General features: G+C 44.6%; 58 protein-coding genes and 1 tRNA gene (2 of these 59 only partly in view). 29 read left to right on the forward strand and 30 right to left on the reverse strand.

Going from position 1 to position 57,168, the window contains the following annotated elements:
* Together Q3W13_RS03375 and Q3W13_RS03380 are read right to left on the reverse strand one after the other, a co-directional pair.
* Positions 1–3,322 carry the 5' portion of a non-ribosomal peptide synthetase gene (locus tag Q3W13_RS03375; RefSeq protein WP_302861327.1) on the reverse strand. It extends 686 nt beyond the left edge of the window, so 3,322 of the gene's 4,008 nt are visible here — the first part of the coding sequence; the start codon lies at positions 3,320–3,322; its stop codon lies beyond the left edge, outside the window.
* 17 nt (positions 3,323–3,339) lie between these two features.
* Positions 3,340–9,936: a polyketide synthase gene (locus Q3W13_RS03380; RefSeq protein WP_302861330.1), complete on the reverse strand. Its 6,597-nt coding sequence runs from the start codon at positions 9,934–9,936 to the stop codon at positions 3,340–3,342.
* A gap of 283 nt (positions 9,937–10,219) precedes the next feature.
* On the opposite strand from Q3W13_RS03380, the gene Q3W13_RS03385 reads away from it, so the two are divergent.
* Positions 10,220–11,701, forward strand: coding sequence for a lipopolysaccharide assembly protein LapB (locus tag Q3W13_RS03385; RefSeq protein ID WP_302861332.1), 1,482 nt, complete (start codon positions 10,220–10,222; stop codon positions 11,699–11,701).
* A gap of 223 nt (positions 11,702–11,924) precedes the next feature.
* Here Q3W13_RS03385 and Q3W13_RS03390 read toward each other — a convergent pair whose 3' ends face one another.
* Genes Q3W13_RS03390 through Q3W13_RS03425 form a run of 8 tightly spaced genes read right to left on the reverse strand, consistent with a single transcriptional unit; the run spans position 11,925 to position 17,566 of the window.
* Positions 11,925–12,590 (reverse strand): 1-acyl-sn-glycerol-3-phosphate acyltransferase, encoded by a 666-nt coding sequence (locus Q3W13_RS03390; protein WP_302861334.1) that lies wholly within the window; start codon positions 12,588–12,590, stop codon positions 11,925–11,927.
* On the reverse strand, positions 12,587–13,408 hold the full coding sequence (locus Q3W13_RS03395) for an alpha/beta fold hydrolase (protein WP_302861335.1): 822 nt from the start codon (positions 13,406–13,408) through the stop codon (positions 12,587–12,589). Before Q3W13_RS03395 ends, Q3W13_RS03390 begins: the two co-directional genes overlap by 4 nt.
* Before the next feature lie 7 nt (positions 13,409–13,415).
* Positions 13,416–13,814 carry a holo-ACP synthase gene (locus Q3W13_RS03400; RefSeq protein ID WP_302861337.1) on the reverse strand — a complete coding sequence of 133 codons (399 nt, stop codon included), beginning with the start codon at positions 13,812–13,814 and terminating at the stop codon, positions 13,416–13,418.
* A complete protein-coding gene (locus Q3W13_RS03405) occupies positions 13,798–14,619 on the reverse strand; it encodes an enoyl-ACP reductase (RefSeq protein WP_302861338.1) in 822 nt (273 codons plus the stop codon). The genes Q3W13_RS03400 and Q3W13_RS03405 overlap by 17 nt, the downstream gene beginning before the upstream one ends.
* On the reverse strand, positions 14,619–15,968 hold the full coding sequence (locus Q3W13_RS03410; RefSeq protein ID WP_302861340.1) for a beta-ketoacyl synthase: 1,350 nt from the start codon (positions 15,966–15,968) through the stop codon (positions 14,619–14,621). Before Q3W13_RS03410 ends, Q3W13_RS03405 begins: the two co-directional genes overlap by 1 nt.
* Positions 15,969–15,970: 2 nt before the next feature.
* Positions 15,971–16,252 (reverse strand): acyl carrier protein, encoded by a 282-nt coding sequence (locus tag Q3W13_RS03415; protein WP_302861341.1) that lies wholly within the window; start codon positions 16,250–16,252, stop codon positions 15,971–15,973.
* A 1-nt stretch (position 16,253) separates the two neighbouring features.
* The gene (locus Q3W13_RS03420; RefSeq protein ID WP_302861342.1) at positions 16,254–16,850 is read right to left on the reverse strand and encodes a hypothetical protein; all 597 of its coding nucleotides are present in this window, start codon (positions 16,848–16,850) and stop codon (positions 16,254–16,256) included.
* Positions 16,847–17,566, reverse strand: a complete 720-nt coding sequence (locus tag Q3W13_RS03425; RefSeq protein ID WP_302861343.1) for an SDR family NAD(P)-dependent oxidoreductase — start codon at positions 17,564–17,566, stop codon at positions 16,847–16,849. The genes Q3W13_RS03420 and Q3W13_RS03425 overlap by 4 nt, the downstream gene beginning before the upstream one ends.
* 165 nt (positions 17,567–17,731) lie before the next feature.
* On the opposite strand from Q3W13_RS03425, the gene Q3W13_RS03430 reads away from it, so the two are divergent.
* From Q3W13_RS03430 to Q3W13_RS03460, 7 genes are all read left to right on the forward strand, one after another.
* Entirely contained in the window at positions 17,732–18,688 is a 957-nt protein-coding gene (locus Q3W13_RS03430; protein ID WP_302861345.1) for an MBL fold metallo-hydrolase, read from the forward strand.
* A 370-nt stretch (positions 18,689–19,058) separates the two neighbouring features.
* A complete protein-coding gene (locus Q3W13_RS03435) occupies positions 19,059–19,451 on the forward strand; it encodes a hypothetical protein (protein ID WP_302861346.1) in 393 nt (130 codons plus the stop codon).
* Positions 19,452–19,547: 96 nt separating this feature from the next.
* On the forward strand, positions 19,548–20,366 hold the full coding sequence (locus Q3W13_RS03440; RefSeq protein ID WP_302861347.1) for a helix-turn-helix domain-containing protein: 819 nt from the start codon (positions 19,548–19,550) through the stop codon (positions 20,364–20,366).
* Positions 20,367–20,512: 146 nt separating this feature from the next.
* Positions 20,513–21,052: a carboxymuconolactone decarboxylase family protein gene (locus tag Q3W13_RS03445; protein WP_302861348.1), complete on the forward strand. Its 540-nt coding sequence runs from the start codon at positions 20,513–20,515 to the stop codon at positions 21,050–21,052.
* A 42-nt stretch (positions 21,053–21,094) separates the two neighbouring features.
* The gene (locus Q3W13_RS03450) at positions 21,095–21,478 is read left to right on the forward strand and encodes a DUF302 domain-containing protein (protein WP_302861349.1); all 384 of its coding nucleotides are present in this window, start codon (positions 21,095–21,097) and stop codon (positions 21,476–21,478) included.
* Positions 21,479–21,526: 48 nt separating this feature from the next.
* A complete protein-coding gene (locus tag Q3W13_RS03455; RefSeq protein ID WP_302861352.1) occupies positions 21,527–22,513 on the forward strand; it encodes a zinc-dependent alcohol dehydrogenase family protein in 987 nt (328 codons plus the stop codon).
* Between the two features lie 48 nt (positions 22,514–22,561).
* Positions 22,562–23,326 (forward strand): DUF434 domain-containing protein, encoded by a 765-nt coding sequence (locus Q3W13_RS03460; RefSeq protein WP_302861353.1) that lies wholly within the window; start codon positions 22,562–22,564, stop codon positions 23,324–23,326.
* Positions 23,327–23,426: 100 nt separating this feature from the next.
* Here the strand turns inward: Q3W13_RS03460 and Q3W13_RS03465 are convergent, their stop codons facing one another.
* Positions 23,427–24,317 (reverse strand): 2OG-Fe dioxygenase family protein, encoded by an 891-nt coding sequence (locus Q3W13_RS03465; protein ID WP_302861354.1) that lies wholly within the window; start codon positions 24,315–24,317, stop codon positions 23,427–23,429.
* A 181-nt stretch (positions 24,318–24,498) separates the two neighbouring features.
* Between Q3W13_RS03465 and Q3W13_RS03470 the strand changes: the two genes are divergently transcribed.
* On the forward strand, positions 24,499–24,861 hold the full coding sequence (locus Q3W13_RS03470; protein WP_302861355.1) for a hypothetical protein: 363 nt from the start codon (positions 24,499–24,501) through the stop codon (positions 24,859–24,861).
* Positions 24,862–24,913: 52 nt separating this feature from the next.
* Here the strand turns inward: Q3W13_RS03470 and Q3W13_RS03475 are convergent, their stop codons facing one another.
* On the reverse strand, positions 24,914–25,534 hold the full coding sequence (locus Q3W13_RS03475) for a sigma-70 family RNA polymerase sigma factor (protein WP_302861357.1): 621 nt from the start codon (positions 25,532–25,534) through the stop codon (positions 24,914–24,916).
* A gap of 125 nt (positions 25,535–25,659) precedes the next feature.
* Between Q3W13_RS03475 and Q3W13_RS03480 the strand changes: the two genes are divergently transcribed.
* From Q3W13_RS03480 to Q3W13_RS03490, 3 genes are all read left to right on the forward strand, one after another.
* Complete coding sequence (locus Q3W13_RS03480) at positions 25,660–26,172, forward strand: GNAT family N-acetyltransferase (RefSeq protein ID WP_302861359.1); 513 nt, start codon at positions 25,660–25,662, stop codon at positions 26,170–26,172.
* A gap of 106 nt (positions 26,173–26,278) precedes the next feature.
* Positions 26,279–26,665: a hypothetical protein gene (locus Q3W13_RS03485; protein WP_302861360.1), complete on the forward strand. Its 387-nt coding sequence runs from the start codon at positions 26,279–26,281 to the stop codon at positions 26,663–26,665.
* Positions 26,652–27,320 carry an FAD-binding oxidoreductase gene (locus Q3W13_RS03490; protein WP_302861363.1) on the forward strand — a complete coding sequence of 223 codons (669 nt, stop codon included), beginning with the start codon at positions 26,652–26,654 and terminating at the stop codon, positions 27,318–27,320. The genes Q3W13_RS03485 and Q3W13_RS03490 overlap by 14 nt, the downstream gene beginning before the upstream one ends.
* On the opposite strand, the gene Q3W13_RS03495 is transcribed toward Q3W13_RS03490, so the two are convergent.
* On the reverse strand, positions 27,321–27,671 hold the full coding sequence (locus Q3W13_RS03495) for a DUF488 domain-containing protein (protein ID WP_302861364.1): 351 nt from the start codon (positions 27,669–27,671) through the stop codon (positions 27,321–27,323).
* A 48-nt stretch (positions 27,672–27,719) separates the two neighbouring features.
* Positions 27,720–29,585: a chloride channel protein gene (locus tag Q3W13_RS03500; protein ID WP_302861365.1), complete on the reverse strand. Its 1,866-nt coding sequence runs from the start codon at positions 29,583–29,585 to the stop codon at positions 27,720–27,722.
* A 202-nt stretch (positions 29,586–29,787) separates the two neighbouring features.
* Between Q3W13_RS03500 and Q3W13_RS03505 the strand changes: the two genes are divergently transcribed.
* Positions 29,788–30,501 carry a Crp/Fnr family transcriptional regulator gene (locus tag Q3W13_RS03505; protein WP_302861367.1) on the forward strand — a complete coding sequence of 238 codons (714 nt, stop codon included), beginning with the start codon at positions 29,788–29,790 and terminating at the stop codon, positions 30,499–30,501.
* Positions 30,502–30,655: 154 nt separating this feature from the next.
* On the opposite strand, the gene Q3W13_RS03510 is transcribed toward Q3W13_RS03505, so the two are convergent.
* The 6 genes from Q3W13_RS03510 to Q3W13_RS03535 form a co-directional block, all read right to left on the reverse strand.
* Positions 30,656–30,740 (reverse strand) — tRNA-Ser (locus tag Q3W13_RS03510).
* A 178-nt stretch (positions 30,741–30,918) separates the two neighbouring features.
* Positions 30,919–31,887: a YihY/virulence factor BrkB family protein gene (locus tag Q3W13_RS03515; RefSeq protein ID WP_302861368.1), complete on the reverse strand. Its 969-nt coding sequence runs from the start codon at positions 31,885–31,887 to the stop codon at positions 30,919–30,921.
* Between the two features lie 122 nt (positions 31,888–32,009).
* Positions 32,010–32,417: a thioesterase family protein gene (locus Q3W13_RS03520; RefSeq protein WP_302861369.1), complete on the reverse strand. Its 408-nt coding sequence runs from the start codon at positions 32,415–32,417 to the stop codon at positions 32,010–32,012.
* Positions 32,417–33,472, reverse strand: a complete 1,056-nt coding sequence (gene mltG, locus Q3W13_RS03525) for an endolytic transglycosylase MltG (protein ID WP_302861371.1) — start codon at positions 33,470–33,472, stop codon at positions 32,417–32,419. Before mltG ends, Q3W13_RS03520 begins: the two co-directional genes overlap by 1 nt.
* Before the next feature lie 10 nt (positions 33,473–33,482).
* Positions 33,483–33,788 (reverse strand): rhodanese-like domain-containing protein, encoded by a 306-nt coding sequence (locus Q3W13_RS03530; protein WP_302861373.1) that lies wholly within the window; start codon positions 33,786–33,788, stop codon positions 33,483–33,485.
* Positions 33,769–34,557, reverse strand: a complete 789-nt coding sequence (locus Q3W13_RS03535; RefSeq protein WP_302861375.1) for a PASTA domain-containing protein — start codon at positions 34,555–34,557, stop codon at positions 33,769–33,771. Before Q3W13_RS03535 ends, Q3W13_RS03530 begins: the two co-directional genes overlap by 20 nt.
* 725 nt (positions 34,558–35,282) lie before the next feature.
* Here Q3W13_RS03535 and Q3W13_RS03540 point away from each other — a divergent pair.
* Positions 35,283–35,585 carry a hypothetical protein gene (locus Q3W13_RS03540; protein WP_302861376.1) on the forward strand — a complete coding sequence of 101 codons (303 nt, stop codon included), beginning with the start codon at positions 35,283–35,285 and terminating at the stop codon, positions 35,583–35,585.
* A gap of 170 nt (positions 35,586–35,755) precedes the next feature.
* Here the strand turns inward: Q3W13_RS03540 and Q3W13_RS03545 are convergent, their stop codons facing one another.
* Positions 35,756–36,640: a LysR family transcriptional regulator gene (locus Q3W13_RS03545; protein ID WP_302861377.1), complete on the reverse strand. Its 885-nt coding sequence runs from the start codon at positions 36,638–36,640 to the stop codon at positions 35,756–35,758.
* Positions 36,641–36,689: 49 nt separating this feature from the next.
* Between Q3W13_RS03545 and Q3W13_RS03550 the strand changes: the two genes are divergently transcribed.
* Positions 36,690–37,454, forward strand: coding sequence for a class I SAM-dependent methyltransferase (locus Q3W13_RS03550; RefSeq protein WP_302861379.1), 765 nt, complete (start codon positions 36,690–36,692; stop codon positions 37,452–37,454).
* A 209-nt stretch (positions 37,455–37,663) separates the two neighbouring features.
* Here the strand turns inward: Q3W13_RS03550 and Q3W13_RS03555 are convergent, their stop codons facing one another.
* Positions 37,664–38,119 carry an Lrp/AsnC family transcriptional regulator gene (locus Q3W13_RS03555; protein WP_302861380.1) on the reverse strand — a complete coding sequence of 152 codons (456 nt, stop codon included), beginning with the start codon at positions 38,117–38,119 and terminating at the stop codon, positions 37,664–37,666.
* 129 nt (positions 38,120–38,248) lie between these two features.
* Between Q3W13_RS03555 and Q3W13_RS03560 the strand changes: the two genes are divergently transcribed.
* The gene (locus Q3W13_RS03560) at positions 38,249–39,178 is read left to right on the forward strand and encodes a hypothetical protein (RefSeq protein ID WP_302861381.1); all 930 of its coding nucleotides are present in this window, start codon (positions 38,249–38,251) and stop codon (positions 39,176–39,178) included.
* A gap of 142 nt (positions 39,179–39,320) precedes the next feature.
* On the opposite strand, the gene Q3W13_RS03565 is transcribed toward Q3W13_RS03560, so the two are convergent.
* Positions 39,321–39,743 (reverse strand): thioesterase family protein, encoded by a 423-nt coding sequence (locus Q3W13_RS03565; RefSeq protein WP_302861384.1) that lies wholly within the window; start codon positions 39,741–39,743, stop codon positions 39,321–39,323.
* 187 nt (positions 39,744–39,930) lie between these two features.
* On the opposite strand from Q3W13_RS03565, the gene rpsO reads away from it, so the two are divergent.
* From rpsO to Q3W13_RS03600, 7 genes are all read left to right on the forward strand, one after another.
* Positions 39,931–40,209: a 30S ribosomal protein S15 gene (rpsO, locus tag Q3W13_RS03570; protein ID WP_302861386.1), complete on the forward strand. Its 279-nt coding sequence runs from the start codon at positions 39,931–39,933 to the stop codon at positions 40,207–40,209.
* A gap of 206 nt (positions 40,210–40,415) precedes the next feature.
* Complete coding sequence (gene pnp, locus Q3W13_RS03575; protein ID WP_302861387.1) at positions 40,416–42,542, forward strand: polyribonucleotide nucleotidyltransferase; 2,127 nt, start codon at positions 40,416–40,418, stop codon at positions 42,540–42,542.
* Between the two features lie 177 nt (positions 42,543–42,719).
* Positions 42,720–42,989 (forward strand): hypothetical protein, encoded by a 270-nt coding sequence (locus Q3W13_RS03580; RefSeq protein ID WP_302861389.1) that lies wholly within the window; start codon positions 42,720–42,722, stop codon positions 42,987–42,989.
* Positions 42,990–43,121: 132 nt separating this feature from the next.
* On the forward strand, positions 43,122–43,778 hold the full coding sequence (gene rpe, locus Q3W13_RS03585; RefSeq protein WP_302861391.1) for a ribulose-phosphate 3-epimerase: 657 nt from the start codon (positions 43,122–43,124) through the stop codon (positions 43,776–43,778).
* 224 nt (positions 43,779–44,002) lie between these two features.
* Entirely contained in the window at positions 44,003–44,455 is a 453-nt protein-coding gene (gene tnpA / locus Q3W13_RS03590; protein WP_302861393.1) for an IS200/IS605 family transposase, read from the forward strand.
* Positions 44,456–44,880: 425 nt separating this feature from the next.
* Entirely contained in the window at positions 44,881–45,948 is a 1,068-nt protein-coding gene (serC, locus tag Q3W13_RS03595) for a 3-phosphoserine/phosphohydroxythreonine transaminase (protein WP_302861394.1), read from the forward strand.
* Positions 45,949–46,065: 117 nt separating this feature from the next.
* The gene (locus Q3W13_RS03600; RefSeq protein ID WP_302861395.1) at positions 46,066–47,022 is read left to right on the forward strand and encodes a D-2-hydroxyacid dehydrogenase; all 957 of its coding nucleotides are present in this window, start codon (positions 46,066–46,068) and stop codon (positions 47,020–47,022) included.
* Positions 47,023–47,203: 181 nt separating this feature from the next.
* Here the strand turns inward: Q3W13_RS03600 and Q3W13_RS03605 are convergent, their stop codons facing one another.
* On the reverse strand, positions 47,204–48,595 hold the full coding sequence (locus tag Q3W13_RS03605) for an MBL fold metallo-hydrolase (RefSeq protein WP_302861396.1): 1,392 nt from the start codon (positions 48,593–48,595) through the stop codon (positions 47,204–47,206).
* Between the two features lie 226 nt (positions 48,596–48,821).
* Between Q3W13_RS03605 and Q3W13_RS03610 the strand changes: the two genes are divergently transcribed.
* From Q3W13_RS03610 to Q3W13_RS03630, 5 genes are all read left to right on the forward strand, one after another.
* Positions 48,822–49,115 (forward strand): hypothetical protein, encoded by a 294-nt coding sequence (locus Q3W13_RS03610; RefSeq protein WP_302861397.1) that lies wholly within the window; start codon positions 48,822–48,824, stop codon positions 49,113–49,115.
* Positions 49,116–49,298: 183 nt separating this feature from the next.
* The gene (locus Q3W13_RS03615; protein ID WP_302861399.1) at positions 49,299–51,707 is read left to right on the forward strand and encodes a glycoside hydrolase family 2 TIM barrel-domain containing protein; all 2,409 of its coding nucleotides are present in this window, start codon (positions 49,299–49,301) and stop codon (positions 51,705–51,707) included.
* 12 nt (positions 51,708–51,719) lie between these two features.
* The gene (locus Q3W13_RS03620; RefSeq protein WP_302861400.1) at positions 51,720–52,265 is read left to right on the forward strand and encodes a DUF4337 domain-containing protein; all 546 of its coding nucleotides are present in this window, start codon (positions 51,720–51,722) and stop codon (positions 52,263–52,265) included.
* A 67-nt stretch (positions 52,266–52,332) separates the two neighbouring features.
* Complete coding sequence (locus tag Q3W13_RS03625; protein WP_302861401.1) at positions 52,333–52,695, forward strand: response regulator transcription factor; 363 nt, start codon at positions 52,333–52,335, stop codon at positions 52,693–52,695.
* Between the two features lie 10 nt (positions 52,696–52,705).
* Positions 52,706–52,930: a hypothetical protein gene (locus Q3W13_RS03630; RefSeq protein WP_302861403.1), complete on the forward strand. Its 225-nt coding sequence runs from the start codon at positions 52,706–52,708 to the stop codon at positions 52,928–52,930.
* A 9-nt stretch (positions 52,931–52,939) separates the two neighbouring features.
* Here Q3W13_RS03630 and Q3W13_RS03635 read toward each other — a convergent pair whose 3' ends face one another.
* A complete protein-coding gene (locus tag Q3W13_RS03635; protein WP_302861405.1) occupies positions 52,940–53,305 on the reverse strand; it encodes a hypothetical protein in 366 nt (121 codons plus the stop codon).
* 15 nt (positions 53,306–53,320) lie between these two features.
* A complete protein-coding gene (locus tag Q3W13_RS03640; protein WP_302861407.1) occupies positions 53,321–53,515 on the reverse strand; it encodes a hypothetical protein in 195 nt (64 codons plus the stop codon).
* A 159-nt stretch (positions 53,516–53,674) separates the two neighbouring features.
* Between Q3W13_RS03640 and Q3W13_RS03645 the strand changes: the two genes are divergently transcribed.
* Positions 53,675–53,905: a DUF1456 family protein gene (locus tag Q3W13_RS03645; RefSeq protein WP_302861409.1), complete on the forward strand. Its 231-nt coding sequence runs from the start codon at positions 53,675–53,677 to the stop codon at positions 53,903–53,905.
* 41 nt (positions 53,906–53,946) lie between these two features.
* Here the strand turns inward: Q3W13_RS03645 and Q3W13_RS03650 are convergent, their stop codons facing one another.
* From Q3W13_RS03650 to Q3W13_RS03665, 4 genes are all read right to left on the reverse strand, one after another.
* Complete coding sequence (locus tag Q3W13_RS03650; protein WP_302861410.1) at positions 53,947–54,504, reverse strand: CAP domain-containing protein; 558 nt, start codon at positions 54,502–54,504, stop codon at positions 53,947–53,949.
* Positions 54,505–54,664: 160 nt separating this feature from the next.
* Positions 54,665–55,852 (reverse strand): hypothetical protein, encoded by a 1,188-nt coding sequence (locus Q3W13_RS03655; RefSeq protein WP_302861411.1) that lies wholly within the window; start codon positions 55,850–55,852, stop codon positions 54,665–54,667.
* Between the two features lie 252 nt (positions 55,853–56,104).
* A complete protein-coding gene (locus Q3W13_RS03660; protein ID WP_302861413.1) occupies positions 56,105–57,043 on the reverse strand; it encodes a phosphatase PAP2 family protein in 939 nt (312 codons plus the stop codon).
* A gap of 1 nt (position 57,044) precedes the next feature.
* Positions 57,045–57,168 carry the end of a sterol desaturase family protein gene (locus Q3W13_RS03665; protein ID WP_302861415.1) on the reverse strand. The gene runs 497 nt beyond the window's last position, so the window shows 124 of its 621 coding nt (coding positions 498–621); its start codon lies beyond the right edge, outside the window — the gene reads right to left on this strand; it ends in the stop codon at positions 57,045–57,047.

Genomic DNA, 57,168 nt, shown 5'->3' on the forward strand with positions numbered 1-57,168 from the left:
GCAGGCCATAAACTGGCTGGTCGTCGTCCATATGCATGGCAAGCGTATTGAACAGCAATACATTTAACCCCGCGCCATGTACCATGTAAAGCGGCATTTTGGTGCCTTTGGGTTTAATAGGTACCAGCGAATCCCATGTAATAGACTTGCCGTCCATTTCAAGCATCAGGGCCAGCTTTTCAACTGTCGATGTTTCAAACAGAGCGGCCAGCGGCAGGCGTTTGCCAGTTTCTTTTTCTATGCGGGTCATTACCTGCACGGCAATAAGCGAATGTCCGCCAAGCTCAAAGAAATTATCGAACACACTAATTTTTTCAATGCCGAGATATTCGGTCCAAATATCGGCTACCATTTTCTCCACATCCGTACGCGGCGACTGGTACCCCAAGCCTGCATCAACCCTTGATACGCCTACCTTGCCTAAAGCTTTTTTGTCAACCTTACCATTAGGTGTTAAAGGCATTTCCGTTAGAAAGACAAAGTTGTCCGGTATCATATAATCCGGCAGCGAATCTTTTAATCTTTCTTTCCAGGCCTGCGTCTGGGTAGTTTCATTTTCAACTCCCGGGGCTACTACAAATGCTACCAGTTTATCAATTCCGAAACTGTCTGGTTTTGCAAGTACCACAGCCTCCTTAACACCGGCGGTGTTCACCAATTGGTATTCAATTTCGCCGGTTTCTATGCGGTAGCCGCGGATCTTTACCTGCGCATCTACCCGGCCAAGGCATTCTATTTCACCGTCAGGCAAAAAACGGCCAAGGTCGCCCGTGTTGTACATTTTAGCCCCGGGAGTGTTTACAAACGGATCACTTATAAACTTTTCGTCGGTAAGTTCCGGGCGGTTAAGATAGCCTGCTGCGACACCCTCGCCTCCGATATAGATTTCACCGGGAATCCCGGGCCCTAATGGCTTTAAAAATTTATCGAGGATATAGATGGAAGTATTGTCAATCGGCCGGCCAATAGTAATCTTGCCTGCATCGTTAACTTGTTTAACAGTAGACCAGATGGTAGTTTCTGTTGGTCCATAAACGTTCCAGAGGGAACCCGCAGCGTGCAATATCCTTTCAGCCAGTTCTGCAGGCAATGCTTCACCGCCGCAAATGGCTTTTATCGGGGATGATTTATCCCAGCCAGCCTCGAGCATAATGCGCCAGGTATAAGGAGTAGCCTGCATAACGGTAGCTTTTTCCGTCTTGATAATATCCAATAAAGCCCGCCCGTCTTTGGCTGTGGCAGCATCAACCAATACTATCTCAGCGCCGGTCAGTAGTGGTAAAAATAGTTCCAGCCCGGCAATATCAAAGCTGATAGTAGTTACCGCTACCAGTTTGTCGTCGGCGGTTATGCCCGGTTCACGCTGCATACTGTACAGGAAATTTACCAAACTGTGCTGGTAAATCTGCACGCCTTTTGGCATACCTGTGGAGCCTGAAGTATAAAGAATATATACCAGGTCATTTCCGTTCAACGCAACTTGGGGATCGCTGCCTGGGTATTTATCGATATTAGTCCATTCATCTTCCAGTACTAACTCTTTTGCTTTTGATTCGTATTTGCCTTTATAGCTTTGCGAGGTAATTAAAACAACCGCCTGCGAATCTTCCAGCATGTAATTGATACGATTGACGGGGAAGATCGGATCGAGCGGTATATAAACACCGCCGGCTTTCATAATCGCCAGCATGGTGATCACCATTTCGGCGCAACGGTCCATTGAGAAAGCAACCTTATCACCTTTATTTACGCCACTTTTAATCAATATAGCCGCTAATTGGTTAGCGCGCTGGTCTAGTTCTTTATAGGATATTTTCTGTTGACCAAAGGTAATGGCTATCTTATCAGGAGTTTTTAAAACCTGCTTGGTGATCAAAGTATGCAGGGGCGTATCGTCGGGATAAGGACAACCGGTGTCATTCCACCGTGCATATAACGAATTTACCTCTGCCGAATCCAGCGTTTGTATTTTACCGATCTGAACATCCGGATTTTTTACCACTTCCTGTAAAAGAAACTCAAAGCTGTCCATCATTTTTTTGATGGTGGCTGGTTGGAATAGCTGGGTATTGTAAGACCATTCCAGCGTTGGCGCTTCTTCGTGGCCGGCAATGTTCAGGAATATCTCAAAATTTTCGTATTCGCGCGGGTTGCTAATGAGCTTGTGATGCAACTGATAAAATTCCACATCGTCATCCAAACCCATATCGATATTAAACATCACGGGTACGAGTGGCAGCCTTGAAGGATCGCGGGGAATACTTAATTTTTTAAGCAGGCTGCCAAAGGTGTATAGCTGGTGGTCATAAGCGTCAAGTACTTCGCTGCGGCGCTGTTTCAGGTATGCCGCAAATGAAAGATTGCTTTTAGGGTAGCTGCGCAAAGCCAGCAGGTTAACGCAGTGCCCAACCAAACGGTAATTCTCGGTGGCGGGCTGCCCGGCGGCAGGCAAGCCTACAATAATTTCTTCCTGGCCGGTAAGTTGTTTTAAAAGAACTTCGAAGGCTACAAGCAGTGTGGTAACCAGGCTCACACCGTTGGCTTTCGCCAGTTTTTTCACATTGTTCGCCAGGGCGCCGTCAAGTACAAGGTCCTGGCGATGGCTTTTATAGGTACGAAGCGGGGGGCGTGGAAAATCAGTCGGAATATCCAGCAAATGACCGCTGCCCATAAATTGATCAAGCCAGTAGCGTTCAGTTTCTTTGTTCAGTCCGCTCTCGTTTTGCACCATCAGGTCAAGAGAATACTGGCTGAATAAAGGGGGGGCAGGCAATTTAATACTTTCACCCTTTGCGTAAGCCGAGTACAATTTGCTCAAATCCTGCATCATGATACCTATCGACCAGCCGTCACAAATAATGTGGTGAGCAACAAAAGTCAGCAGGTGTTCGTTTTCAGTTAGCTTAAAAATTGCAGCTTTGAATAAGGGCCCGGTAACCAGGTTAAACGGCGTCATCGCTATCTGCCTGTTGTAGTCTTCTACAAAGCCCTTTTTTTCTTCGCTGGTTGCGGAGGCCAGGTCCTTATAGTCAATATCCAGCACCAGGTCTTTATATACGCAAATATTTTTTCCATCAGCGCTAAAGCATGTCCGGAGCGCTTCGTGCATTTTTACCAGTTCCTGCAAAGCGCGCATCATGACATTTACATTGAACAAGCCGGTCAGCAAAAGGGAGAAACACTCGTTATAAGCGCAATTTGCCGGCGTACCGCCAATCAGGCACGATGTCCATATTTCAACCTGCGGTTCGGTAGCCGGGGCAATTAAAGCAATTTCCGGCCCGGCAAATGGGTCAAACTCTACAGGAGTGGTTTCAATCATAACGGTTTCCAAGCTGATTATTTTACTTGTAAATATTTGCCGGGGTTGTTGCTGTCAACTATAAACCATCCTGGGTTACCGTCCTTATCGCGGCCAAGCCTTGCACCGGGATATGGAGCTTCCATAAATGGATTAAATTCTTCTTTGGGTGCCTCAGCTTTTTTAGAAGGAAAGAAACCGGATTCTATCAACTCATCTACGCTTTCCCGGAAGGCCGCAATGATAGCATCAACCTCGTCCTTTGTATGCGAAGCGGTAAGGAAGCAGGGAAAAAGGTCCCAGATATGGATGCCTTTGTTGCGCATCAATGTGAACAGCAGTTCGCCATAAGGCAGTTCTTCTTTGAATTTGATCTTCCATAAAGAACCGAATGATGGCGCATATAATGGAATGCCTGTGCTCTCACAGATCGCATTCAATTCGCCGGCTAAGTAAGCGGTAAGCTTGTTTAAGCCTTCCTGAAGGGCGGGGCCCTGATCTTTCATGTATTGTAAAGAAGCTTTCGCAGCGGCCAGCGCTAATGGGTGCCTTACAAAGGTACCGGCAAAGTAAGTAACTCCGGCCTCAGGCTGTGAGTCATCACCATATTGCCAGGTACCACCGTCAAGGGCGTCCATGTATTTTTTGATACCCGCAATGGCGCCTATAGGCATACCTCCGCCTATTACCTTGCCATAAGTGCCCAGGTCGGCCTTAATGCCGAACATTGCCTGCGCACCGCCAGGATGCATGCGGAAGCCTGTTATCACTTCATCAAATATCAGGCAGGCGCCTGATTGCTCGGTTATCTGCCTTACTTTTTTCAGGAAGTCGATAGGATGAAAGTCCGGCCTTCGGCTTTGCACGGGCTCAACTAATACGGCAGCCAGCTCATGTGCACGCTCTGCTATGATGCGCAGCGACTCCTCGGTACCGTAATCCAGTATCAGCATATTTTGCACCACTTCCGGCATAATTCCCGGAGCGGCAGGAATGGTTTTTAATTTCCTGGTTCCACGAACAATAACCTCGTCGTTAATGCCATGGTATGAGCCGCTAAACGCAACCATCAGCGTGCGGCCGGTAACTGTTCTGGCGATGCGCATAGCGCCTAATACCGCCTCAGAGCCCGTATTGCATACCGCTGCGCGATCGAAGTTGGTGAACTCAGCAATCATCCGGCAAACGTCACCGGCTAATACATGCTGAGGGCCAATTTCGTAACCATTTTCAACTTGTTCTAAAACTGCCTTTTTTAATACATCAACCTGGTAACCCAAAAAGTTCGAGCCGAACCCGTTCAGTGCGTCAACATATTCATTGCCGTCAATATCCCAAACACGGCTGCCTTTTGAGCGGTTAACCACAAGCGGGTAAACAATCTCTTTAGTTAATGGCCGGAAGCCGCTTACTACACGTGGATCTGCCATGTGATCGCGATGCTCCTGTGTGTAAGCCTTGCTGCCTGGGGTTTTATCGTTATAGCTTTTGGTCAAATCGGCCAGGAATTTGGTTTGCTTATCGCTTAATCCCTGTACTTGTTTTTCGATGCGGGCTGTAGCTCCGAACGGCTTTTTAACCTCAACCTGTTCTTCGGCGGTAAGTTCGTAAACTATACCGTTTTTGGCAGCCGGTGCTTCGGGAGCTGGCGCCACGGGTACAGGTGCAACCTGCACAGGGGCAGGAGCCGCAGCTTGTGGGGCGGCAGTTTGCATCATAGCCAACTGGCTGGCCAGCATTTGTATCTGTTGCTGAATCATATCCAGGGCCGGATTAGTATTAGAAGCGGCTACCGGTGCAGAAGCTGCTACGTTATTATAAACGGGCTGGTACGCTGATGCGGCAGCGGGTTGGGACTGATATGCATTTGCTGGCAAAACAGTATCGAGATACGCGGCCAACGAGTTAATTGTATTATATTCTTCGAATAGTTTCCTGAATGTGATAGGAACATTAAACTCCTTTTTAAGATTGGTGGCAATTTGGGTCAGTAAAAGTGAATCGAATCCAATCTCGATAAAATTCGTATGGATTGATGCGCCCTCAATTTCAATTCCGGAGGCATCTTCAAATAGTTCCTTCAACTTACCGGTTAGTAGTTCTTTTCTCATCAGCGAGTTTTGTAATGGTTTTTGGTCTTGTTCTTTTTGTATCGGTGCTACCGACATCGGTTCGGTAATTATTTTGTGTTGTTGTATCCCGTTAACCGGAAGCGGGGCGTCAAGCCAGTAACGTTTTTTATCAAATGCGTACGCAGGTAAGTTTAGCTTTAAGCGCTGCTGACCATGATAAAGTGCTTTCCAATCAGGCGCTAAACCATTCAGCCATAACGTACCCAACGCCCTTAATACGGAATAATACTCAGTAAGTGTTTCATTTTTTTCAAATCCTGGTATAACCGGTGTGTTTTTTTTGCTGATCTGTTGTTTTGCGAGTGTCGCAAGTACGGTCCCGGGGCCTACTTCAAGCAGTAGCCTGCCATCCTCTTCCTGCAAAGTATCCACGGCTGCAGCAAAGCGAACTGTCTTCCGCAGGTGGTTTGCCCAGTATTGCGGGTTGGTTGCTTCGGCTTCAGTCATCCAGGTGCCGGTAACGGTTGAGACAATCGGTTTTACCGGCGGATTCAGCTTGACTGATTTTGCCACTTCCTCAAACGGCGAAACAATGCTATCCATCATCGCCGAATGGAAGGCATGGCTGGTGTGCAATAACCTGCCCGGGATTTCCATTTTCTCTAATTGGGCCGCAAATGCGGCCACCCCATCATCCGGACCGGCAACCACGCAAAGCTTATTGCTATTCACAGCAGCTATTGATAAACCGGCCGGTAATATGGCCTGAAGCTTTTCTGCATCGGCACGTACTGAAAGCATGCTGCCTTTGGCAACCTCGCTCACCATTTTGGCACGGGTTGATATCAGCATCAATGCATCTTTCAGGCTGAAAATACCTGCAAAATGTGCAGCCACAAACTCGCCGATGCTATGCCCGGTAACTACCGACGGCTGTATCCCCCAGCTCATCCACAATTTGGCCATGGCATACTCCATTATGAATATAGCCGGCTGAGTATAGAAGGTGTTTTTTATTTCTGCGGCCGATGCTTCATCTTCAATTTGCGGATAAATGACATGGAATATATTTTTTTGCGGCGAGTCCTGCAGCAGGGCTATACACTCATCTACGGCGGCAGCAAATACAGGCTCTGTATCATACAAATCCTTGCCCATATTGATATACTGTGAACCCTGGCCGGGGAACATGAATACTACCTCCGTAATGTTCGAGGTAAGATTTTTTACCGATAATGATTCGGCAGGGGCCTTAAGTTTTGCCAGCAATTCAGCCGAATTTGCTGCGATGACAAACCTGCGATGGTTAAAATCGGTACGGGTATTTTGCAGGGTAGCCGCTATGTCTGCAGCGCTAACCTGGGAATTATCTTCGATAAAGCCAGCCAGCTTTTGCGCATAGACATTAGTGCTGGTCTCGGTTTTGGCCGACCATGTAATTAAACTGAGGGGCTTGGGTTCACCTGTTTGCATAGGTATCTGCTCAAACTCCTCTAAAATAATATGAACGTTAGTGCCGCCCACACCAAAAGAACTAACACCTGCACGGCGTTTCTCCGCAGCTTCCCAATTTTTCAGCGCATTGTTTACAAAAAACGGACTTTCCGTTAAGTTAATGTTGGGATTGGTTTGTTGATAAAATAACGAAGGAACAAGCTTCCGATGTTGTAAGGAAAGTACCGTCTTTATCAAACCTGCTACGCCGGAAGCTGCCGTTAGATGCCCAAAATTGCTTTTTACCGAACCAATAGCGCAATACTGTTTTTGTTCCTGTATGCCGAATGCAAGATTAAGTCCCTCAATTTCTATCGGGTCGCCAAGCGGGGTAGCCGTGCCGTGTGCCTCTATGTAAGTTATGGTTGATGCATTCACACCTGCGTCGTTCAATGCCATGGCGATGGCGCCGGCCTGCCCCTGTGCGCTTGGGCCGCCAAAGCTGCCTTTATCAGCGCCGTCGTTATTAATGCCGATGCCTTTAATAATGGCATAAATGGTATCGCCGTCGCGCTCGGCGTCTTCACGGCTTTTTAAAAGTACAACGCCTGCGCCGTCGCTGAATACCGTGCCTGTTGCCTCTGCGTCAAACGGGCGGCAATGACCATCTTTACTCATAATTGAACCTTCCTCGTACAAATGCCCGCTTTTTATAGGCGAGGTAACCGAGGCGGCGCCCGCTAAAGCAACGTCGCATTGTCCGTCGCGAATGGCGCTGACCGCCTGTGCGATGGCCAGCGACGAAGTTGAACAGGCTGAATACACAGCAACAGCAGGGCCTTTCAAGTTAAGCTGGTAAGCGGTACGAGTCGCTATATAATCTTTCTCATTCAGCGTGCGCACGTTGAATTGACCGTATTGATCAACTTTCTCCGGGTGAGCCAATACGTTATGGGTAAAATAAGTATTGTACCCGCATCCCGCAAATACACCTACCGAACCACTGTATTTCTGTGGCAGGTAACCCGTAGTTTCCAACGCTTCCCAGGCTATTTCTAAAAATACCCGCTGCTGCGGATCCATTAGCTCCGCCGAACGGGGGTTGAAACCAAAAAAGGCCGCGTCGAATTCATCAGCACCGCTAATGACGCCCCTTGCTTTAACATAAGCAGAGTCCTGTTTGAGCAGTGGCGAGATCGATTTATCCAGTTCAGCATCGCTGAAAAAGCTGGTCCCTTCGCGGCCTTCGATCAATAAATCCCAGAATTCATCGATGTTATTTGCACCGGGAAAACGGCCAGCCATGCCGATGATGGCTATATCGCTATTAGCCTTTTTGTCTTTATCTTTTTTGAAAGTGAATGATGCCTGCTTACTATCGCCACCAATGAAGCCTGCCATGCCGCCAACTGTGGGGAATTGATAGAGCTTAGTGATAGGTATCTCGTAGCCAAATCGGTTTTTCAATACCGATACCGTTTTCATAGCCAATATCGAGTTTCCGCCGAGCAGGAAAAAATTATCATCCATCCCAACCTTATCCAGCAGCAACAATTCAACCCATACGTTACTGATGTTTTTTTCAATGATGGTTGATGGCGCCTTATAAAGCACACTCAATTCCGGGCGTTTAATATCGGGCTTTGGCAGAGCTTTGCGGTCAACCTTTCCGCTGGTAGTTTTCGGGAATCCGGTAACCCAAACATAGGCGGAAGGCCACATAAAATCGGGCAGGTGTTGTTCGATGTGTTTGCGGACAGCGTCGCTGTCTTCAATGTCGTTAGCCGAAATCATATAAGCCACCAGGCGTTTTTGTCCCGGCACATCTTCCCGCGCAATCACAACAGCCTGTTTAATGTTGTCCAGTTGGTTGATTAATACCTCAATTTCACCAATTTCAACCCGGTTACCGCGGATTTTCACCTGCGTATCCCTGCGGCCGAGGTATTCTATATTACCGTCGGGAAGGTAGCGCGCCAAATCTCCCGTGCGATATATGCGGGTAATTTTATCTGCCGATTCTTTCCATTCAACAAATTTTTCCGCAGTCATATCCGGGCGGTTCAGATAGCCGTCGGCAAGGCTTACGCCTGCAACGCACAACTCGCCGGTTTCGCCATAAGGAAGCTTATTTAATTCCTCATCAAGGATAAGGATTTCAGTTTCATCGATAGGGATGCCTATGTTCGGAAGCGGCTGCCATTGGGCCGGGTCACCATCAAGTTTTAATTGTGTAACCACATGGGTTTCAGTAGGCCCATACTGGTTAAACAGAACGCAACCGGGCAAAGCTGAAAAGAAACGAACGACCTGCGGGGTTACTTTTAGTTGCTCTCCGGCCGTTATCACTTCTTGCAAACAGGCAGGAAAATATTTTTCAGCATCCGCCGCTTCAGTCAAATACTGAAGCACAACAAACGGCAAAAAGATACGATTAACTGAATAATCCGAAATATAGCGGAGCAGGCGGCTCGGGTCCACCCGCATATCCTCATCAACCAAAACCAAGGTGCCGCCGGTGGTTAAAGTTGCAAAAATCTCCTGAAAAGATACATCGAAAGTAAGCGGAGCAAACTGCAGTGTATTGACTCCGGGACCAGATATCGACTCTTTTTGCTGCCATTGCAATAAATTAGCTAAAGCAGCGTGTCCCATTGATACGCCTTTGGGTGTACCGGTTGAGCCAGAAGTATATAAAACGTAGCATGCCGATTTACTTTCGGCTATGCTTTCAGTATTTTTCGGATATGGTTTATCAGATGCTAAAACACTTATACCCAGCGATTCAAATAAATCTTTCTGCGCAGAAAGCGATAAACACAAATCGATTTTTGAGTCGGTAGCAATCTGCTGTAAACGTTCCTTCGGATATTCAGGGTCGAGCGGCAAATAAGATTTGCCTGATTTTAAGATCGCCAAAACACTAACAATAGTTTCAATGGCGCGATGCGTGCTTACACCCGCATTTAATGAATCAGGCGAAGCCGCAAGAATTGCTCCAGCAAGGTTATCGGCCTTTTCCGCAAGCCCTGCATAAGTAAGGGTTGTGTCACCGAAAATAATGGCTGCGGCGTCAGGAGTTTTATTTTTTTGCAGCTCAAATAGTTGATGTATCAGCAAATTGTTCATCGTTTCTTTTCTGCACTTCGGTTACGGGTGTACAAAAGTTAATTAACCAGGGGTGATAAATTCTACTTAAAACTATTATTCGATAAGCAAATTTATAAATACAGGGGTAACCAATTCTACTTAAAAAATAATTACGATGTTATACGGGAGGCTTACAGATTTAGTTATGAGTTTTGTAAAGTATTAAAACATTGCTGGTTATACTTTTATGAAACATATCACCTTCAAAGCAGTTAATAAAGACTTTAATGCCTCCTGAATGTTTTCAATATCTTTGTCCGCGATGTTAAAAAAATACCTGCTCATTTTTCCCCTCTTTTTATTTTCCAGCCTCGCAGCGCGGGCAAATTTTGTATACGATGCTACCTGTATCGATGCCTACAAAGCCATTCTTAGCTTGCGGATGAATGAGGCACGGCAACTCATCGCCAAGGAAAAACAACTTAACCCGGCCAATGGCATTGTGGTGCTGCTGGAAAACTATATAGATTATTTCAGTCTGCTGGCATCTGAAAGTAAGAGCGATTACGAAAAGCTGAAGGACAGAAAGTCAGAGAGGATATCTGCACTGGAAGAGAACGATAAAAATTCCCCCTTTTATTTGTTCTCGCAAGCAGAAATTTACCTGCAATGGTCATTTCTGAAAGCTAAGTTTGGTGATTATATGTCGTCGGGCTCAGATGCTAAGAGTGCAAACAGTCTACTGAAAGACAACAGCAAAAGGTTCCCCAACTTTTTACCCAATAAAAAGAGCCTGGCGCTGGTGAATATTATTTTTGGTAATATACCAGCAAATTTTAAATGGATAGCCGGGATGATGGGAATGAAAGGTAATGCACAATATGGCGTTAATCAATTGCTTGAGCTTAAGAAAGAGCTGCCCGATTCCAGCTTTAGTTTTTATAATGACGAGGTAATCTGGTTTTTATGTATCACCGAAATCAATGTGCTGCGCAGTAAAAACAGCTTTGATAAACTGATAGGGTACCTCGATGGTATGGATAACAACAGCATGTTAAAAGCATACTTGCAAGGCTATGTTTCATCAAAAACTGCACATAACGATGAAACTATCAGGTTTTTAGAAGCTGCCCCAAAGTCAAACCGGTATATTAATGTGCCTCCCATGTACTATATGCTGGGGAATGCCTTGCTTAATCGCCTTGATAAGGATACCCCTGTAGCATTGGGTAAATATGTGAATGAATACCGGGGCACAGCTTATATCAAAGACGCTTATGTTAAGTTAGCTTACTTCTTCTTGCTGCAGAACGACTCCGACCGGTATAATGCCTACATGAAGCTGGCCCGCACAAAAGGCACTACCACCGACCCCAAAGATAAGATCGCATTGCGCGAGGCCAGTGAGCCCCGGCCGGACATCGATTTGCTTAAAGCGCGGCTGTACTTCGACGGTGGATATTACAGCAAAGCTATGGCACAACTGGCCAACAAGGACGTAAACGGGCTTAAACTAACCCGCGATAAAATTCAATACTATTATTATTTGGGGCGGATAAATGACAAGATTAATAAAAACTATGAAGCTGTGTTAAACTATCAAAAGGCAATAGCCATTGGTAAGGAGACCAGTTACTATTACGCTGCAAATGCCGCGTTGATGATCGGCAATATTTACGGGGAAATAAAAGAGAACCAGAAGGCAGCCTATTATTATCACCAGGCGCTTGATATGAGATCGCATGATTATCAAACAGATATAGATAACGATGCGAAAGCAGGGTTGAAAAGAGTAGGGCAGTAAATAGCCGGTTTTAATTTAATAACAATGCAGGCTCGCTAAGGTCCTGATATTTGTTGGAAAAAATCCCAACGATATCAGTGCTCCGTAGGTGCGCAACATGGCATGCGGGGTCACGCGCCTACGGAGCGCGCCCTATTGCGATTCAATTTTCTGTCGATATTTTGCTCCTAAGGGAGGATTTGGAAATTTGTGGCACGGCAAATAAAACAAAAAAATTATTTAATCAATAAGTCAAATTTCCCTCTTCATGCGTGAATCGCACAATCTTTCGCATACTTTGTAAATGATGGGCGTTTATGTTTTTCTTTAGCGCTTCAAAATCAAAATTGTTATTGGTTCCGCAATCCAGCATATTCATATAAGCCGAGGGTTTAGTGCTTTCGTAATATTCAAGAATGGTACTGTTCCATATCATCTGGCAATTACCTTTAAGGCGGGTAACTATTTCATAGATCCCATCTTTAAATTCAATCTGACGGATATGCTGCGACTCAAGATTGCCCTGGGGATAATAAAGCAGGATATTGCCCGGTGTGCTGAGTACTTCTGCAGCGTAGTCAAGGCTCTCGTCTATTGAACGCTTACCAGGTTCTACAGAAAATGATCCGCAGTACTTTAACCACCAGTTTTTCTCCATCTGCTTTTTTAGCGACATGGTGTACAGGCCCTTTAGTTTCTGTTGCTTGTCGATGTGCTTAAAGGCCACATAGTACGAAAAAAATCCATCTAAAAAGCCAAAATGGTTGCACATCAGGATGTACGAATGGTTGGGCTTGATATCGATTGGATCGATAATCATCTTGTTGAAGCGCCGCCTGAAAAACCACATCAGCATGGCAGAGCCATATTTAATAACAGGCAAAGGGAGTGGTTTTGCTTTAATTATCATAGCAGCGATTCTGTTAGCCGGGTCACAAAATTCTTCTTTATCATTTCATGACCTTCATCAAGCACTATTACTTTGGCGTGTTTTACTTTAGCGATGAAATCCTTCCCAATACCAGGCGGAAAAGATTTGTCGCGTTTGCCAAATATAAAAATGCTTTTGATGTTTTGGTGATTCAATGCGTGCAGCAGCCGTGGTTCGTCGGTTTCAAAAGTGCGCAGGTAGGTAAAGCAGGCGTAAAAATTATAGCGTAATTCTTCGGTACCTATTTCGCCAAATAGGATTTTGTAAGCTTCCGCATCAATTATTCTTAACCCTCTGAAGGTTTTTAGCATCCTGACTAAAAAGGTTTTATTCAGCGCCATTTTCTCTAATATCTTATTACCGGCTTTGCCCTTGCTGAAAAATGGTATCAGTTTGCCAGGATTTAAAGAGGAAGGGGCTGCTATTATAAATTCATCGATCAAATGCGGGAGCTCTTCGGTAACAACACTGGCATAGTGGGTACCCATTGAATAGCCGATAATTGAAAAACGCCCGATACCTTCATATTTGCAAAACTCCAGAATCAATTCTGCAAATTGTTTTTTTGTGATGCCTTTTTTAACAGCAGGAAGGCTTTGATCCTTAAGCCTGGTCTGTTTATGAAAAAAAAGGTCGAAGCCAATAAAGGTGTATGCATCGCCCAGCGCAGGCTCCAGCAGCTTAAACTGCTTACCATGCATGCCATAACCATGAAAGCCCAGCATCACTTTTGGGCCATTGCCAAATTTGTAATAATGTAGCGTAACCCAATCATTTTCAAAATAATGGTCGGTCATTTTATGGTTATTGGATATTTTCGATAAACGCGATTGCCCAGGCATAATCACCATCATGCGAGATGGTTAATGCGATATCAAATTTAGCGCCTTGCCTGTGTAAAACTACAACAGGGCGGCCAACTGGCTTATCCCGCAATATCTCTATCTTTTTAGGTCCTAATGCTGAGGGATCGACCTGTTTAATAGCTTTATAAACAGCTTCTTTGGCCGCCCAGGTAGACGCATAGCGCAGCAGCGGGTTTTCAAATTGATTGCAATAAGCTATTTCATTAGCGGTATAAACTTTGTTTTTGAACGATTCCGTAAATGATTCTTCGAAATCGGGGATAAACACGATGTCGTTCCCGGCTGAAAATCGTTGGGGCAGCAGTTCATTTATCGCTTTTTTAATTTCCTTCTCCATCAACCCCTAATCCCATAATATTAAAGCCACCGTCTACATAGTGGATATTGCCGGTGACTTTTTTTGATAAATCCGAGAAGTAATATAATGCAGCGTCGCCTACATCACCGGCATCTATGTTGCCCAATGGTGCAGTGAACTTACCCATCTTTCTTAATTTACGTACCCCGAAAATACCGCCAGAAGACGTGGTCATCACCAGGCCGGCCGAAATGGCATTTACACGGGCACTTTTTTCGCCCCGGAAATAACTGGCCAGGTAAATCATTATATTTTCAAGGGCCGCCTTGCAAATGGCCATGCCGGCATAACCAGGGAATACCCTTTGCGAAGCATTATATGTAAGCGTTAATATGGAAGCATTTTTTGCCAGCAACGGTTCGGCAACGCGGCAAATGCGAAGCAACGAATAAGCGCTGATATTAAAGGCATCCATAAAATCCTCAAATGGGATATCGATGTACGATGGCGCCGGTTCGTTGCTTCCGGGCAGGCTATAGCACATTACCGACTGACTGCCAAAAGCTACGCCATGCAGTAAATAATTTATAGGTCCGGCAATTTGATGAACCAGTTTTAAAAATGCAGAAATATCATCCTCATTGCGAACATCGGCCAAACCTGCAAGGGCGGTATCCATGCCGTTTTGCTCCATCAGGTATAAAACCTCGTCCTTAGTATCGGCAACGTAGCTTAATGCCACCGTGCAGCCCGAACGATGCAATTTAACAGCTATATCCCACGCAATGGAACTTTCATTCCGCACCCCGAAAACTGCGGCTACCTTATTTTTATTATCAATCATTATATGTCCCTCGAGATTGCCATTGCGCTGTTAGTACCGCCAAAACCATAATTCAGGCAAACAATCTGGTTAATTTCTTTCGCTACTATATCCTGCGAGATCAAATGACGGTATTCTGCGGCGGGTTTCATCGGCCCATTCCAGCCTGGTTTTTGCTGAAAGTTCTCCAACTCAGTGTTCAGGTTGTCAGAATTTTTATTCGCCAATACTTTTTGGTTTTTAAGCATCAGCAGGGCGGTAATAAACTCAACCGAACCCGCAGCACCGAGCATATGCCCGAACTGTGATTTGGGCGCACAGATGCTGTACCCGTTTTCACCTATCGACTCTACTACGCTAACCAGCTCGATAATGTCGCCCACCGGAGTTGCTGTACCGTGTACTTTTACTACATCAGGTTTTACATTACCGCCTGCCATTAATCCTCTCCAAAGTCTGCGCTGCCCATCGTACGATGGATAAAACATATTGCCGTCTCCGTCGGAATTGTTGAAATATTCATCGATAACGGCAAGTATGTCAGCGCCGCGGGCCTTTGCCATTTCGTATTCTTCCAACGCAACAATGCCGGCGCCAAACGAACACACAAAGCCATTACGTTTAACATCGAACGGCCTTGAGCTTTCGGCAGGAGAGAAGCCCTTGCTTAAAACCTGCATGGCATCAAAGCCGATAAAAGTTTCCAGCGCCGTGCCTTCCACGCCGCCGCATATCGCCCTGTCCTGCAGTCCGAATTTTATCAGGCGATATGCGTAACCTATATTTCCCAAGCCGGTAGCGCATGCTGAAATGATAGATTCACAAACCCCTTTGTTTTTTATTAAACAGGAAACGTTTGCTGCTTCACGGTATGACATTGCCCTGTCTACCGTATGCGAGCCCGCCATCCTTGTTTTTTTACCCAACTCATAAAAAGCATGCCATGCATGGCGTGATACCACGTTGCCACCACCGCCCGACGCTATAACCACTCCGGTCTGTTCAGATTCGGTTTCTTCGGTGGTCCAGCCGGCCATTTTTATCGCTTCCAGCGCGCCAATCATTGCCCAAACGCAGCCCAAATCGGCGGTTGCCAGGTTCATGTCTGGTATTCTGCCTAAATGGTCTACGTAGGTTTCCGGCCATTCTGTTTCCGGAACCGGGTGAATGGCTTCCAGGTTCATTTCCTCTTCGGTGATATATCCTGCAACGGTCGAACGGATTTGTTTAGGATATTGCAGCGCCTTGGGCCATTCGCGTATCATGCTTTCGCCTGCAAATAGTTTTCTGTCAAAATCGTTCAAATCTTTACAGGTCGGAAAAGCTCCGCCCATGCCAACAACTGCTACTTTTCTGCCTGCTGCAATCATAGTTATTTATTTGCTCCGCGCTCTTTTACCATTATAATCAGGTCGATAACATCTTTTACCTTCGAACCCATACGATCGATGTCTTCATCCTCAAACTCGATGTCGAATTTTTGCTCAACCTTGGCAGCAATATTAATCAGCTCGGTTGATGGTGTATTCATATCTGTTAAAAAGTCGGTTTCTTCGGTAACGCCCTCCAGCCTGGCCGGGTCGATGGTGCGTACCGTCCGGAGTACTTCCAGTAAGCCATCGAGTATTTCTTTTCTTTCGTTTGAGTTTTCCATATTATGCTAGTTTGTTAAATTGTTCAATAAGGATGGCGCGGCCTGTAATATCATGCAGTTCGGCTACTTTTATAAAATCGCTGCTAATATCATAGTTTAATAGCCGTTCGTCTGTGAAGTCTTTAAAATAATGATCCAGGTTTAAGCCCTTTGGTACGCGGTATATGCGGCCATCGCACACCATTTGCCGCCATTTCCAAAATGTAATATTGCCGATGCTGATAAATGTATCGCCAAATTCAAGATAATTTTGAAAACTTACATTGCCGATGCTGATGAACGCCGGTACAAATGAATCTCTTAATACATCGGGCAGGCAACTTTGTTTGCGGCACTGCAGAAAAGTGGCGCAGGATACAATAGTAGCTTGTGCGAAAGCTTCCACCTGATCAACACCGCGAAACACATTAAAGTGATCCTCCACATCACGTTCTGTTGGGGAGTAGCTGGCTACAATGCCTTTATTTGGCGAGTGCCAGTGATAGGCGTTTACCAGCCGTTTGGTAGGGCCGTGAAGCAGCAAATTCGCCGGGTCGACGCCTACGAGGTTGCCGTTTTGAATAATGTCGAAATAGTCTGCTCTTTCTTTCGCTGTCATATTAAACCACCGTTAACATGAATATTTGTTCCGTTAATGTATGATGCCTTATCTGATAGGAGGAAAGCTACTGTATCCGCCACATCATCCGCCCTGCCAAACCGCTTAGCGGGTATCATATTAAAATATTTTTGCCTGATGGCTTCTGGAATTCCCGCCGTCATATCTGTTTCGATAAATCCCGGCGACACGCTCAATACCCTGATGCCATGTTCCGTATTGGTTGCCGCCGCCTCCTGCGCCAATGAGCGCGATAGTGCTGCCAGTCCTGCCTTTGTAGCCGCGTAAACCGACTGAAAAGCATTGCCGCTTTCGCCAACCACCGAGCTGATGTTGATAATGACCCCCTTTTGCGTGAGGCTGAACATTTTTATCACTGTTTTACAAATCAGGATAGGGGCTTTCAGGTTTACATTCAGCATGGCTTCTATTTCGCGTTCCGGCTGATAATTCAGGGGTTTATCGTAAGTAACGCCGGCATTATTGATCACGCCGTACAAGTCGCTGTGCTCTTTTTTTAGTCGTTTGCAGAAATTGTTGATAGCATCTGTGTCGGAGAAATCGGCACATAAAATATGGCTGCCAGGGATTTCTTCAGTGAAGCTTTCCGGTTTGGATGCATGTAAAACCAGCGTGTAATCACCCGACAGTTTTTTTGAAATGGCCAGTCCTAACCCTTTGCTGGCGCCGGTGACAAGTATTTTTTTTTTTTCCATCAGGTTGTTCAGCTTCAAATATAATTGATTAGCTGTTAGCGAAGAGCGATTAGTTATAATTTGTTACTATAATATTAACATTTCGGCTTGAAACATGTTGATTTATAATGATAATTTGGGCCTGTTGTTTTAAGATTTCCCCGTCTTAATCAGATATTTCTTCTTATGCTTCGTAAATATTTAATAATCATAATATTAAACCTGTTGTTACTTCCGCATCCGGGGATGGCCCAAACCACGTCGTTATTCAAAATTGTACCGCTTGGCGTTAAAGGCGGCATCGACGAGAGCAATCTTTCCGCGTACATGATTGCACCTGCCGGGACAAATGACTATGTGTGCCTGGACGCAGGCACGCTGCACTACGGTATCGAAAGGGCTGTGGCCAACAAAGTATTTAATATCCCGGCAGATAAGGTGTTAAAAAAATATATCAAGGCTTATTTTATCTCGCACGCGCACCTCGATCATGTATCAGGATTAATAATTAACTCACCTGATGATTCAGCAAAAACTATTTACGGGCTGGCCAGCACGCTCGAAACCATTAAAAGCCATTACTTTACCTGGGCAAGTTGGGCAAACTTCACCGATGAGGGAGATGCGCCGCAACTAAAGAAATATCACTATAGACCATTATCGCCGGATAGTGTTACCGCCGTGAAAAATACTGCTATGAGCGTTACGACTTATCCGCTTAGCCACTCAAACCTTTCCAGCTCTGCTTTTTTGCTGAAAAATAAAGATGCTTATATTTTATATTTAGGGGATGTTGGCCCTGATGAAGTGGAAAAAAGCGATAAACTACATAAGCTATGGACATCTGTAGCGCCTTTAATAAAAAGCAAAAAACTGAAAGCAATAATGATAGAAACGTCCTTCCGGGATGAACAGCCTGATAAAACGCTATTCGGTCACCTTACCCCAAGATGGCTGATGAGAGAAATGGATGATTTGGCCGGGTTAACGGGCGAACCGGCATTGAAAGGATTCAAACTGGTTATTACCCACGTTAAACCGCCGGAATCCAATATCCGCGCATTGAAGTTGCAATTAAAAAGCGAGAACAAACTGGGGCTAAACTTGATTTTCCCGGAGCAGGGGAGGAAGATAACCTTGTAGCTGCGCAATACTTTGTTTTTTTAGGTCGCCGAAATCTAGCCTTGACATTATCAATTATGATGTTTGATGTCAAATGCCCTGTCTGCATTAGTCCAAAGCCATGCCTCCCATGGCAAAGCGGTATCTGTATGAAATGTATTCCGGTAATTCTATACTGATTTGGACTGCTGGCTGCTTTTGGACCCTGTTTAAATTGATTACTTTAAACAGGAATTTTAATTGTATCGCTTCAGCTATATTTCATTAAGCTTGATGATGTTAGCGAAATATCGTTATTAAAAAATATAAAAAAGGTCATTAGTTGCCCTTATCGATATTTAAGACATTGGCACGTAGATTTCATAGCCCTTATTTAGATAATAAGACGGTTATGAAAAATCACTTTCTTACAGATGCAGGGGCCGGCCGGCTGGTGAATAAGGAACTTACCCACCGGTTGATGAAGCTGCACGCCGATGGATACCATCTCGACTTTTGCATGACCTGCAACGAATACCTCACCTGCGTTCAAAACCAGGAACGTTTTCCCTGCGAAAACATTATTATAAAAGTGGTTGACCAGGTTTACGATTTCCTGACGAATTCCTTTAAGTATGTACATACAGTTGATACCGCCTGTGGCTGTAAAGGTATAATGCTAATAGAAGGTATATATGGCCTGTATATCCGGCCTGATATAATGCGGTTAACTTTTAGACAGCACGGGTACAACCGGGAGGATTTTCGGCAGAAGCTCCGAAATATTGAATCAATCATCGTTTAAATCCGGCGGGGAATTGCATGCCTTGATTTCAATTTGTATTTTGCCGCATATTTTACTTGCTTGAAGCCGCTTCTCTCTGTTGACAAAAACATGTTAATGGGTGTCCACGAAATCGCCGGGACGTTCCTTGAAAATGCTGCCCGGTTCCCTTTTTACAACGTAATTTTTCTGACTAAAGGAGCAGGCACTTATAAAGCTGACATTGGTACATTTACTTTCAGGGCCCCGGTTTTACTTTTTTCAACCCCGCTGCAAAAATTAGCGATACAACATGAAACTCCTTTGGGAGGTTTTGCTATTCAATTCCACGGTGACTTTTATTGTATTGAATATCATAAGGAAAGAGTGTCATGCAACGGGTTATTGTTTAATAATATCTATATCGAGCCTTCTGTAAATCTTGGTGCTTCGGATGCGGAAACTTTTTGTTCGTTATGTGCCGACATGATAGAGGAGTTCTCTGCAAACGAACCTGATGAGGTAGTGCTGCGTTCATACCTGCAGCTTTTTCTTGCAAAATCCAGTAGTATTAAATTAAAAACCATGGCCGGCCCATCTGCTGAAAGAGAAAAAGACGAGCAGATGGAAGCTTTTATTCGGTTGCTCGAACAAAATTATCTCAGCCTGCACAAACCAGCTGACTACGCCAGACTGTTGGCGATGACGCCAAACACCCTTACAAAAAAAAGTCAGCGGTATTTTGGCAAATCGCCATCACTGATGATACAGGAAAGGCTTGTACTCGAAGCTAAAAAGAAATTACATCTTACCAGGCAAAGCATCAAAGAGATAGCTTACGCTTTAAATTTTTCAGATGAGTTTTATTTTAGCCGTTTCTTTAAGAAGTTTACTAAAGTTTCACCACAATCGTTTCGTGACCAGACGGGGATTTCGATCGTGGCCGATATGGAATAATTATTACAGGGTTAACAACTAACCGGCACAAAAGTGCAGGACTAATCCCTTTTTGTCCATGTTCGGGCGTCTTATCCCGCGCTAACTTTGGAGTATCAAAACACAAGGTTTTCACTTAAAGAAAATCACTATAAAACTCCGCTAAAATGAAAAAAATAATCGTCCCAACAATAGACCAGGTAAGCCCCGAATCAAAAGTATTATTTGAAGGCATGCAGCGCCGGTTAGGAAAAGTGCCTAACCTTTATGCAACAATGGGTTATTCATCAACTGCTCTTAAAGCATTTCTTGATTTGGATGCAACGCTTAGCAGGGGAGTCTTTAACGGTAAACAGCGTGAAGCGATTGCCCTGGTAGTATCTCAATTGAATAACTGTGCTTATTGTTTAGCAGGCCACACGGTGGCAGCATTGAAGTACGGCTTAACAACTGATGAGACTATCGGTATACGTAAAGGATATTCATCCGATGCTAAAATCAATGCCATTGTGCAGCTCGCAAAATCGATTGCAGGAAACAAAGGACATGCCGACGGAGCATTATTGCAGCAATTTTTTGATGCAGGCTTTAATGAGGATGCTTTGATGGAACTGATAGGGTTTATAGCTATGCGGGTTTATACCAATTATGCGTACGCGGCAACTGAAATTCCCGTAGATTTTCCGGCTGCCCCGGCGATAGACTGACTGATGCGCTAAAAATAATTGAAAATTTAAATAAAAATAGCGATGAAAACTTATGGCGCCACCTTGCTACAGGTTAAACCTGCTCCAAAAGACGCAATCGACCTGCTTGAAAAAGCTTTGAAAGAATACGGTGTTAAGATTTATGCGCGGATTGACCAGCAAGCCGAGGCCTGGAAAGCTGGCATTACAACACTACCGATAGAATTTATTTTATTTGGTAACGCCGCGAGGGGCGGAGCTGTGATGCAGATGAACCCATTGGCCGCGCTTGATTTGCCGCTGAAAATATTGGCTTATCAGGATGAGAAACAAAATAACTATCTTGTTTATAATCAGGTGAGTTACCTTGCTGAACGCTATGGCCTAAGCGATGCGGCAGTAAGTCAACTGGATATAGCTCCCTTAATATCGAAATTATTTAGCTGATGCACCGGATAGCCGGATAATAACAGGCTATCCTTTTATTACATAATTATGAAAGCACTTATTTTAGAAGAATTTAACGCCCCGTATGTTACCGCGGAATTGGACACCCCAATAGCGGGCCCGGGGCAGGTAGTGGTTAAAATTGAGGCGAGCGGAATTAATCCGCTGGACATTAAAATCAAATCCGGTCAGGCTGCCCACGCCAGGGCTAAGTTGCCTGCCATCCTCGGAATAGACCTGGCCGGAACCGTCGCTCAGGTTGGCGAAGGCGTAAAAAATTTCAACACGGGCGATGAAGTTTACGGCATGACCGGCGGTATAGCAGGTATTCCGGGCTCCCTGGCAGAATATGCGGCGGTGGATGCATACCTTATAGCGCCAAAACCTAAAAACCTGAGCATGCATGACACTGCAGCGCTGCCGCTGATTTTTATTACCGCCTGGGAAGGATTGGTTGACCGCGCTAATGTTGGCTCCGGAAAAAATGTGCTCATACACGGCGGTGCGGGTGGCGTAGGCCATATTGCTATCCAGATAGCAAAAGCTAAAGGCGCTAATGTTTTCAGTACGGCCTCGCCTAAAGACCACGAAATGATAAGGAATTATGGCGCGCAGCCTATAGACCATACAACCCTGACAGTAGATGAATATGTTAATGCCTGTACGGGTGGTGAAGGTTTTGATATTGTTTTTGATACCGTAGGCGGGGCGGTTCTTGATGCTTCGTTTAATGCGGTAAAGCAATATTACGGTCACGTTATCAGTATACTAGGCTGGGGAACTCATCATCTGGCGCCGTTATCCTTCAAAGGAGCTACTTACTCGGGTGTGTTTACATTGTATCCGCTCATCAGCGGAAAAGGCCGCGCTCACCACGGTGAAATTTTACAGCAGGCGACAGCAATGATAGAGGCAGGTAAATTGGCGCCAAATGTCGATCCGGTTAAATTTATACCATCGCAAATAGAAGATGCTTACAGCTATCTTTCGGGTGGATTAAACAAAGGCAAAGTTGTAGTTGATATAGCGTTCTGATTAAATTGCAAAAAATAGCAGGTTGCCCGGATTGACAACCTGCATTTGATGCAGTTAAAAAAAATTATGGTTGAGCAGCAATCTGACGCGCGCAGAAACAGGGGAAAGGACCCGCATGATGAAGAGCTGTTTGGGTCTGCAAAAGAGCAGAAAAAACTTTTGCAGGCGCTGGACGATATGCATTATTTACTGAGCAAGGATTACCCGCTGCGGGCTACCCTTGAATTAGTTGGCAACAGGTACCGGCTGAGGCAGCGGCAGATACTGGCCCTGCAGGGGATGGCCTGCTCGGCAAAGGACATAGAAACCCGGAAAAACAAAGAAGTAACAGCAGCGGATATCCGTGGTAAAACCATATATCTGGATGGCTTTAATGTCGTTATCATACTAGAAACACTTTTGTCGGGTGGTTTTGTTTTCAGAGGCCTGGATGGCTGCTATCGCGATATATCATCGGTACACGGATCATACAAAAGGGTAAAGCAAACCGATAATGTTCTGATTACTGTAGGTAAAGCATTACAACTGCTCGGCGCCGGGCATGTGGTATGGATATTCGACGCACCGGTATCAAACAGCGGGCGCCTTAAAACATTGTGTTATGCAATAGCTGCGGAACATGGCTTTGCCTGGGATATATACCTGGACAACGCGCCTGACAAATATTTGATCGCCGAAAACCGGCTGATTGTGAGTTCTGACGCCTGGGTGCTTAATGGCTGCTATGCATGGTTTAACCTTGCGTCGTTTATTATCAATAAGTTTTTGGATGATAGTTATGCGATGAATATTGTTAATCAGGCAGGTTTATAAAAGATAGCCGATATCATCTTACACATACCCGGAAGATTTAACGGCGTTATCGGCGATGTACAAACCGTGGCAAAGTAATGAAATACCTTAGCAGCCTTTTTTATTGAAAAGAGCAAACAGGCCCCAGCGGCATATTCGCCGGCGGCGTCTTAGCGCTCATGATGATGATATCCCGCGTTCCCCGCCCTCCATTAACACCAGGGTCGGCAACCTTAAGTTCCGTCCCGTAATGCCACACTCGTTTATCATTCCAGAAAATCAGCTGACCGGCGGGTATAACTTCGTTAAATATCAATTCATCTGTCTTTTTGCCGTTATCGTCCATCACGTATTGGCTAACACCTGAGTCGGCGGTAAGGTTATTGCGGTTTACTATGAGCATACCTACGTGACGGTTACCGTCCTGGTGAAAGCCCTCAACAGCGGGCAGACCTGCGCGATCCTGCAGGCAATCAATTCGCTGAAATTGAACAAGCACAATAGCGTCACCCCAGTCGAAAAAGGTGGCATAAATGATAAGCATCCGGTGAAAATCTTCACTATCGGTAATTGTATTGCTAATGCGGGGATACTCCCGCCGTATGTCTCCGTGCACGGGGTTATATTTAGCCGATTGCTGCATGGCATACTGGGGCAGGTTCCAGCAATCATAACCTGTTTCGTCAGCATGCCAATCGGGCCTGCCGACGCTCTGGTAACGCCGGCTTTCTTCAGGATTCATGCCGCTCAATTCATTAACTACAGCTATGCGTTCATCAATCCCTGCAATGGCAGACGCTTTCCGGTGTTTTATCCTGAACCATGCGATGCTTTTATACCGATAGCCCTCCCTTATATACGGGTCAACAGGTATGGCATCAAACGCAGGTACCCATTTTTTTACGTCGATCATTGCCGATGCATCAATAGCACGGTAAAGGAAACCGGAAAGATCAAGTTCAGTGGGTACTTTGCCGGGGGAGACAATTGCAGAAGATTTATCAGTTTTCATTTGGTTTACGCGACGGTGGACATAAATTTAACGTATTCGGCGTACTTCCTAAAGTCATTTATAAAAAGCGCTCATTTATAATTGATTACTAACTCAATATTAATATACGACACCGCACTTAACACAATGATAATATTGAAATAACATTGTTATAATTTAGTTTTGTCGCAATCCATAAACCATGAAAAAGGAAAATACAGAAGCAACAAATAAAGAAAAGGCCGCTGAAAAGAAAACCATTAAAGAAGGCCTGATAAAAGAACTTACGGCATTTGCGGCAAAACTTGGTCATAACTCTAAAAAGATCAACAAAGAAATTGAGAAGCATGCCAAACAGCTGGCGAAAAAATTGGCCAAACCTGCAAAAGCTGAAAAAGCGCCTGCACTAAAATCAGCTGATTCGGCGAATAGCGCGCCAAAACCATCAGCCGTGCAAACCACTAAACCGGCTGTGGCATCAAAAAAAGAAACCGCTCCTGCTAAATCAGCAGCTGCCCAACTGGTTGCCGTTAAGCCTGCGCCGCCTAAAAAAATTGCAAAATAGCACCTGTTAATCAAACTTACCAGGTTAAGCCTTCGGTAAGTTTGATTAAGTTTTATACGGCCCTGCCCGCAATTGCCTGCATCACAAAAGATACCACCACATCACATCTAACCAGGTTAAATTCAAATAATTGCTGAGGCTGCCAGTAGCTCAATAACTCGGTGCGCAGCATTTCTTTAGCACGGCTTAAACGTATTTTTACATTAGATTCGCCGATGTTAAGCGCTTCCATAGTCTCGGTTGTGCTCATCTCCTGTATCTCGCGCATTACAAAAACCATCCTGTATTTTTCAGGTAACTTTGCCACGGCGCCTTCTATCAGTCCTTTTAATTCCTTGTTCATAAGCCCCTTTAATGGGGTATCGTTATGAAAGTCGATGTTTGGTCTTTCCATCAGCACTTTTTGTAGTTTTAATTTTCTTTTTTTATGCAATAAGGCTTCGTATATAAGTATACGCGTAAGCCAGGTAGCGAAGCTTGAGCGGCCCTGGAAACTTCTGAGTTGCCTGTAAGCATTAATATAAGCGGTCTGCATAATATCCTCTGCTTCCTTATCGTCGTTAACTATAGACATGCCAATGCGGTACATTCTTGAATTATATTTACGCATTAGCTGGTCATACAAGTGCTGCTCTCCGTTTACTACCCTTTCAACAATTTCTTCGTCGCTCATTTTATATTAAAAGTATCTTTGCCCGGGCGTTGCCGGGACTATACCTTATAGTGTGCCCAGGCAAAAAAGGGTTACAAATAGTTGAGGATTTTTTGAAATAAAAACTTTAAAGCAAGCTACGCAATTTGATAAAGATATTTCCTTGTGATGTTAGCTGGATTGACACGCTGACCGATATCGCTATAGAAAGCTACAGACAAAACTATACTTACCTGTGGAGCGACGGAGGCGAAGCTTATATGGCCAGGGTTTATGATAAAGCTGCGCTTCTTGCCGATTTGACAAAGCCTGACGTTAATTATTTTTTTGTTTATGCTGATGATGAGCTTATTGGCTATATAAAGATAAAACAAAAGCCTCATCCCGACAGACCCCGGCAACGCGGCCTGGAAATAAGCAAACTTTACCTGCTGAAGCAGTCTACAGGAAAAGGCGCCGGCAAAATTATTATGGCCTTTATTATTGATTGGGCAAAGCAGCAACACTGTGCTGTAATGTGGCTGATGGTTATGGATAGCAGCCCTGCAAAAGCTTTTTATGAACGGTATGGGTTTACTGAAACTGCCGCGTTCCGGCTGGATTACCCGAATTTGATTGATGAATATCGCACTATACTGACTATGATTGCTGAGATATAGCATAAGTTAATACAGGCACTGCTGAACGATATCGACTTAATCAATTACTCTCAAAAAATGTAACCCTTTTTTAATGACATGTCTCTAACGTTAAAAAATTACAGACATGGAACAAAGCATTAAAAAAACCAACGAAGTACAAACACTTTTAAAATTCACCTACGGGTTGATACCCATTGCGGCAGGTGCGGATAAATTTACCAACCTGCTTACCAATTGGGCCAATTACTTAAACCCCTCAATAAAATCGGCAATACCGGTCAGCGACCATACATTTATGTGCATCGTGGGCGTTATTGAGATAATAGCCGGCATACTGGTATTTATCAATCCACAAAAAGGCGGCTTGGTGGTATGCGTGTGGCTGATCCTTATCGCGTTAGATTTAATCGCTTCCGGAAGCTATCTTGATGTGGCCGTGCGCGATCTGGCTATGGCAATCGGTGCATTTTCGCTTTCAAAACTTTCCGGGATAACAAATGTTCAGCAATAATATGGAGCAGCACGTTGTCAAAATACTTGGGGCAGAATTTGTTACCCATAATGTGAGAAGGTTTACGATTGAGCGCCCTGCAGGTTACGTATTTACGTCCGGCCAGGCTACGGATGTGTCAATAAACAAGCCTGGACTTGAAGATGAGTTGCGTCCGTTTACTTTTACTTCATTAAATAACGAAACCGACCACCTGGAATTCACCATTAAAATTTATAAAGACCACCATGGTATTACAGCAAAATTAGGTGAATTAGCCGCAGGGGATGAGTTGATATTACACGAGGTATTTGGCGTAATTGAATACCGTAGGCCCGGGTTATTCATTGCAGGCGGCGCAGGCGTTACGCCTTTTATCTCCATCCTTCGCCAGGCATACACTGACGGAAAAGTGGAAGGCAATACGTTATTGTTTGCCAATCATACCGATCAGGACATTATCTTAAAAGATGAATTTGAGGCGATGCTGGGTGATAATTTTATCAATGTGATAAAAGAACCCGATGGTCGGCATATCGACAAGGAATTGCTAACGGCGTATGCCGGCAAGTATGAAAACTATTACGTATGCGGTCCGGATGAGTTTACCGCCGCAATGATAGAAAACCTTAAACAATTGGGCGTAGCTGAAAGTGAAATCGTTTACGAGCATTAACTATTTGCTATCAACAAACTCCTTCAATACCAAAGCATGATTCTGGTGTTCATCTTTAGCAGCATACAACAGGGTAACGGTTTTATGCTGCTTTATCAATTCAGCTAACTCATCTGCTGCCGGGTTATCTTTTAGCTCCAACAGGTATTTATGTCGAAACTCCTGCCACTCTTTATTTCCACTGTGAAACCACTGCCGCAATCCGGTGGATGGCGCCGCATCTTTCAACCATAAATCAATACCCGCTTCTTTCTTGCTGACACCGCGCGGCCATAAACGATCTACCAATATCCTGAATCCGTCCGCAGGTTCAGCCCGTTCATAAATGCGTTTAATGCGTAAACCCTTCATAGCAAAATTGAGCAAAGCTGGCGAAAGTATCCGGCTAAATTACGATTTTCAGTCCTTAGTTTTCTTGCTGTTACGCTTTACCACCATCTCCAGCCTACGCCTCCTTAGTGATATTTGTGTGCGGGCGCCTTCATTCTCAGTAAGCTGTTCGTTGTAGCCGGAAATAATATCCCTGTAAGAAAGCACCCCCGTAACCTTATTGTTTGCATCGATTACAGGCAACACATCGCTCTGCTGTTTCGACATCAGTTCTACTGCAGTACGCAAGGTATCACCGCTATGCACAAGCAAATAGTCGTGCTGCACTATCTTCTTTAGCTTAATATCGGGAGTAGCCGATTCACTGTATATATCGGTCAGTTTCACTGTGCCGGCATACATGTTTTGCTCGTTTACAGTAACCAGATAACTGTCCTGAATTTCTTTTGATACCAGCAGTTTCTTGATCTCGCCTATTGTGCTTTCGGCTTTTAAAATAATACCGCGCCCTTTAACTACTTCAGATATTTTTGTTCTTTGCAGGATATCCGGTTCGTATGAATCAGGGGTTATCACACCACGACGGGCAATTTTTTCGGTCATGATAGTATTTTCCATCAGGAAAAAAGAAACGATATAGGCAGCCGTGCATGCGCCCAGCAGCGGCAATAGCGCATGCGACTGCATGGTCGCTTCTAACGCGAACGTAATACTGGTAAGGTAGGCCCTTGAAGCTCCGGCGAACATAGCCGACATGCCGACGAGTGCCGCCATTGGCATAGTAATGCCCAGTTCAGGGAATAATTGGATAAGCAACGCGCCTATAATTGCACCTGCTGCCCCGCCAATAGTTAGCAAAGGAGCGAGCGTTCCGCCCGAGGTACCGCTGCCCAAAGCAATGGCCCACGACAGAAACTTAAAAAATACCAAAGTACACAACAGCTTTAACGGCCATGTACCCGAGAGTATTCCAGTAATATTATCATAACCTACGCCCAGGGTATGTGGCGCAAAAATACCTATGGCGCCTACAGCCAGCCCGCCTACTGCCGGGTACCACATCCAGTGAATAGGGATTTCTTCAAAATAATCTTCAATCAGGTAAACCAGTTTTGTTATCCCCATCGATATAAAACCAATGATCAAGCCTATGAAACTGTACACTGCCAGCGCCATGTTTGATGGTGTTACCAAATCAGGCATTTCAAAAACCGGTCCGGTCCCAAAAAGCAAATGATGCCCGGCAGCACCTGTGATACAGGCTAATGCGACAGGCAGTATAGAACGCGGAGAGAACTCAAATAACAGCAACTCAATCGCCAGGAAAACTGCCGCTATCGGCGTGCCGAATATGGCCGACATGCCGGCTGTAGCGCCTGCTGCCAAAATTACTTTGCGCTCATTAGCGCTTATTTTAAAAAGCTGCCCCAGAGTTGAGCCAAGCGCACCCCCGGTTGCTATAATAGGGCCTTCAGCACCAAACGGGCCGCCTGTACCTATGGCAATTGCCGATGACACCGGCTTCAGAAAAGTTATGGATGGTTTTATCCGGCTTTCGTTTACCAATATCTGCTCCATCGCTTCCGGAATACCATGACCACGGATCGCTTTAGAGCCATACAAGGCCATCAACCCGACAATGATGCCGCCTATCGCCGGAATTAATATAACCCAATAGCCAAGATGATTATTTGCCGGACTGTTAAAACCGAGGCTGAATTTTCCATAGAAAGCGATGTTGGTTACAACATTAATAAGAGTGACCAGAAATTTGGCGATCAGGCTAATGGCAACCGCTACTGCTATTGACATGAGACATATCCTTATCAGGCGCCTTTTCATTAAAAATGTCTTTTTTGAGCCGCCTTCTTTGTTTTCCATATTGTTCAACAGAGGTGAAATTGGAATGCCGTTATCAAAGTCTTTTTTTGTCATTAAAGTGAGAGATAAATTGCTCTTATGAAATTTTGTGCAAAGATAGATATAAATCCGCCCAAATGGAAAAGATTCTGTTTGATATTTATTGTATATACAATATTAAAATTGTATAAATATAGATTTTTTGTACTATTACATTGCTTAAGCAATAAAACAAAGAGCATGCGGTATTGTTGACGCAAATAGCTATAATTGCGGCATGACCGGCTCCGTTAAAGAACTAAAACAACAGTGCGACCTGAAAAGCTGCTTCCTGTGCTCCTCATGCATATCCGACTGGTTACCCGCAATTGCCGCCAATAAACAGACTATTCTTTTTAAAAAAGGACAGGACATTTTTAAGGAAGGTGACACAGTTGAGGGGATATTTTTTGTGTACAGCGGTAAAGTAAAAGTTCATAAGCGGTGGGATGAAGATAAAGACCTGATTCTGCGTTTCGCAAAGAGTGGCGATATATTGGGACACCTGGGTCTCGGCGACAGCCTGGCATACCCGATCGCGGCGACGGCCGTCGAAAATGTTAAGGTTTGCTTTGTGAAAAAGGATTTCTTCGAATCCTCGCTAAATGTAAACCCCCAGTTTACCATTAAATTGATGAAAGTATTCGCTAACGCTTTGCAGGAATCTGAGAAGCGCATGCGCAATCTCGCTCACATGCCGGTAAAAGAGCGGATTGCCCAGGCTTTGTTATCATTAAAAGAACAGTTTGGTGTTACCGGCGATGGTTATATTGATATTGAACTAACCAAGCAGGATATCGCTTCGTATGCCGGCGTGGCCTACGAGACCTTCTTTAAAGTGACCCAGGATTTTTTGCTGAGTGAATTGATTGAGGTTGAAGGAAAAAACTACAGGTTGCTGGATGAACGAAAATTGACTGAATTGATTGATGGCAAGAAGGAACCTGCGTAGAGAAGAGACACAGCAAATAATTTGAAGGTGGCGAATGAAGCTATTCTTAAACGGGAATTTTCCAGCTCCCCTTTATTTAGCAGAATATTGAGAGGGTCAAACTCGCTTCTTAAAAGAAAAAGCCTGGGCTAACCCCAGGCTTTGCTTGTTTTTGCGGAGAGAGAGGGATTCGAACCCCCGGACCTTTAACAGTCAACGGTTTTCAAGACCGCCGCAATCGACCACTCTGCCATCTCTCCGGGGGCAAAAGTACAAAACCGGCCCGAATTGGCAAATTTGATGTTAAGTTTTTTTAATTAACTTGTTAAGGTATTGATTGCCTGTAATTTGTGCGATCGTAAAAGGCTGTTTTTCCTTTTAAAAGACCACTTCACTCCCCATTGAGACTGAGTTTGAAACGAAATTCCGCTTAAAAACCTATTGAACCGGCTTCGGTCTGAACCTGTTGAACATTGGTTTCTCTTCCTTAATGTTCCGCTTTGAATATTCTATGCTGGCATTGAGCTCAAATCCGATCAACAGGATGAGGCAATTTAAATACAGCCAGAGCATCAGTATAATTAATCCGCCCAGGGAGCCGTATAGTTTATTGTACGACGAAAAGTTATTGATATAATAGGCAAATCCTACCGAGGTTATAACAGCCAGTATCGTTGCCAGTATCGAACCCGTACTTTTAAACTTCCACTTTTGTTTATTGGCCGGGCCATAACGATACAGCGTTGATATACTGAAAAAAAATATCAGCACTACGATTACCCATCGCGCCAGCATAAACACGTATATCCAAAAGTGATTTTTTTGGAATACATGGGCTTTTATAAACGTTAATACCGCTTCGCCGACTGTAAGCAGCGAAATAGCAAGCAGAAGCGCCAGGCTGATGACCACTGTTAACGACAACGCTATGGTTCGCCGCTTTAGCCAGGTGCGTTTCTCGATGATGAGCGATGACCGGTTAAAGGCCTGCATAAGGTTACTGATACCATTGGTGGCAAAATAAAGTGCAGATAAAAAGCCTATTGACAATAATTTGCCATTGTGGATATGTATGATGTCTTCGATTGTCGCCTGGAAAGCCATATATGCATTATAAGGCAGCACAGTTGAGAGCAGCCTTAATAATTGTCCCTGGAAATCCTTAATCGGTATGTAAGGTATCAGGGTAAACAGGAAAATGGTGGCGGGGAAAAACGCAAGCATAAAGTTAAATGCCAGCGCCGACGCCTTGTTAAGCAGGGTGCGCTGCTGTATTTCGTGTGCGAAAAATGCAGCTACGTCATACAGTGGCAACGGATGAAAACCGGGCAGGATATAGCCCTTCGACCAATTGATAAACCGCCGGTAAAACTTAAATCTTAAAAAAATGCGATGTGCCCACTTCATTTAAAATACTTTCGGGTTGGTCACCAGAAGCATTTGGTTGCCTCCTTCTTGAGCTGCAGCGATTTCCCCTATCCTTTCAAAAGTAAAGGCTTGATTAAAGCGTGCAGCAAGCTTCGCCAAACTTACTCAAAAAAAGGCTTTACTTTATCCAGAAAATATCGCGGGGCAATACAGGGGCGGTTGGTTTGCATATTGACGAACACCAGCAATGTTTCGCCGGTATTGATCAGTTCCTGCTTTTCGTTATACAGTTCGTACTTAAAATGGATTCGGATGCGGGGCATCTCTTCCATTATTACACGAATAGTAATTTCCTCATCGTATAAAGCAGGCTTCAGATAGCGGCAGTTCAGCTCAACCACCGGCATCATGGTGCCCGACTCTTCCATGCCTGCATAGGTAAGGCCCAGGCTGCGCAGCATTTCTACACGGCCTACTTCATAAAAGCTGGCATAGTTGCCGTAATACATATAGCCCATCTGGTCGGTCTCGCCATACCGAACCCGCAATTTAGTAGAATGCTCGAACATTATTTTTTGATATTACGTTCGTTAAGCGCGTGCTGAAATGCACGGGCATTTTTTAAATGCTCTTCAACGGTGGAGGCAAAAGCATGATACCCCGAAAAATCCGCTTTAGCACACATATAAAGGTAATTGCTCTTCTGGTAGTCCAATACTGAATTTACAGCGGCAATAGATGGCATCATGATCGGTCCCGGCGGCAACCCCTTGTACATATAGGTATTATATGGGGAATTAATGAGCAATTGCCTGGCGAGCACGCGTTTGATGGTAAAGTCATTTTCTGCAAAAATCACCGTGGGGTCGGCTTCCAGCTTCATGCCGATCCTGAGCCGGTTCAGATAGAGGCCCGCAATTATCGGCATATCGCTGTCGTGCAGCGCTTCCGCGTCAACAATGGATGCCAGGATAATTACCTCAGGCTCGGTTAAATTGATTGCTGCCGCCTTTTGCTTACGCTCAGGTGTCCAGAACTTTTCGTAATTGGCATACATCTTTTTAAAGAACTTTTCCGGCGAGGTGTTCCAGTACATGCTGTAGGTATTCGGCATAAACATTACGTACACGTTATCAGTAGTAAAGCCGTATTGCTTAACGAAATCTGCCGAATCGAGCAGGCGCAGTATAGATACCGAATCTGGCTCCAGGCGGCGCGCCACAAAGCCGGCAAAATCTGTTTTTAAACGTATATTATGGAACGACAGCGTAACGGGCTGCTGCGTGCCCGACGCCAGCATATTAATAAGGCGGCGGTTGCTCATACCATCGGTTAAATGGTAGCGGCCCGGTTTAACGCGGGTTAAATAGTTCATGTTCTCTGCCGCTTTATAAAACGAAGCAGTATCCTTTACTATACCTTTGGTTTTAATGGTATCATATACGTCCTTAAAGGTTGCGCCGGTGTGTATATATAAATATTCTTGCTTATTTGTTACGTTAGGGGTATAGTACTTCAAATAATAGTTAAGGCCGGTAAAGCCTATCGCTATCAGGAGTATAGCCACCATAACTACGACGAACTTTCTTAAAGTGCCGCCGGATGATGCTTTTTTTGTGGTCATTTTTCTTCTTTTACGATTGTAATTTCCGGAGGGCTAGTAATCCTCCCGTTAAATTGCGTGCCTTTTGATAGCCTTTTTGTTTCAGCAGTTCGGCGGCTGTTCCGCTGCGCAGCCCAACTTTGCAGATAACAATGATTTCATCAGTTTTGTTATATGTCAGGTCATCAATGCTGCTTTCCAAATCTTTCAGCGGTATGTTGATCCCGCCGATATTGTAAGTATGGTATTCAATTCGTTCCCTTACGTCAAGCAGGTTTAGCTTTTCACCTTTCTGCATGCGCTCTGTCAGCTCGTGGCTACTGATTGAGGGTAGCATCTTTTTTTCCTTGCGACACCGTTAAGTTAATCCTGGTGCCATTACTGGCCTTGCTGGTGGAATCTACCCTCATCGGCGTTTGGGCAACCACTACCAGGCTGGTTGAATCGGTTATCGGCCCCTGGTAGGTAATGGTACCTAGTGTTAATCCGCTGTTGCGGATCACAAATTTTGCCTCATCAAAATCTTTGTTCATCAGGTCCGGAATTTCCACTTCGGCGGCTCCCTCGCCGTTACCCAGTACCAGGTCGATCCGCGAGCCCTTCGGAATTTTAGTGCCTGCCTTAATCGGCTGACCACCGAAACGCATCTCGAGCACACGGTCGCGCGCGATATCAGCCTTATAGATCGTATCGCCAACCTTCAGACCGAAATTGGCCAGCGTAGCCGCAGCTTCGCGATAAGTATAGGGTTCGAGGTCGGGCATGCTGATGGGCGGCGCCAAACGGGTAACTACGGTAAGGTATATGGTACGATTTTCCTTTACATTGGTTCCGGCGTCCGGATCTTGTTCTATAACGGCGCCAGGTGTTTGATCAAGCACGTACACCGAGTCTATTTTAAACTCAAAGCCCTGGTCTTTAAGCAGGCTCATGGCCTTTTCTATCTGCATGCCCTTAAGCTGTGGTACCGGTATGCCGGTGCCATGGCGGGTGTAAATGTTTAACCCAAAGATTACTATCATAACAAAAACAACCAACGTAGCCGCCGCTAACAGCAGGTTTACCCTGAATTGCCTTGTCTTTAAATACGACCAAAATTTACTCATTCGTTTTTATAGGGATTAGAAGTAATTCGCAACCAAACATAGGAATTTTTTATTTCGGAATCCGGATTTTAGATTTCGGATTTGTCATTTTTGCTAACGGTGTTGATACCCGGATTAGTGCAAATTTCGGCGAAAATATCAAAATGCAGATGGGCATAACAACTTTAGCCTGTAACGAAAATGGGCTGGAAACGGGTATAATGCGTTTTGCCCGTAACAAAAAGCATCCCGAAAATGGGCTTAAGCCGTTTTGCCTATCTACAAAAAGTGGTCAGAAACGGGCTAAAACCATTATGGCCATTCGGTATAAAAGCTGCATTTGGGATATTTCAACTTAGAAAAATTGATTTTTTTTGCCTGTTTCGGCATAAAAACGCGCTCCAAAATTTTAAAAAAATTTAAAAGATGCGCCGCGGTTAATACAGAGTAGCAGCTTTTTCAAAGTACTGGATGAGGATCAACACAAAAATACCGAAAATAGTTTATAATAGTGGTGACAAAGTTTTGTCAGCGGAAACTATGCCGTTGGCTGTAATTCATAAGATGGGGCGGTGTTGGATAGAACAATGTCAATACGACGTTTTTAAAAGAACCTGTAAGAAATTTTATCAGTAGTAGTTGCGCATTTACGGCTAATATTTGAAAACCGTGTCTTCGAGGAAAAATGGCTGAGATTTACCCGCAAACTCCCTTATAGCCGGGTTAAGCTGTTTTTTAACTTTATCGTGGTTTACATTGTACTGCTGCTGCCGGAAATTATTTGGTTATTTAGCAGGTTTAGTCCGGTGACTGCTATTGAGCTATTGCTCGCCGCTATTGGCACGCTGATGCTTTTCCATTGCCTGTTATATTACATCGGCCTGGACATGGAAAAGTATATGCTATGGGTATTCTTTTTGTTTGTAGTTGTTTTTTGGATGATATTGTTCCGGCTGTTATGGGTAACGGCGGTGGTGAATACCGGGATGGAATTTGCGACTTTTTATGGGAGGTATTACAAGCAGAAGATGGTGGCAGGATCGGATTGATGGCACTTCCAAAAAAGCGTATGGCTGTGCGTTTCCTCTCGTGTGAGGAGTAGAGGGGAGTATTAGTCCGTATGGCATGAAGGAGCTGTGAAGCTTACGAGGTATGACGTCGGACACACCCCCGCCACTACACAATCAGCACGCACCCTCTCAAGTGGGGAATAACAATTTCACCCCGCCCTTCCGTCATAATTTTCGATAAACCACTTCAACGCCGCACTTTTGTTGGATGATTTATAGGCCAACACCACCTCCGTATTTACAGGGATATCCTCCAGCCGGATAAATGACACCCGCAGATCGCCATATTGCTGTTGCAGCGACGCCGGCAAAATAGATACGCCTAAACCGGCCTCAACCAATTGCAGTATCGAGTGCACGTTGTTGGCTTCGTGCGTTATGTCGGGCCTGAAGCCCATACGTTCACAGATTTCGATTAGCTTATCGTTGTATTGGGGTGCAAATTCCTTGTTAAAAAAGATGAACGGACTGTTTTTTATGAACGACACCAGTTCTTGATTACCCTTAAATTGCTTCTCCCTCGATGGAACTACCACCACAAAGGGGTCGAAAAATAAGCTTTTTACGGTGAGCTTTTCGGAATGTACCGGCGCCCGTAATATACCGGCATCCAGCTTTCCCAGTTCCAACTCTTGCACCTGTGTTATGGTAGGCACTTCGTACAGGCTGGTTTTGATATATGGGAACAATTGATGCATAGATTTTAAAACCTCAGCCAAATGACTTTGGTAAACGGAACTGATGTAGCCTATTTTAAACTCGCCGCTTTCTCCGCAATGAATTTGTTTGACGGTGCTTTTGCTTTCTTCCAATCTTGCCAATATAGCCTCAGCTTGTGCTTTAAAAAACACACCAGCATCAGTTAATGTTACACGTTTGTTGCTGCGCGAGAAAAGCTGAACGCCGAGCTCTTCTTCCAGTTCTTTGATCTGGCGGCTTAACGGCGGTTGCGAAATAAAAAGTTTTTCGGCCGCCTTCCTGAAATGCAGTTCATCGGCTACCGTTTTAAAATATATAAGATGTCGTAATTCCATGCGATACTTACAGGGTATCAATTATTGATAAAATTGATATTTTTCAAATATGATAAAAGCAGATAGCTTTGTCAAAACAAGAAGCACAATTATGCAAATAGATTATTCAACCAAATCCACAAATGACGAGATAAGAGCCCGGTTCGATAATGATGTAGAACGTTTTTCGAACCTGGATACAGGTCAGGCAACCACCATCGATGCACCGCTCACCATGGAGCTTTGCACAGAAGCCGCTAAATATGTTAATCCAGATGCTAAGGAACTGTTGGATATAGGCTGCGGGGCAGGAAACTATACATTAAAGATGCTTAGCAAGATTAGTAATCTTAATTGCACACTTAACGACCTGAGCATGCCTATGCTGCAAAGGGCCAAAGAACGGGTATCGGTACAAACTAAGGGAACAGTAACGCTATTGCAGGATGACATGCGCAACCTTAATTTGCCGGATAACCACTATGACATCATCCTGGCTGCAGCCACCCTTCATCATTTGCGCGATGACGCGGATTGGGAGGCTGTATACGACAAGTTTTACAAAACGCTGAAGCCAGGCGGCAGCATTTGGATCTCGGATTTGATAACTCACGATTCCCCGCCTTTAGCTAAATTATTTGCCGATAGATATAAGGACTACCTTGACGCGCTGGGCGGACCAGAATATCGCCAAAAAGTATTGGACTATGTAGCCCATGAGGATACGCCGCGATCTTTAAACTTTCAGTTACAATTAATGGACAAAGTGGGCTTTAAACAAGTGGAAGTGCTGCATAAAAACTCGTGCTTTGCTGCTTTTGGCGGGATAAAGTGAGGCTTCTGGTATCTTGAGTTTCCGTCTCCGCAGGTTCTCTTGAAAAGGAACCTGCGCTGCATGAACAATTACCCCGCTCCCGTCTCCGCAGGTTCTCTTGAAAAGGAACCTGCGCTCCACAATGTATATTTGGAAACCAATGCCTCCGCTACGGCCGACCGGAACGCAGGTTCCTCTATGAGACAACCTGTGGGGACATCAATAAAACATCATCCGAATATCCCCCTCTTCTTAAAGGCCTCCGATAATACAATCGAAGTATTTGTTTCTCCAAATTGTTGTAATTGCCAGATGATAGTTTCCAGCCGCTTGGTGGTGGATGTGGCAACTTTCATTATCAAACAATTATAGCCGGTAATGCTGTAGCATTCCAGTATATCCGGTATCTCTTCAATCTTTTTTATCACGCCCGCATGGGTAAGGCTCGATTTTAGGGTGATAAATGCATTTACCGTCAGACCCACCTGGTCATAGTCCAGGTTGGTGGTATAGCCGGTTATGATGCCTTCGTCTTCCATTTTTTTAATACGCTCACTCACCGCCGGACCGCTCAGGCCCACACGCTTGCCAATTTCGGTTATCGAAATCCGGGCATCGGCTTCCAGTTCTTCCAATATCGCTGCGTTTAACTCGCCTATTGCTTTGCTTATTGAACTTTTTTCCATAAATACCTTTAAATCTTTCGCAAGATATGTGTTGGACGTTAATATTCAAATACGAAGGATGGGTTTTGAAGGTAAATTTGATTCAAAGAAGACGTCTTTACACAAAAAAATGTAGATCAATAATAAACCATGAAACTGAACACCATTCTTTTTTTATCCCTTTTCCTTGCCGGAACGGTATCCGCCCAAACCACCCCGCAGATTTTTGCGCCCGGCGTAATCAGCACCGGCGATTATGAAACGCATGCCACCTTTTCGCCCACCGGTGATACCGTCTATTTCATTAAAACCAGTTACGATCTTAAGGTATCCGCCATTTGCGTAAGCTATAAACGTAATGGTAAATGGACTAACCCGGAAATAGCGTCATTTTCGGGCCACTATATGGATGCTGATCCGTTTGTGGCCCGTGACGGTAAAACCTTATATTATATGTCTAATCGTCCGCTAAAAGATGGTGACCCGGTAAAGGATGATACCGACATCTGGAAGGTAACTCTTGGCGCCAATGGCTGGAGTAAACCTGTGCGCATGGAAGCGCCTGTTAACAGTGAGTTAGATGAATATTATCCAACGCTGGCAGATAACGGCGATATTTATTTCGGCTCAACCAGAAAAGGCGGGCTAGGCGGAAGCGATATTTGGCGCTGCAAATTTGAAAACGACAGATACCTGCCTGCTGAAAACCTGGGTGGCGCCATTAATACGCCGGGTAATGATTATGAGGCTTTTATTGCGCCCGATGAATCGTACTTAATTTATAACTCAACCCCAAACGGTCTTGCACGGCTTGATTTTTACATTAGCTACAATAAAAACGGGGTGTGGACAAAAGCCGTAAAACTCCCCGAACCCTTAAACTCCGACGGTATAGAATGGGCTCCCAAAGTAACCCGCGATAAGAAGTGGTTTTATTTCGGCAGCACACGCAATACCTGGTCTGCCACGCCAGCCAGGGCTGAAAATATGAAAGAGTTTAATAAGCGCCTGCAAAGCCCGGGCAACGGATTAGCCGATATTTATACGGTGGATTTTGGAGAGATAGAAAAACTGCATTGATGTGCGGATGTGCGGATTTCTGATGTGCGGATCGGAAAAAATGATGTGAGGGTGTGCAAATATGTAGCTGTGCGGATAGTGTTAATGCCTCCATTATCCATGCATTTTTCATTCGCACATACGCACATCAGAAATCCGAACATCAAACAGTATAATGCGCAATAATATCTTCAGGTATCCTTGCGCTGCGGCCGGTGGCCATGTCAATCATGGTATAATCAAACCAGCCGTCGCAGCAGAGTTTGCCGGTGGCTTTATTGGTAATGCTGAATTTTACCCGGCAGCCCTTATCGTCGATGGTTTCGATACCGGTTTTTACGATGAAATAGTCGCTCATGGTTAGCGGGCGCTTGTAGTCCACATGTGCGGTGCGTACCACCCAGCCAAAGCCGCGTTCCATGAATTTTTCCATGGCCATGCCGTAGCATCGTTCCATCTGATCGTACCGGGCAGCCAGCACGTAATCAAAATACTTGCTGTTGTGTACATGATGAAACATATCGATATCATCAGGCCGCACACGAAATTCAGTTTCGAAGGTGGAGTAGGTGGAAGGTGTTTCCATAAATTTTGCTGTAAAGTTAAAATGTTGCAAAGTTGAAAAGTTATAAAAAATTATCAGTACTTTAAGCTAACAACATTACAACCTTTCAACGTTGCAACATTAAAACAATTCTTGCATAATCCACAAACAAACACTACCTTTGCAGCCACAATTAATCAAATATTTACGCTTTAATATTATTCAGGTAATGTATTTAAGTTCAGAAGCAAAGGCAGAGATCTTTGCAAAACATGGTAAAGGCGCAACTGACACAGGTTCAGCCGAAGGTCAGGTAGCTTTATTTACACATCGCATTGCGCATTTAACCGGTCACTTGAAAAAAAACAAAAAAGATTTTTCAACCCAGTTATCGCTGCAAAAACTAGTTGGTAAACGCCGCGCATTGCTGGCCTACCTCTACAATAAAGACATTGAAAGATATCGTGCTATCATCAAAGCCCTGCAGCTAAGGGATATCATCAAATAACTTTCCTGGAAATTTAATAAAAAGCCGTCCGATTTTTCAGGATGGCTTTTTTACTTTTGCGTAATTATTTTACCCGCAAAAAGCGATTATAAACCACGAATTCTCTGCACAGCCGCTAAAGCTGATTTATTAATTGAAACAATATACACAAACATAAAAAACCGGTGTGCTCCGAAAGATGAAAAGCATGCCAAAACACAAACAAGATGAGTTTAAATGTAATTAAAAAGGTTATTGATTTAGGTGACGGCCGCACCATTGAGATCGAGACCGGAAAACTGGCCAAACAAGCAGATGGATCTGTTGTAGTAAAAATGGGTGACACCATGCTGCTTGCCACCGTTGTATCGTCGCCCGAAGCAAAAGAAGGCGTTGATTTTTTACCCCTATCAGTTGACTACCAGGAGAAATACGCCGCTACCGGCCGTATCCCGGGAGGTTTTTTACGCCGCGAGGCACGTTTATCAGACTATGAGGTGTTGATCTCGCGTTTGGTTGACCGCGCTTTGCGCCCATTGTTCCCTGAAGATTATCACGCTGATACACAGGTGATGATCTCCCTTATTTCTGCTGACAAGAACATTATGCCTGATTGCCTTGCCGGTTTGGCGGCATCTGCAGCGTTAGCCGTTTCTGACATCCCTTTTAACGGGCCGATTTCAGAAGTCCGCGTAGCTAAGATAGATGGTCAGCTGGTGATCAACCCAACCTTGAGCGACCTTGAAAGAGCCACTCTTGAGCTGATAGTTGCCGGTTCTGAGCATGACATCAACATGGTTGAGGGCGAATGCAAAGAAATACAGGAAGAAGAAATGGTAGAAGCAATTAAATTTGCTCACCAGGCCATAAAAGTACAGTGCTTTATTCAAAAAGAACTGACCATAGAGGCTGGAAAGACCGAGAAACGCGTTTATTGCCACGAAACCAGCAATGAAGACCTGAAGAAGGCTATCTACGCTGCTACGTATGACAAGGTATATGCTGTTGCAGGTGAGGCTTCTGCAAAAGACGAACGCGCTGCGAAATTTAAAGCGGTACGCGACGAGTTTATAGAAACTCTTGGCGAAATTGATGATAATACATTGTTCCTCGCTAAAAAATACTACCACGAAGTTGAGTACGATGCGATCCGCAATTTAGTGCTCGACGAAGGCAAACGCCTGGATGGACGTACTACCACGCAGATCCGTCCGATATGGAGCGAAATTGGCTATCTGCCATCCGCTCACGGCTCTGCGATATTTACACGTGGCGAAACACAGTCGTTAACTACAGTAACTTTAGGCGCCAAGGATGACGAGCAAATGATTGATGGCGCGTTTATAAACGGTTATCAGAAGTTTTTGCTGCACTATAATTTCCCGGGCTTTTCAACCGGCGAGGTTCGTCCGAACAGGGGCGCCGGCCGCCGCGAAATCGGCCACGGTAACCTGGCTATGCGTTCGTTAAAGCAGGTGCTGCCATCCGACGATGAAAACCCTTACACCATTCGCGTTGTTTCTGATATCCTCGAATCAAATGGTTCATCATCGATGGCTACCGTTTGCGCAGGTACGTTGGCGCTGATGGATGCAGGTGTTAAGATAAAGGCTCCTGTATCAGGTATAGCGATGGGTTTGATCACCAATGAAATGGGCACCAAATATGCTGTTCTTTCAGATATTTTAGGTGACGAAGACCATTTAGGTGATATGGATTTTAAGGTAACCGGTACTGCCAACGGCATCACCGCAGTTCAGATGGACTTAAAGATTAACGGTTTATCATACGAAGTGTTAGCTGAAGCGTTACAACAGGCAAAAGCCGGTCGTTTGCATATTCTTGGTGAAATGGCTAAAACCATTACCGAGCCACGTGCAGATTACAAGCCGCACGCACCGCGTATTATCACCATCAAAATCGATAAGGAATTTATCGGTGCGGTTATCGGCCCTGGTGGTAAGATCATCCAGGAAATGCAACGCGAAACCGGCGCCACTATCTCCATCGAGGAAGTTGGTAACCAGGGTATCGTACAGATATTTGCCGATAACAAGGAGTCTATTGATAAGGCTGTTAGCCGCATACGCGCTATCGCTGCAAAACCTGAAGTAGGCGAAATTTACGAGGGTAAAGTAAAATCGATAATGCCGTTTGGCGCGTTCATTGAAATTATGCCCGGTAAAGATGGTTTGCTGCACATCTCTGAAATCGACCACAAAAGGTTCGAAACTATGGATGGCATCTTCCAGGTTGGTGATGAAGTGCGCGTAAAATTACTGGATATTGATAAGCAGGGTAAATTGAAGCTTTCGCGTAAAGTTTTGCTTCCCAGGCCCGAGCCTAAAAACTAAGCTGGAAAGATGGGGTTAAGTTAATAACTTAATCTACCCAATAAAATATAAGACCCTCGACAAGAGGGTTTTATATTTTACTTTGAAAATTTTTAAAACAAAATAGAATATTTTGCACTTATAGTTTATTAAATGTTTAACTAAAAAAACCGTTTATTCCGATCCCTGGTTATAAAAATGACTGCTGTTAATAACGACCCTTTAGGTTTTATCAATAATAATTCGGGTATACAATCAGGATCACCGGCGGATTTGGTTCAGTTGCTATTGTATGAGATCATACGGGTAAAAGAACTGATTACTTACTACGATTCAATTCCCAATGGCGGCGGCCAATTAGGGTCCTCTATTCTCAATGAGCTTGTTTCTGAAGCTTATAATTCCCTCGTGAACTACGACACCGTGCTCATGCAGAAATATTATGACCTATTGCTGAATTGCGATTAGTGTTGAAGACCAGGGCTTGAAAATCAGGATACTGGTTGCAAAGTATTGTAACGCTTTTAAATAACTTTTCTTTCGTTCCGCAACCTGGTCACGAAAATCGGCGCCTATTAAACATAATACTTATCTTTGAGCATGAATCACCTGATAGCACCATCCATTTTAGCTGCTGATTTTGCCAACTTACAGCGCGACATTGAAATGATCAATGAAAGCGATGGCGACTGGATACATGTCGACATTATGGACGGTATGTTTGTGCCCAATATATCATTCGGCTTCCCTGTTGTGAATGCGGTTAAAAAACATGCCAGGAAGGATTTGGACGTGCACCTGATGATTGTTGACCCCGACCGTTATCTAAAAAACTTTAAAGATGCCGGAGCTGCAAGCATCACCGTACATTATGAGGCCTGCCCGAACCTGCACCGCACGGTTCAGTATATCAAAGAACTGGGCTGCAGGGCTTCAGTTGCGGTTAACCCGCATACGCCGGTGCTGTTGCTTGATGACATAGTAGCCGATTTAGACATGGTGCTCATTATGTCGGTAAATCCCGGTTTTGGCGGTCAAAAGTTTATTCAGAATACTTATAAAAAACTGGGCGATATAAGAACGCTGGCATCAGAGAAGAACCCCGGTTTATACATCGAAGTTGATGGGGGAGTGGATGCTGCTAACGCAGCAAAATTGGTTGAAGCAGGGGCGAATGTATTGGTGGCGGGTAATTCGGTGTTTTCAGCTGCGGACCAAAAGGGGGCTATTACGGGGTTGAAAAGGTTGAGGGGGTGATGTCAACGAATTACGCAGGGCGTTACCCTGCGCTGGGCATATAGAACCCTTTCAGGGTTCTCCGGATTAAAAAAACAAATTCCCCGAAGGGGATAAATATGTCAGCGATGGGCAACGCCCATCGTTAAAACGGGGGGCTATCCAATTACACTAGGCGCATTATACCAATCTAAAGTTTTAAACTTTACGAACAAGGTATTTTTTATAACCGTGATCACAATATAATGGGACAATCGTTAGTTAAAAACTATATTCATATCGTCTTCAGCACAAAAAATCGGGAGCCGTTGATTCTCCCGAAATACGAAGCGGAATTATATAGCTATGTTGCGGGTATCTGTAGTAATTATGAATGTCAGCCAATAAAAATAGGTGGATATTATGACCATGTCCATGTTCTCTGCATGTTATCGAAAAAGGTAGCACTAATGAATTTTGTAAAAGAAATAAAACGCGAATCGTCATTATGGATGAAAACAAAAGATGAGTCGTTAATGCATTTTTATTGGCAGGATGGATATGGAGGATTTTCGGTTTCTCCGAATGATGTTGAGAAAGTATCAACTTATATAACCAATCAACATGAACATCATAGTCGGCACACATTTCAGGATGAGTATCGCAAAATATTAGAAAAATATAGGGTGGAATATGATGAACGGTATGTGTGGGATTGAACTTCGCGCTGCTTGTACTTACACGCAGGGTGTTACCCTGCGCTGGCATATTGAACCCTTTCAGGGTTCTCCGGATCAATAAAAAAATTCCCCGAAGGGGATAAATATGTCAGCGATGGGCAACGCCCATCGTTAAAACGCCGTCAAACCCAATGCCAGCCTTACAATAAACCCGCCCTAAATTTTTAATATTCAAAATTCGGCGCGGCAATTGTAAGCGAATTGTATCATTTTTCAAAAAAAGCAAATATCTTCTGTTATTGTTGTCAAATTAACTAACTTCGGCCCGTCTTACTACCGATTTGTTAATTAATCAATAATTCAACAAAACCAATTTATAAACAAAATGAAAGCATCAAAGGCCAGCGCTAAATTGCAAGACGGCTTTATGACGCACTTCTCCTTCATCGAAAAAATTAAATAAAATGAAACATAATTTTGGCGCCGGACCAGGCATCCTACCACACGAAGTTTTAAAGCAGGCAGCAGCAGCAGTTGTTGATTTTGGCGGAATCGGACTTTCTATTTTAGAAATCTCGCACCGCTCGCCTGAGTTTGAATCGGTGCTTGACGAGGCGGTAAAGCTGGTTAAGGAATTGCTGGGCGTACCCGAAGGATACTCTGTTTTGTTTTTACAGGGCGGCGCAAGCATGGAGTTTGCACTGGTGCCTTTTAACCTGTTGCCAGAAGGCGGTAAAGCTGCCTATCTCGATAGCGGTGTGTGGGCAAGCAAGGCCATAAAAGAAGCGAAGTTTTTTGGCGAGACAGAAGTAGTAGCATCTTCAAAAGATAAAAACTACACTTACATCCCCACAAACTACAAGATACCTGAGGATGCGGCTTATTTTCATATCACCTCGAACAATACTATTTATGGCACACAACTGCAGCATTTCCCAAAATCGCCTGTTCCGTTGGTTTGCGATATGTCGTCTGACATCTTTAGCCGTAAGATCAATGTTGCTGATTTCGGGCTGATCTACGCTGGTGCGCAGAAAAACATGGGTCCTGCCGGTACAACCCTGGTTATCGTAAAAGACGAATTGCTTGGTAAAACAGGCCGTAAAATACCTGCTATGTTTAATTACCAGGTGCAGATTGAAGGCGGCTCAATGTACAACACACCGCCGGTATTCGCCATCTATGTATCAATGCTTACCCTTAACTGGCTGAAGTCAAAAGGTGGTGTTGCTGCTATCGAGCAGGAAAATGTCGCTAAAGCCCGTGTGCTTTATGAGGAAATTGACCGCAATCCGCTCTTTAAGGCTGTTTGTGTACCTGAAGACCGTTCGCACATGAACGTATGCTTTGTAATGGAAAATCCGGACCTTGAAAAGCCTTTCCTTAAACTATGCGACGAAAAAGGCATAGTGGGTATCAAAGGCCACAGAAGCGTAGGCGGTTTCCGCGCATCTATTTATAACGCATTGCCGATTACCAGCGTTTATGTACTGGTTGACGCTATGCAGGAATTTGCAGAGAAAAATAAATAAAACTCGCTGCCCGTAAAGGGGAGTTGAAGAGCGATTCAATAAATTAATTAAGGCTTTCCCTAAAAGCCGAAATGAAATTAAAGCTCCCCCTTTAGGGGGCTGGGGGGCTTCGCTGATATGATCAAAATACTCGCCAACGATGGCATCGACCCGATAGGCAAGAAAATGCTGGAAGATGCCGGTTTTTTTGTAGATACTAATAACATACCGCAGGATGAGCTTCCGGTGAAACTGCAGGAATATGACGCGATTACCGTACGCAGTGCGACTAAAGTTCGTAAGGCTCTAATTGACGCCTGCCCTAATTTAAAACTGATCGGCCGCGGCGGTGTAGGCGTTGATAATATTGACGTCGACTATGCCAGAGAAAAAGGTATTGGCGTTTACAATACGCCCGCTTCATCATCATTGTCAGTAGCCGAGCTGGTGTTTGCCCATTTGTTTACAGGCATCCGCTTTTTGCAGGATAGTAACCGCAAAATGCCGGTTGAAGGCGCTACCAGATTCAACGACTTGAAAAAGGCTTACGCTAAAGGCGTTGAACTGCGTGGACGCACGCTGGGTATAGTAGGTTTTGGTCGCATTGGCCGCGAGGTGGCTAAAATTGCCATCGGGATCGGCATGGACGTAATAGCCTACGATCTTTACCCGTTCAATCCCGAAGTGGATATTGTGCTGGGCGGAGGTATAGCTGTAAAAGCATCGGTTAAAACAGCCACGCTTGAAGAAATCATCACCAACTCCGATTTTATCAGTTTGCATACACCATTTGTAGGCAAGGCCCTTTTCGGTGCAGAAGAACTGGACAAAATGAAAAAAGGAGTTGGGCTTGTAAACTGCTCACGTGGTGGCCTGATTGATGAACTGGCCCTTATAGCAGCATTAGATAGCGGCAAGGTGTCTTTTGCAGCCCTCGACGTATTCGACAATGAGCCGACTCCGCGCGAAGAAATATTAAAACATCCTAAAATCTCGCTAACCCCGCATATTGGCGCCGCAACCGGCGAAGCCCAGGAGCGTATCGGCGTAGAACTGGCAAGTTTAATTATAGCGCACTTTAACAAGGTAAATTAAAGCGGCCGATAGTTAGGAATTACACAAATTTTGGATGGTACAGATCGATGAAATCTGTGCCATTTTTTATTTAAAAAACTTGGTCATTGCGGGCCAGGAACGAGCTCGGCAACCTCGTCGGTATGCTTGCCCGTTATGCGTGTCAACGAGGTTACTTCGTTCCCCGCAATCGCAAAATTGATTAGATAATATATTTCACTCCCTTTTCCGGGGTTTCAACCGCATAGCCTTCAGCTTCTAATGCATCACTCAAAGCCTGCATGCTGCTGCTTTCGCCGTGTACTAAAAATACTTTCTGTAACTTGTTTTTATCTTGCTGCTTAACGGTATCCATCAAATCATCATGATCGCCGTGGGCGCTTAGCACATCGGTTTGTTTGATGGTGGCATAAACAGCCAGGTCGCGGTCTTTTATATGTACAATGGCATCGCCGCGTAACAAACGGTGACCCAGCGTGCCTTTGGCGCAATAGCCTATGAAAAGTATCGTGCAGTAGTAATTTTGAATGTTGTAATAAAGATGGTCCTGTATACGTCCGCCTTCCAGCATACCGGCGGACGAGATAATAATACACGGTTCCCAGTAGTTTGAAACCTGCCGGCTATCTTTTAAAGTTTCTACATATTCAAGATTTTCAAACTCAAACTCATCTCCTTGCTTATTGTAAAAATCCTGCGCCTCCTGGTTTACCAGGTAGTGGTATTTACGGAATACTTCGGTTGAACGCGCTGCAAGCGGACTATCTACAAACACCTTCACCGGTGGCAGCAAGCCATTGCTGAAAATCTTATTAAGCGAATAAACTAATGACTGTGTGCGGCCGATGCTGAATGCAGGTATGATCAGGCGCCCTTGTTCTTTAATACAAGCCTTCTCAATAACCTCAACCAGGGTTTGCTCTACCGTTTTGTCCTTTGTATGTAACCTGCCGCCATAGGTCGACTCCGTTACCAGGTAATCAACTTGTGGTAAATTCTGCGGATCGTCAAGTACCGGGTAACTTTTCCGGCCAATGTCGCCGGTAAAGGCTATGGATTTTTCGGCCCCGTTGTCATTAATTTTGAATACCGCAGCCGCTGCACCCAGTAAATGCCCCACGGGGACAAATGTAAGTTCAATATCGCCGGTTATACGGAAAGGCTTGTTAAAACCGATAGTAACAAACCTGTCCACGGTGTCCATCACATGCTTCTGAAGATATAATGGCTGTGCCCCACTGTTAAACCTCCCCTTGCCACGTTTGCCGCGTTTTTCGGCTTTATGCATAAATATATTTACGGAATCGAGCAGTAGCAGTTCAGTAAGGTCTGCCGTAGGCGATGTGCAAAGTATTTGTCCTTCAAAGCCTAAGCGTACCAGGGTGGGTAAATTACCAGAATGGTCGATATGGGCGTGGGTAAGCACTACCACATCTATATCTTCCGGCTGGAAAGGGAAATTTTCATTAGTGTGAATGCTATGGTCCTTTTCATAATCCAGTCCGCAGTCTATCAGTATTTTAAATTGGCCCGCTTCCAGCAGATGCATACTCCCCGTAACCTGTCGCGCAGCTCCGTAAATTGTTAAGTTCATATTGTTTTAACGTTCATTAGTCACCGGTTCATTAGTTCATTGTATAACAGTGCTAAATGAAGCAGCGATATTGGCATCATACACCAATAAATTAATGAACAAATGGACCATAAAACTATTCCGCAAACTTATTATAATTGTTGTAACATTTTATGTCCATGACAGCCCCAGGCAAAGTTTTTGATGTAGAAATGATGATTTGATAAATTAACCAATCTTTTAGATCATGATAAGCCAGACGACTTATACCGTAAACACCACTAACGGCCCTATTGAGCTCACCATCACCCCGATAAATGCCAGGCTAAGCAATGGCGATTTTTATAAAACGGGCGTGTACCGGCTGGCAAATGGCGTTGTAGGCATGGGCGAAATTGTTTTCAATGAAAACATGGATGAGTGGAATTATGAGGGTATGGACGAACTGACCTGGGAGGAGGCGGCAGAGGTAGCCCGCTTTATAAAAAACTATAAAGACCCGGCTGGCGCCGACCCGGATGAATTGAATGAAGCTGAATAATTGTATTATTTACAATAATTATTCTGTTTGGCTGAAAATTACTGGATTAGTGATTAAATTTATCTGCGGATTTTAGCCAGGGAGTGCAAGAAAACCATTGCAACAGCCGGAATGGCCGGTATTGGTGGTTATTTTTGAGGTATCTCTGCGGTAAACTTCGTCCAATTACTAACCAATCCAATTATGCCGGTAAGAAATCTGTTGCTTTGTTTATTGCTTTTCATTTGTTTAAAAGCTTTCCCTCAAAATAATCATACCGTTTTATTTGATGACGGCTGGCGGTTCTTCCGCGGCGGCGCGCTAAGTGCCGAGAATGCAAGGTATGATGATTCTAAGTGGTGTAAAGTCGATTTACCGCACGACTGGAGCATTGAAGATCTTCCTGGTACAAAATCGCCATTCATGCAAAGCGCCATAAGCCAGGTCGGCGGTGGTTTTACGGTAGGGGGGACGGGTTGGTACCGCAAAACTTTTATTGTACCTGCTTCGCAAAAGGGCAAGCGTACCGTTGTTCAGTTCGATGGGGTATACATGAATGCTACCGTTTTTGTCAACGGGCAAAATATAGGTACTCATCCCTATGGCTATACCAGCTTTTGGTTCGATTTAACGGATAAGCTGAATTACGGCGGTAAAAATATCATAGCGGTAGAAGTGAAGAACGAAGGGCAGAACAGCCGCTGGTATTCCGGCTCAGGCATATACCGCCATGTTTGGCTGAAAGTGCTTGACCCCGTTCATGTGGCGCAGTGGGGAACCTATATTACTACACCCGAAGTTAAAACCTCGGCCGCTAAGGTTGCCATAACTATAAATGTGTTAAATGAAACGGCTGCTGATCAAAAGGTAAAAGTCATCACAAAAATCCTCGACCCTCAAGGAAAAGAAGTGGCTTCGGCTGAAAGCGAGGAATTGATCACAGCCGGCTCGTCCAATCTGTTCAGGAAGTCGGCCGACGTAGCTTCACCGGCGCTTTGGTCGTGTAGTTCGCCATCACTGTACACAGCCTTGACAGATGTGTATATTAATGGAATACAGACAGATGAACAAAAAACTACATTCGGTATCCGCAAAATAACGTTTGATGTGCAGAACGGCTTCCAGCTGAATGGTGAAACCGTAAAGTTAAAAGGTGGCTGTGTGCATAATGATAACGGCCCGCTTGGGTCGCGGACTTATGACAGGGCCGAGGAGCGCCGCGTGGAAATATTAAAGGCCAGTGGTTATAATGCCATAAGGTGTGCCCACAACCCGCCAAGCCCGGCATTCCTTGATGCTTGCGACCGCCTCGGCATGCTTGTAATAGATGAGGCTTTCGATTGCTGGAAATATGGCAAAAACCCGTACGATTACCACTTATATTTTAATGACTGGTGGAAAAGGGATATTGAAAGCATGGTCACCCGTGACCGTAACCACCCGTCGGTCATTATGTGGAGCATTGGTAACGAAGTACCCGAAAAGGCCACGCCGGAAGGAGCAGATGAGGCAGGTCAATTGGCGGCCCAGGTAAAGCAATTTGATGTCACCCGGCCCGTAACTTCAGCTGTGGATGATGTAAAACCAAATAAAGACCCATTTTTTTCAAAACTCGACGTAAGCGGCTATAATTATTCCGTCAGCAATTATGGGCACGATGGGAATATTTATGAAACCGACCATAAACGCGTGCCCGGGAGGATCATGTTCTGCACTGAATCATTTGCTATGGAATCTTTTGGCAGTTGGATGGAAGTTTTGGATCATCCCTACGTTTTAGGGGATTTTGTCTGGACGTCTTTCGATTATATCGGCGAGGCAAGTATAGGATGGCTGGGCTATCCGCAGGGCACAAGCTTTTATCCCTGGAACCTGGCCTATTGCGGTGATATCGACATTTGCGGATGGAAGCGGCCCCAGTCCTATTACCGGGATGCATTATGGAAGACAGATCAGCTTTCGCTATTTGTTACGCCGCCAAAGCCGTCATTCGCCCTAAACGGGTTAACTGCTTCATGGTCTAAATGGAATTGGCATGACGTAGTGGCTGACTGGAACTGGAAAGGCTACGAGAATAAGCCATTTAAGGTAGTGGTATATTCATCCTGCCCCGAAGTTGAATTATTCCTGAATGGCAAATCCTTAGGAAAAAAGGCAACTAACCGCGCAAGTAAATTTATGGCGGTATGGGATGTTCCTTATAAGGCCGGTGAGTTAAAAGCAATAGGCTATGATGGTACTAAAAAAGTAAACAGCAGCATCCTTCATACTGCCGGAGCGCCGGTAAATATCAGGTTGTCAGCAGACAGAACCCAACTCAAAGCCGATAATGAGGATTTAAGCTATGTTGCGGTAGAATTAACAGATGCTAAAGGCAATATAAATCCGCGTGCAGACAATCTAGTTCAGTTTAAACTTACCGGACCAGGGACAATTGTCGGCGTAGGTAATGCCAACCCTCAGAGTATCGAGAGTAATCAAATGCCTCAACGCAAAGCCTGGCATGGAAAATGCCTGGTTATTATCAAAACAGCACATACAGCCGGAAAAATAACCTTAACCGCAACCGCCGCCGGATTAGCGAGTAAAACTTTAACTTTACAAAGCATTTAATACCCCTGAAAAATGGACGAGATAGAAAATTTCTCTGAAAAAATACACGAGCAGAGCAACGAGCATGCCCATCATATGCTTTCGGAAGGTAAAGAGAAATGGGTTCTGTACGTCGCCCTGACTACAGCCGTGTTTGCAGTGCTGGCGGCAATTGCCGGGCTAATGGCCGGCGCCCATGCAGATGAAGCCATGCTGACTCAAATGAAAGCATCTGATCAGTGGGCGTTTTACCAGGCTAAAGGCATTAAATCTGAGATGCTGGTAACATCCAACAAAATACTGGTAGCCATGGGAAAGCAGCCCCTTGCTGAAGATGCAGCGAAAGTAGCCGAAAATAAAACCGAGCAAGCCAAAATAAAAAAAGAAGCTGAAGATTTTCAGAAGGAAAGCGTAGTGCATAGTGACAAACATGCTGTATTAGCCAAATGCGTAACGCTCTTCCAGGTAGCCATAGCCATCGGCGCTATATCCATAATCACCAAGCGCAAAGCACTTTGGCTGGGCAGTATAGGCTTCGCGGCAGTTGGCGCTGTGTTTTTTGTGATGGGCTTGTTATAATTCGTATTAACTTATTAACATTCGGGTATTTTCTGCGCATTGGCCTTTAAATTGATAGGTGTTTTTTATGAAAAGGAAAGTACTTGTAATTGAAGATGAACCGATCATTGCGGAGATGATGAGCATCCTGCTGGAAGTGGATGGTTATAACGTGATAAGTCTTGCGGATACAGCCCTGGCGCGCCAGAAACTGCATGCAAACGAAGTTGACCTGGTGATGCTTGATCTGGGGTTGAAAGGCGAAGACGGCCGGTCGATGTGTGCTTACATAAAAGGCCAGGATGGCCTGAAACACATACCCGTGATACTGGTTTCGGCGAACAGTGAGCTGGAGCAGATAAAAAACGAATGCGGAGCCGACGACCATATCGCCAAGCCCTTTGACCTGGATTATTTCATGCAGAAAGTGCGGATACACTCAGCCGCTTAAATAATCAAGTATGAGTTCAGCATTTATAAAGGAAGGCGAATCGGGCCAGCTGAAAGACGTGGCGCCGAACTTTGGAGCCTTGCTGTTTTTCCTGAGAATGGAAAACGGCGGAACCATCGTCCGCGAACTGAAAAATTACTATAGCGAAAAGCATGGCCGCGATGTGTACGAAATGAGCGACGGCTTAACTTATGCGCTTAATGATGAGGGCCGCTGGGCAATCATTCTTGATTAAGGGTGATACCTAGAACTCATCTGCGGTGCTTCGGCTGTCAATAGCAGGTGAACTATAAAAAATGATATACCCGTCTTCCGTATCTGTCGAAAAGGTCCATTCGGAGGTCTCGTTTTTCCTGGCTCTCAAGAGGTCTTCACAGCCAAAAGTATAATCAATATCCAGCACTACCCTAAAACTTCCGTTGCCTGCTGCAGGTTTAAATTTAATGCGATCTATTTCCATTTTCTTCACTTCAGGTGCACCGTGCGGTCTGAACTCCCGCTCAAGAGCTTGTTTTAACAACTCATACGGCATGCTCCCTGCACTGAATAAACCTTTCAGCAGGCTTTCCATGTCCTCAGGTAAATTGGCTTTTATTTTGAAGGTGTCCATAAGGCGCACAAAATACTACTTTTCAGAAGGATTCAGCGGAGGGTCCTCTGGTGGATTAATATCCGGCGGTAGTTCCTGCGGCTCCGTTTGCGGATTTTCTTGCGGAATATGTGGTTCCTTCGGGTCATCAGGCCGGGTAATTTCCGGCCTTTTATCCGGCAGCGGCATCTCAGGCTTTTCTCCGGGAAAAGTATTATGGTTCTTGCTCATCACATTATAATTTTTTAAGATAACCTTTCAGCCGGAATCTTGTTTCACAAATTTTCGTAAGCAAAATGTTAAAGGTTATTGTTTACTTTTGCCTCACAACCCACACAGATTATTTGCAGGGGTATTAATGCAAAAGATATTATGAGCAATAACGACATCATGAAAAAACTGCGTATAGCTATGCATTTTACAGATGATGATATAATAAAGGTTTTGGCGCTGGTAAACTTCAGGGTTTCAAAAACAGAATTAACAGCCATCTTCCGAAAGGAAGACCACCCCAATTTTAAACCCTGCGGCGACCAAATATTGCGTAATTTTTTAAATGGCTTGATAATCCATATGAGGGGACCGAAAGAGAAGCCTGAAAGTCCTGAGTCTAAAGTCTAAAGCCGTAAATTGGTTCTGATTATTGAATGGATAATCAAGAATTAATTTCTTATCAACTTCGCCCTTCCGCTTTTCAGCAGCTTCTGCTCTTCTTCGCTGAATGGCACTCTGCCGCCGAAATCCTGCACCCAGTAGTCGTTATATTTGGCGACTCCTACTTCTTTAAATTCGGGATTCATCAGATTTTTGCAATGGCCGGGGCTTTTAAACCAGCCTGCCATCACTTCGGCAATACTCATTTGCCCCTGGGCTATATTCTCGCCAACGGCAAAGCTTTTAAAGCCGTTATACCCATAACCGGCAGCTACCATACGCTGGTCAGAAGTGCGTCCATTCCTGCCGGTATGACTGAAGTAGTTGTTTTTTGACATGTCTGCCGCATGGCCCAATGCCGCAATCTCTAGCCGGTCGTTCCAAACCAGCGGTGGGGCAGGCGCCATATGTGCAGTACCGCAATTGCAGCCCTTTTGCCGCACATGATTGATATTTTCCAGGAACTCCCGTTTAAACTCACTTGTACTGCCGGTTTGCTGGGCCACTGTTCTTTTAAATGCCAGCAACAGCATAACAGCAAAAAAGCTTTTTATCAAAATTCTCATACTAATCAGACAACCGTTTGCCTTTGAAGTTTAGTATCAGCAGGACTAATAATATATTATTCTTTATTTCGCCGCCGCATGATAGAACGCCAGTTGGCTCCGCGTCGCTTGTAATAGAAAATTACCGCCAATGCCACCAAAGCGATAACTATTATCAGCACTATAATGTAGCTGTTTTCCTGGCGGAGACGTTTTTGTAGAGCTTCCTGGTATTTGAGGTAAGCACTTTTTTTTTAGCTTGTACGGAATCAGCCTTCTTTTTATAAGCAGAGTCTTTTGCAGCCAGCGCAGCAAGCTGTTTCGCTTCTTCGTTTCGGCGGATCACTCCTTCAACCGAGTCGCGTTTCTTCAGCATCAGCTCTTCTTTGGCGTAATTTTTCTCCCTGCTGTACAACATTGCATAGCTTTTGTACACGTCTGATTGTAATTTCAGATACTTATTTTTAGCGGATATCTGTATAGCCTCATCCAGGTCACCCATGGCAAGTTTAGCGTCGCCCGCTGCGGATTTTATCTTTGCGAGCGTTATTAATGACGCAATTATATTGGGATTGTCGTTTTTAGCCCGTGAGAGCGAATTGGACTGCAGGATAAACCACTTGGCCTGGCTGTATTTTTTTTGGGCGAGGTAAACTTTTGCCAGGTGATCGAAGGTCAAACGCAGCCCTGACGTATCATTATAATGAGAAAACTGGTGCAGAGCCTGCATGGTATAGCTCAATGCGATGCTTTCATGGCTGGCACGGGTTACCCTGTTACTAATGGTATCGTAATCGAGGTAACGGTTCGCGATCTCGGTATATATCTGCCCTTTGAACATTTCGCTTCCTTTATAATTCAGCTGTTTCTTAAGGCTGTCGGTACTCATTAATGCCAGGTGCCGCTGCACGCTGTCTTTATTTTGTTTGTATATCGCGATCCTTGCACTGTCCTGTTTTATCATCATTGCCAGTAGCCGCAGGCTGTCCGCATTCCTGATGCGCAATTTATTGCTGGCATTCTCTGCCAGGTGCGAATCGGCTATACCTAAGCCACCGGTAGTATGCACCAGTTTGGTGATGTTCAGACTGTCCGGATAAGTAACCGCTGTCAGGCTGTAGTCGGCCTGATGGTTTACCGGAAGCGCGGCATCACGAGCGCCTGCAAAATGCGGGGTAGCATCTATGGTCACGTTATTTGCGTTGTGTTTACGAATAGAAAAATCAGCCAGGGTTAAATACTTCAGGTTGGGCTTTACGGTATCTTTTAAAGCATTCACACTTCCGTTGGCCGTCTCTGCGGGCTGGGCAAACCCTGCCAGGGTAATACAAGTTGAAACGAAAATAAGTAGCGTAGTCTTTAATTTCATAAGCGCTTTCGCAGGTAAGGGCTATAAATATAGACTGCACCGCTCAAAAAACGTGCCTTTATCTTTATCTTGAAATTCTGGGGAATATAATTTTCCCGCTGATAAATAATTTATTGCAAAATGAAAATAAAGGTTGGGTTATGGCTTAGCTGAGTTGAATGACGCTAGTCAAGCAGTAACACCGGTTAAGATCCGTTTTTTTAGTGACAGGTAATTAGTACACTTTTTCCGGCATAGTGTATACTGGTCCGGTTATCGTATAATGGCTTCAAATCTGTCGATAAAGTTTTTAAAGCCTTTGGATCGCTTAATCAGCAAATTGAAAAGATTGATACCAATAAATGCGGTTAAAATTCCGGCCAGTACATCCAGCACATAGTGATGACTGGCATAAATGGCCGTGAACCAAATACCCAGCATTACTATTACGAAGAAGATATTCATCCACTTTAGCCGGTTTTTTAACCCATAATATAAAACAACCACCGGGTACGATGAGTGCAACGAGGGCATAGCTGCAAAAACATTTGAGCCTTTGGCGTATATCGATTTAAAAATACCTGCATTGAAAAATGCATCGAAGCGTGCCAGGCCGGCGGTATTGCCCGGGGTTTTCGCGTGAAAGGTAAATCCGTTAAATTGTACATACCATGGCGGCGCCGCCGGATATACGTAATAAACAATAAACCCGAGCAGGTTAATGAGTACGAACGTTAGCGAAAAGTAAAGGAACTGGCGCCTGTTTTTAAAAAAAAGATAAGCGGCAAATGCCAGGGGTACAGGTATCCAGCAAAGGTAAAATATTCCGGCGGCGACATCAATCGCCGTTTTACTATTGGCGCGCCAGTACTCATTCGGTGTTAAAATGCTGCCATTAAAGTGTATACCGAAAATATGTTTCTCGGCATTATAAAGATCTTCAATATGAACTGTGCTGTAATTATAGTTTGGAAAGGCCTTCATGTAATCGAAGATTATCCAGTAAACTATAAAAATCGAAAAGCCTAAAATAAATTTGCGGCTTACCGGCGAAAGGAAAAATGCAGCATTGAAAATACCTGCAAGGACCAACTGGTCGGATTTAAAGCCAACCAGTAAAGCTGACAGGATAAGGTAAAACGCGGTGACTGATAAAACAACAATTACGGACCGTGTATTAATTTGAACACTGTCATTCACAGCATCAGCCATGCTACTTCTTAATAAAATCTGAACGGAATATTTTATCCCACAACGGCGAGCTTACTCCGTAACCTTTGGCCGGATCCTGGTAATGGTGCAGCATGTGGTGTTGTTTTATCTTTTTCCAGATAGCA

The sequence above is a fragment of the Mucilaginibacter sp. L3T2-6 genome, from assembly GCF_030519355.1.
Taxonomy (GTDB): Bacteria; Bacteroidota; Bacteroidia; order Sphingobacteriales; family Sphingobacteriaceae; genus Mucilaginibacter.

Bases quoted from the DNA above. Each gene is read 5' to 3' on its own strand.
- Q3W13_RS03535 (WP_302861375.1), bottom strand. From the start codon at position 34,557: ATGAGTAAATTTTGGTCGTATTTAAAGACAAGGCAATTCAGGGTAAAC.
- Q3W13_RS03425 (WP_302861343.1), bottom strand. From the start codon at position 17,566: ATGGAAAAAAAAAAAATACTTGTCACCGGCGCCAGCAAAGGGTTAGGA.
- Q3W13_RS03435 (WP_302861346.1), top strand. From the start codon at position 19,059: ATGAAAAATCACTTTCTTACAGATGCAGGGGCCGGCCGGCTGGTGAAT.
- tnpA (WP_302861393.1), top strand. From the start codon at position 44,003: ATGGGACAATCGTTAGTTAAAAACTATATTCATATCGTCTTCAGCACA.
- serC (WP_302861394.1), top strand. From the start codon at position 44,881: ATGAAACATAATTTTGGCGCCGGACCAGGCATCCTACCACACGAAGTT.
- pnp (WP_302861387.1), top strand. From the start codon at position 40,416: ATGAGTTTAAATGTAATTAAAAAGGTTATTGATTTAGGTGACGGCCGC.
- Q3W13_RS03415 (WP_302861341.1), bottom strand. From the start codon at position 16,252: ATGGAAAACTCAAACGAAAGAAAAGAAATACTCGATGGCTTACTGGAA.
- Q3W13_RS03505 (WP_302861367.1), top strand. From the start codon at position 29,788: ATGACCGGCTCCGTTAAAGAACTAAAACAACAGTGCGACCTGAAAAGC.
- Q3W13_RS03655 (WP_302861411.1), bottom strand. From the start codon at position 55,852: ATGAAATTAAAGACTACGCTACTTATTTTCGTTTCAACTTGTATTACC.
- Q3W13_RS03445 (WP_302861348.1), top strand. From the start codon at position 20,513: ATGAAAAAAATAATCGTCCCAACAATAGACCAGGTAAGCCCCGAATCA.
- Q3W13_RS03495 (WP_302861364.1), bottom strand. From the start codon at position 27,671: ATGAAGGGTTTACGCATTAAACGCATTTATGAACGGGCTGAACCTGCG.
- Q3W13_RS03650 (WP_302861410.1), bottom strand. From the start codon at position 54,504: ATGAGAATTTTGATAAAAAGCTTTTTTGCTGTTATGCTGTTGCTGGCA.
- Q3W13_RS03485 (WP_302861360.1), top strand. From the start codon at position 26,279: ATGGAACAAAGCATTAAAAAAACCAACGAAGTACAAACACTTTTAAAA.
- Q3W13_RS03635 (WP_302861405.1), bottom strand. From the start codon at position 53,305: ATGGACACCTTCAAAATAAAAGCCAATTTACCTGAGGACATGGAAAGC.
- Q3W13_RS03550 (WP_302861379.1), top strand. From the start codon at position 36,690: ATGATAAAAGCAGATAGCTTTGTCAAAACAAGAAGCACAATTATGCAA.
- Q3W13_RS03405 (WP_302861338.1), bottom strand. From the start codon at position 14,619: ATGATTGATAATAAAAATAAGGTAGCCGCAGTTTTCGGGGTGCGGAAT.
- Q3W13_RS03450 (WP_302861349.1), top strand. From the start codon at position 21,095: ATGAAAACTTATGGCGCCACCTTGCTACAGGTTAAACCTGCTCCAAAA.
- Q3W13_RS03660 (WP_302861413.1), bottom strand. From the start codon at position 57,043: ATGGCTGATGCTGTGAATGACAGTGTTCAAATTAATACACGGTCCGTA.
- Q3W13_RS03615 (WP_302861399.1), top strand. From the start codon at position 49,299: ATGCCGGTAAGAAATCTGTTGCTTTGTTTATTGCTTTTCATTTGTTTA.
- Q3W13_RS03620 (WP_302861400.1), top strand. From the start codon at position 51,720: ATGGACGAGATAGAAAATTTCTCTGAAAAAATACACGAGCAGAGCAAC.
- Q3W13_RS03545 (WP_302861377.1), bottom strand. From the start codon at position 36,640: ATGGAATTACGACATCTTATATATTTTAAAACGGTAGCCGATGAACTG.
- Q3W13_RS03430 (WP_302861345.1), top strand. From the start codon at position 17,732: ATGCTTCGTAAATATTTAATAATCATAATATTAAACCTGTTGTTACTT.
- Q3W13_RS03605 (WP_302861396.1), bottom strand. From the start codon at position 48,595: ATGAACTTAACAATTTACGGAGCTGCGCGACAGGTTACGGGGAGTATG.
- Q3W13_RS03500 (WP_302861365.1), bottom strand. From the start codon at position 29,585: ATGACAAAAAAAGACTTTGATAACGGCATTCCAATTTCACCTCTGTTG.
- Q3W13_RS03640 (WP_302861407.1), bottom strand. From the start codon at position 53,515: ATGAGCAAGAACCATAATACTTTTCCCGGAGAAAAGCCTGAGATGCCG.
- mltG (WP_302861371.1), bottom strand. From the start codon at position 33,472: ATGACCACAAAAAAAGCATCATCCGGCGGCACTTTAAGAAAGTTCGTC.
- Q3W13_RS03645 (WP_302861409.1), top strand. From the start codon at position 53,675: ATGAAAAAACTGCGTATAGCTATGCATTTTACAGATGATGATATAATA.
- Q3W13_RS03395 (WP_302861335.1), bottom strand. From the start codon at position 13,408: ATGACCGACCATTATTTTGAAAATGATTGGGTTACGCTACATTATTAC.
- Q3W13_RS03610 (WP_302861397.1), top strand. From the start codon at position 48,822: ATGATAAGCCAGACGACTTATACCGTAAACACCACTAACGGCCCTATT.
- Q3W13_RS03385 (WP_302861332.1), top strand. From the start codon at position 10,220: ATGTTAAAAAAATACCTGCTCATTTTTCCCCTCTTTTTATTTTCCAGC.
- Q3W13_RS03555 (WP_302861380.1), bottom strand. From the start codon at position 38,119: ATGGAAAAAAGTTCAATAAGCAAAGCAATAGGCGAGTTAAACGCAGCG.
- Q3W13_RS03580 (WP_302861389.1), top strand. From the start codon at position 42,720: ATGACTGCTGTTAATAACGACCCTTTAGGTTTTATCAATAATAATTCG.
- Q3W13_RS03625 (WP_302861401.1), top strand. From the start codon at position 52,333: ATGAAAAGGAAAGTACTTGTAATTGAAGATGAACCGATCATTGCGGAG.
- Q3W13_RS03565 (WP_302861384.1), bottom strand. From the start codon at position 39,743: ATGGAAACACCTTCCACCTACTCCACCTTCGAAACTGAATTTCGTGTG.
- Q3W13_RS03520 (WP_302861369.1), bottom strand. From the start codon at position 32,417: ATGTTCGAGCATTCTACTAAATTGCGGGTTCGGTATGGCGAGACCGAC.
- Q3W13_RS03460 (WP_302861353.1), top strand. From the start codon at position 22,562: ATGCAGTTAAAAAAAATTATGGTTGAGCAGCAATCTGACGCGCGCAGA.
- Q3W13_RS03630 (WP_302861403.1), top strand. From the start codon at position 52,706: ATGAGTTCAGCATTTATAAAGGAAGGCGAATCGGGCCAGCTGAAAGAC.
- Q3W13_RS03410 (WP_302861340.1), bottom strand. From the start codon at position 15,968: ATGATTGCAGCAGGCAGAAAAGTAGCAGTTGTTGGCATGGGCGGAGCT.
- rpsO (WP_302861386.1), top strand. From the start codon at position 39,931: ATGTATTTAAGTTCAGAAGCAAAGGCAGAGATCTTTGCAAAACATGGT.
- Q3W13_RS03420 (WP_302861342.1), bottom strand. From the start codon at position 16,850: ATGACAGCGAAAGAAAGAGCAGACTATTTCGACATTATTCAAAACGGC.
- Q3W13_RS03380 (WP_302861330.1), bottom strand. From the start codon at position 9,936: ATGAACAATTTGCTGATACATCAACTATTTGAGCTGCAAAAAAATAAA.
- Q3W13_RS03600 (WP_302861395.1), top strand. From the start codon at position 46,066: ATGATCAAAATACTCGCCAACGATGGCATCGACCCGATAGGCAAGAAA.
- Q3W13_RS03530 (WP_302861373.1), bottom strand. From the start codon at position 33,788: ATGCTACCCTCAATCAGTAGCCACGAGCTGACAGAGCGCATGCAGAAA.
- rpe (WP_302861391.1), top strand. From the start codon at position 43,122: ATGAATCACCTGATAGCACCATCCATTTTAGCTGCTGATTTTGCCAAC.
- Q3W13_RS03440 (WP_302861347.1), top strand. From the start codon at position 19,548: ATGGGTGTCCACGAAATCGCCGGGACGTTCCTTGAAAATGCTGCCCGG.
- Q3W13_RS03490 (WP_302861363.1), top strand. From the start codon at position 26,652: ATGTTCAGCAATAATATGGAGCAGCACGTTGTCAAAATACTTGGGGCA.
- Q3W13_RS03465 (WP_302861354.1), bottom strand. From the start codon at position 24,317: ATGAAAACTGATAAATCTTCTGCAATTGTCTCCCCCGGCAAAGTACCC.
- Q3W13_RS03400 (WP_302861337.1), bottom strand. From the start codon at position 13,814: ATGGAGAAGGAAATTAAAAAAGCGATAAATGAACTGCTGCCCCAACGA.
- Q3W13_RS03390 (WP_302861334.1), bottom strand. From the start codon at position 12,590: ATGATAATTAAAGCAAAACCACTCCCTTTGCCTGTTATTAAATATGGC.
- Q3W13_RS03475 (WP_302861357.1), bottom strand. From the start codon at position 25,534: ATGAGCGACGAAGAAATTGTTGAAAGGGTAGTAAACGGAGAGCAGCAC.
- Q3W13_RS03515 (WP_302861368.1), bottom strand. From the start codon at position 31,887: ATGAAGTGGGCACATCGCATTTTTTTAAGATTTAAGTTTTACCGGCGG.
- Q3W13_RS03455 (WP_302861352.1), top strand. From the start codon at position 21,527: ATGAAAGCACTTATTTTAGAAGAATTTAACGCCCCGTATGTTACCGCG.
- Q3W13_RS03560 (WP_302861381.1), top strand. From the start codon at position 38,249: ATGAAACTGAACACCATTCTTTTTTTATCCCTTTTCCTTGCCGGAACG.
- Q3W13_RS03470 (WP_302861355.1), top strand. From the start codon at position 24,499: ATGAAAAAGGAAAATACAGAAGCAACAAATAAAGAAAAGGCCGCTGAA.